This is a genomic window from Streptomyces sp. NPDC018026 (assembly GCF_044327745.1).
Lineage (GTDB): Bacteria > Actinomycetota > Actinomycetes > Streptomycetales > Streptomycetaceae > Streptomyces > Streptomyces rubrogriseus.
Window position 1 is genome coordinate 223,661 of record NZ_JBIRFY010000002.1, and the last position, 56,388, is coordinate 280,048.

The 56,388-nt window shown below is 72.2% G+C and carries 48 protein-coding genes, 1 tRNA gene and 1 pseudogene (2 of these 50 only partly in view); 20 read left to right on the forward strand and 30 right to left on the reverse strand.

Translation table 11 applies throughout. The features are described from left to right. The 3 genes in view from ACH4D3_RS06670 to ACH4D3_RS06680 are tightly spaced (each overlapping or abutting the next) and all read right to left on the reverse strand, a layout consistent with a single transcriptional unit that may run on beyond the window. Nucleotides 1–852 carry the 5' portion of a hypothetical protein gene (locus tag ACH4D3_RS06670; RefSeq protein WP_398317173.1) on the reverse strand. 777 nt of this gene lie to the left of the window's left edge, so 852 of the gene's 1,629 nt are visible here — the first part of the coding sequence; it begins with the start codon at nt 850–852; the stop codon falls past the left edge of the window. After that, nucleotides 843–2,039: a hypothetical protein gene (locus ACH4D3_RS06675; RefSeq protein ID WP_398317176.1), complete on the reverse strand. Its 1,197-nt coding sequence runs from the start codon at nt 2,037–2,039 to the stop codon at nt 843–845. The genes ACH4D3_RS06670 and ACH4D3_RS06675 overlap by 10 nt, the downstream gene beginning before the upstream one ends. Beyond that, the gene (locus ACH4D3_RS06680; RefSeq protein WP_398317179.1) at nt 1,936–2,925 is read right to left on the reverse strand and encodes a phosphatase PAP2 family protein; all 990 of its coding nucleotides are present in this window, start codon (nt 2,923–2,925) and stop codon (nt 1,936–1,938) included. Before ACH4D3_RS06680 ends, ACH4D3_RS06675 begins: the two co-directional genes overlap by 104 nt. A 213-nt stretch (nt 2,926–3,138) precedes the next feature. On the opposite strand from ACH4D3_RS06680, the gene ACH4D3_RS06685 reads away from it, so the two are divergent. After that, nucleotides 3,139–3,735 (forward strand): histidine phosphatase family protein, encoded by a 597-nt coding sequence (locus tag ACH4D3_RS06685; protein WP_398317182.1) that lies wholly within the window; start codon nt 3,139–3,141, stop codon nt 3,733–3,735. Between the two features lie 186 nt (nt 3,736–3,921). Here ACH4D3_RS06685 and ACH4D3_RS06690 read toward each other — a convergent pair whose 3' ends face one another. After that, nucleotides 3,922–5,361, reverse strand: coding sequence for a hypothetical protein (locus tag ACH4D3_RS06690; protein ID WP_398317185.1), 1,440 nt, complete (start codon nt 5,359–5,361; stop codon nt 3,922–3,924). Nucleotides 5,362–5,645: 284 nt separating this feature from the next. Here ACH4D3_RS06690 and ACH4D3_RS06695 point away from each other — a divergent pair, with 284 nt between their 5' ends. Then, entirely contained in the window at nt 5,646–6,026 is a 381-nt protein-coding gene (locus tag ACH4D3_RS06695) for a hypothetical protein (RefSeq protein WP_398317188.1), read from the forward strand. A gap of 48 nt (nt 6,027–6,074) precedes the next feature. After that, nucleotides 6,075–6,944 (forward strand): spermidine synthase, encoded by an 870-nt coding sequence (locus ACH4D3_RS06700; protein ID WP_398317191.1) that lies wholly within the window; start codon nt 6,075–6,077, stop codon nt 6,942–6,944. 28 nt (nt 6,945–6,972) lie between these two features. Here the strand turns inward: ACH4D3_RS06700 and ACH4D3_RS06705 are convergent, their stop codons facing one another. Continuing rightward, entirely contained in the window at nt 6,973–7,545 is a 573-nt protein-coding gene (locus tag ACH4D3_RS06705) for a hypothetical protein (protein WP_398317194.1), read from the reverse strand. A 120-nt stretch (nt 7,546–7,665) separates the two neighbouring features. On the opposite strand from ACH4D3_RS06705, the gene ACH4D3_RS06710 reads away from it, so the two are divergent. From ACH4D3_RS06710 to ACH4D3_RS06720, 3 genes are all read left to right on the forward strand, one after another. Beyond that, nucleotides 7,666–8,370, forward strand: coding sequence for a response regulator transcription factor (locus tag ACH4D3_RS06710; RefSeq protein WP_398317197.1), 705 nt, complete (start codon nt 7,666–7,668; stop codon nt 8,368–8,370). Beyond that, complete coding sequence (locus ACH4D3_RS06715; protein WP_398317200.1) at nt 8,367–9,815, forward strand: sensor histidine kinase; 1,449 nt, start codon at nt 8,367–8,369, stop codon at nt 9,813–9,815. The genes ACH4D3_RS06710 and ACH4D3_RS06715 overlap by 4 nt, the downstream gene beginning before the upstream one ends. Before the next feature lie 169 nt (nt 9,816–9,984). Continuing rightward, nucleotides 9,985–11,466 carry a cellulose binding domain-containing protein gene (locus ACH4D3_RS06720; protein ID WP_398317203.1) on the forward strand — a complete coding sequence of 494 codons (1,482 nt, stop codon included), beginning with the start codon at nt 9,985–9,987 and terminating at the stop codon, nt 11,464–11,466. 115 nt (nt 11,467–11,581) lie between these two features. Here the strand turns inward: ACH4D3_RS06720 and ACH4D3_RS06725 are convergent, their stop codons facing one another. The 4 genes from ACH4D3_RS06725 to ACH4D3_RS06740 form a co-directional block, all read right to left on the reverse strand. Next, nucleotides 11,582–13,021 carry a GH1 family beta-glucosidase gene (locus tag ACH4D3_RS06725; protein WP_398317206.1) on the reverse strand — a complete coding sequence of 480 codons (1,440 nt, stop codon included), beginning with the start codon at nt 13,019–13,021 and terminating at the stop codon, nt 11,582–11,584. A 141-nt stretch (nt 13,022–13,162) separates the two neighbouring features. Further along, on the reverse strand, nt 13,163–14,074 hold the full coding sequence (locus tag ACH4D3_RS06730; protein WP_398317209.1) for a carbohydrate ABC transporter permease: 912 nt from the start codon (nt 14,072–14,074) through the stop codon (nt 13,163–13,165). Between the two features lie 12 nt (nt 14,075–14,086). Beyond that, entirely contained in the window at nt 14,087–15,100 is a 1,014-nt protein-coding gene (locus ACH4D3_RS06735) for a carbohydrate ABC transporter permease (RefSeq protein ID WP_398318890.1), read from the reverse strand. A gap of 5 nt (nt 15,101–15,105) precedes the next feature. Further along, a complete protein-coding gene (locus tag ACH4D3_RS06740; RefSeq protein WP_398317212.1) occupies nt 15,106–16,431 on the reverse strand; it encodes an ABC transporter substrate-binding protein in 1,326 nt (441 codons plus the stop codon). A 365-nt stretch (nt 16,432–16,796) separates the two neighbouring features. On the opposite strand from ACH4D3_RS06740, the gene ACH4D3_RS06745 reads away from it, so the two are divergent. Beyond that, complete coding sequence (locus ACH4D3_RS06745) at nt 16,797–17,852, forward strand: LacI family DNA-binding transcriptional regulator (protein ID WP_398317215.1); 1,056 nt, start codon at nt 16,797–16,799, stop codon at nt 17,850–17,852. Between the two features lie 140 nt (nt 17,853–17,992). Here ACH4D3_RS06745 and ACH4D3_RS06750 read toward each other — a convergent pair. From ACH4D3_RS06750 to ACH4D3_RS06765, 4 genes are all read right to left on the reverse strand, one after another. Next, nucleotides 17,993–18,065: transfer RNA gene (locus ACH4D3_RS06750), tRNA-His, on the reverse strand. A gap of 121 nt (nt 18,066–18,186) precedes the next feature. Continuing rightward, the gene (orn, locus tag ACH4D3_RS06755) at nt 18,187–18,789 is read right to left on the reverse strand and encodes an oligoribonuclease (RefSeq protein ID WP_398317218.1); all 603 of its coding nucleotides are present in this window, start codon (nt 18,787–18,789) and stop codon (nt 18,187–18,189) included. A gap of 209 nt (nt 18,790–18,998) precedes the next feature. After that, entirely contained in the window at nt 18,999–20,195 is a 1,197-nt protein-coding gene (locus ACH4D3_RS06760; RefSeq protein ID WP_398317221.1) for a helix-turn-helix domain-containing protein, read from the reverse strand. Nucleotides 20,196–20,581: 386 nt separating this feature from the next. Then, nucleotides 20,582–20,875 (reverse strand): hypothetical protein, encoded by a 294-nt coding sequence (locus ACH4D3_RS06765; RefSeq protein WP_398317224.1) that lies wholly within the window; start codon nt 20,873–20,875, stop codon nt 20,582–20,584. A 302-nt stretch (nt 20,876–21,177) separates the two neighbouring features. On the opposite strand from ACH4D3_RS06765, the gene ACH4D3_RS06770 reads away from it, so the two are divergent. After that, nucleotides 21,178–21,705, forward strand: a complete 528-nt coding sequence (locus ACH4D3_RS06770) for a universal stress protein (protein WP_003976010.1) — start codon at nt 21,178–21,180, stop codon at nt 21,703–21,705. Nucleotides 21,706–21,758: 53 nt separating this feature from the next. On the opposite strand, the gene glmS is transcribed toward ACH4D3_RS06770, so the two are convergent. The 3 genes from glmS to ACH4D3_RS06785 all read right to left on the reverse strand — a co-directional run bounded on the left by glmS (nt 21,759) and on the right by ACH4D3_RS06785 (nt 24,852). After that, entirely contained in the window at nt 21,759–23,576 is a 1,818-nt protein-coding gene (glmS, locus tag ACH4D3_RS06775; protein ID WP_385349655.1) for a glutamine--fructose-6-phosphate transaminase (isomerizing), read from the reverse strand. Between the two features lie 33 nt (nt 23,577–23,609). After that, entirely contained in the window at nt 23,610–23,867 is a 258-nt protein-coding gene (locus ACH4D3_RS06780) for a hypothetical protein (RefSeq protein ID WP_003976012.1), read from the reverse strand. 88 nt (nt 23,868–23,955) lie between these two features. Beyond that, nucleotides 23,956–24,852 carry a DUF4429 domain-containing protein gene (locus ACH4D3_RS06785; protein WP_398317229.1) on the reverse strand — a complete coding sequence of 299 codons (897 nt, stop codon included), beginning with the start codon at nt 24,850–24,852 and terminating at the stop codon, nt 23,956–23,958. Between the two features lie 86 nt (nt 24,853–24,938). On the opposite strand from ACH4D3_RS06785, the gene ACH4D3_RS06790 reads away from it, so the two are divergent. After that, entirely contained in the window at nt 24,939–26,546 is a 1,608-nt protein-coding gene (locus ACH4D3_RS06790; protein WP_398317232.1) for a beta-N-acetylhexosaminidase, read from the forward strand. A gap of 59 nt (nt 26,547–26,605) precedes the next feature. On the opposite strand, the gene desD is transcribed toward ACH4D3_RS06790, so the two are convergent. The 10 genes from desD to ACH4D3_RS06840 form a co-directional block, all read right to left on the reverse strand. Next, nucleotides 26,606–28,393 (reverse strand): desferrioxamine E synthetase DesD, encoded by a 1,788-nt coding sequence (desD, locus tag ACH4D3_RS06795; protein WP_398317235.1) that lies wholly within the window; start codon nt 28,391–28,393, stop codon nt 26,606–26,608. Next, the gene (locus ACH4D3_RS06800; RefSeq protein ID WP_398317238.1) at nt 28,390–28,944 is read right to left on the reverse strand and encodes a GNAT family N-acetyltransferase; all 555 of its coding nucleotides are present in this window, start codon (nt 28,942–28,944) and stop codon (nt 28,390–28,392) included. Before ACH4D3_RS06800 ends, desD begins: the two co-directional genes overlap by 4 nt. Continuing rightward, nucleotides 28,941–30,221: a lysine N(6)-hydroxylase/L-ornithine N(5)-oxygenase family protein gene (locus ACH4D3_RS06805; protein WP_398317240.1), complete on the reverse strand. Its 1,281-nt coding sequence runs from the start codon at nt 30,219–30,221 to the stop codon at nt 28,941–28,943. Before ACH4D3_RS06805 ends, ACH4D3_RS06800 begins: the two co-directional genes overlap by 4 nt. Beyond that, nucleotides 30,205–31,647 (reverse strand): lysine decarboxylase DesA, encoded by a 1,443-nt coding sequence (gene desA, locus ACH4D3_RS06810; RefSeq protein ID WP_398317243.1) that lies wholly within the window; start codon nt 31,645–31,647, stop codon nt 30,205–30,207. The genes ACH4D3_RS06805 and desA overlap by 17 nt, the downstream gene beginning before the upstream one ends. A gap of 192 nt (nt 31,648–31,839) precedes the next feature. Then, the gene (locus ACH4D3_RS06815; protein WP_398317246.1) at nt 31,840–32,700 is read right to left on the reverse strand and encodes a siderophore-interacting protein; all 861 of its coding nucleotides are present in this window, start codon (nt 32,698–32,700) and stop codon (nt 31,840–31,842) included. 26 nt (nt 32,701–32,726) lie between these two features. Further along, on the reverse strand, nt 32,727–33,776 hold the full coding sequence (gene desE / locus ACH4D3_RS06820; protein WP_398317249.1) for a siderophore-binding protein DesE: 1,050 nt from the start codon (nt 33,774–33,776) through the stop codon (nt 32,727–32,729). Between the two features lie 128 nt (nt 33,777–33,904). Next, on the reverse strand, nt 33,905–35,065 hold the full coding sequence (locus ACH4D3_RS06825) for an acyl-CoA dehydrogenase family protein (protein ID WP_398318893.1): 1,161 nt from the start codon (nt 35,063–35,065) through the stop codon (nt 33,905–33,907). 5 nt (nt 35,066–35,070) lie between these two features. Continuing rightward, nucleotides 35,071–36,024, reverse strand: coding sequence for a hydroxymethylglutaryl-CoA lyase (locus ACH4D3_RS06830; RefSeq protein WP_398317252.1), 954 nt, complete (start codon nt 36,022–36,024; stop codon nt 35,071–35,073). Then, entirely contained in the window at nt 36,021–37,967 is a 1,947-nt protein-coding gene (locus ACH4D3_RS06835) for an acetyl/propionyl/methylcrotonyl-CoA carboxylase subunit alpha (protein ID WP_398318896.1), read from the reverse strand. Before ACH4D3_RS06835 ends, ACH4D3_RS06830 begins: the two co-directional genes overlap by 4 nt. 38 nt (nt 37,968–38,005) lie before the next feature. Then, nucleotides 38,006–39,622: a carboxyl transferase domain-containing protein gene (locus ACH4D3_RS06840; RefSeq protein WP_398317255.1), complete on the reverse strand. Its 1,617-nt coding sequence runs from the start codon at nt 39,620–39,622 to the stop codon at nt 38,006–38,008. Nucleotides 39,623–39,719: 97 nt separating this feature from the next. Between ACH4D3_RS06840 and ACH4D3_RS06845 the strand changes: the two genes are divergently transcribed. The 4 genes from ACH4D3_RS06845 to ACH4D3_RS06860 all read left to right on the forward strand — a co-directional run bounded on the left by ACH4D3_RS06845 (nt 39,720) and on the right by ACH4D3_RS06860 (nt 43,514). After that, nucleotides 39,720–40,346 (forward strand): TetR/AcrR family transcriptional regulator, encoded by a 627-nt coding sequence (locus ACH4D3_RS06845; RefSeq protein ID WP_398317258.1) that lies wholly within the window; start codon nt 39,720–39,722, stop codon nt 40,344–40,346. A gap of 133 nt (nt 40,347–40,479) precedes the next feature. Beyond that, nucleotides 40,480–41,637, forward strand: coding sequence for an acyl-CoA dehydrogenase family protein (locus ACH4D3_RS06850; RefSeq protein WP_398317261.1), 1,158 nt, complete (start codon nt 40,480–40,482; stop codon nt 41,635–41,637). Between the two features lie 18 nt (nt 41,638–41,655). After that, nucleotides 41,656–42,528, forward strand: coding sequence for an acyl-CoA thioesterase (locus ACH4D3_RS06855; protein ID WP_398317264.1), 873 nt, complete (start codon nt 41,656–41,658; stop codon nt 42,526–42,528). Between the two features lie 5 nt (nt 42,529–42,533). Continuing rightward, complete coding sequence (locus tag ACH4D3_RS06860) at nt 42,534–43,514, forward strand: cation diffusion facilitator family transporter (RefSeq protein WP_398317267.1); 981 nt, start codon at nt 42,534–42,536, stop codon at nt 43,512–43,514. Between the two features lie 38 nt (nt 43,515–43,552). On the opposite strand, the gene ACH4D3_RS06865 is transcribed toward ACH4D3_RS06860, so the two are convergent. Continuing rightward, nucleotides 43,553–44,341, reverse strand: a complete 789-nt coding sequence (locus ACH4D3_RS06865) for a phosphatase (protein WP_398317270.1) — start codon at nt 44,339–44,341, stop codon at nt 43,553–43,555. A 63-nt stretch (nt 44,342–44,404) separates the two neighbouring features. After that, complete coding sequence (locus ACH4D3_RS06870) at nt 44,405–45,667, reverse strand: RNA-guided endonuclease InsQ/TnpB family protein (protein ID WP_398317273.1); 1,263 nt, start codon at nt 45,665–45,667, stop codon at nt 44,405–44,407. Between the two features lie 45 nt (nt 45,668–45,712). On the opposite strand from ACH4D3_RS06870, the gene ACH4D3_RS06875 reads away from it, so the two are divergent. The 3 genes from ACH4D3_RS06875 to ACH4D3_RS06885 all read left to right on the forward strand — a co-directional run bounded on the left by ACH4D3_RS06875 (nt 45,713) and on the right by ACH4D3_RS06885 (nt 48,838). Further along, entirely contained in the window at nt 45,713–45,919 is a 207-nt protein-coding gene (locus ACH4D3_RS06875; protein WP_398317276.1) for a toxin-antitoxin system HicB family antitoxin, read from the forward strand. A gap of 256 nt (nt 45,920–46,175) precedes the next feature. Next, the gene (speB, locus tag ACH4D3_RS06880) at nt 46,176–47,144 is read left to right on the forward strand and encodes an agmatinase (RefSeq protein ID WP_189742104.1); all 969 of its coding nucleotides are present in this window, start codon (nt 46,176–46,178) and stop codon (nt 47,142–47,144) included. Then, nucleotides 47,141–48,838 carry a thiamine pyrophosphate-binding protein gene (locus tag ACH4D3_RS06885; RefSeq protein ID WP_398317279.1) on the forward strand — a complete coding sequence of 566 codons (1,698 nt, stop codon included), beginning with the start codon at nt 47,141–47,143 and terminating at the stop codon, nt 48,836–48,838. Before speB ends, ACH4D3_RS06885 begins: the two co-directional genes overlap by 4 nt. Nucleotides 48,839–48,847: 9 nt before the next feature. Here the strand turns inward: ACH4D3_RS06885 and ACH4D3_RS06890 are convergent. Beyond that, a pseudogene (locus tag ACH4D3_RS06890) lies at nt 48,848–49,690 on the reverse strand (helix-turn-helix domain-containing protein). Nucleotides 49,691–49,801: 111 nt separating this feature from the next. On the opposite strand from ACH4D3_RS06890, the gene ACH4D3_RS06895 reads away from it, so the two are divergent. Beyond that, on the forward strand, nt 49,802–50,398 hold the full coding sequence (locus ACH4D3_RS06895; RefSeq protein ID WP_398317282.1) for an NADPH-dependent FMN reductase: 597 nt from the start codon (nt 49,802–49,804) through the stop codon (nt 50,396–50,398). Nucleotides 50,399–50,404: 6 nt separating this feature from the next. Here the strand turns inward: ACH4D3_RS06895 and ACH4D3_RS06900 are convergent, their stop codons facing one another. Continuing rightward, complete coding sequence (locus ACH4D3_RS06900) at nt 50,405–51,241, reverse strand: endonuclease I family protein (protein WP_398317284.1); 837 nt, start codon at nt 51,239–51,241, stop codon at nt 50,405–50,407. Between the two features lie 182 nt (nt 51,242–51,423). Here ACH4D3_RS06900 and ACH4D3_RS06905 point away from each other — a divergent pair, with 182 nt between their 5' ends. From ACH4D3_RS06905 to ACH4D3_RS06915, 3 genes are all read left to right on the forward strand, one after another. Further along, nucleotides 51,424–52,419 carry an esterase-like activity of phytase family protein gene (locus ACH4D3_RS06905; RefSeq protein WP_398317287.1) on the forward strand — a complete coding sequence of 332 codons (996 nt, stop codon included), beginning with the start codon at nt 51,424–51,426 and terminating at the stop codon, nt 52,417–52,419. A 101-nt stretch (nt 52,420–52,520) separates the two neighbouring features. Beyond that, complete coding sequence (locus tag ACH4D3_RS06910; protein WP_398317290.1) at nt 52,521–56,270, forward strand: ABC transporter ATP-binding protein; 3,750 nt, start codon at nt 52,521–52,523, stop codon at nt 56,268–56,270. Nucleotides 56,271–56,377: 107 nt separating this feature from the next. After that, nucleotides 56,378–56,388: the beginning of a hypothetical protein gene (locus ACH4D3_RS06915; protein WP_398317293.1), read on the forward strand. The gene runs 382 nt beyond the window's last position; 11 of the gene's 393 nt are visible here — the first part of the coding sequence; the start codon lies at nt 56,378–56,380; its stop codon lies off the right edge, out of view.

A 56,388-nucleotide genomic window follows, 5' to 3' on the forward strand; every position in this document is an offset into this window, starting at 1 on the left:
GTCGGCCTCCAGGCCGTCCTCGGCGGCGGCCAGCGCGGTGCGGGCGCGGTCGTAGCGCTCGATGGCGGGGGCGAGCAGCCTGTTGTCGAAGGCCGGGTCGGTCGCCGGGCCCGCGGGCGGGCACAGCAGCTGGCCGTCGCCGTCGCGGGCCAGCTCGGCCCGGCGGGCGGCCTCCGCGCCGGTCGCGCCCGCCGCGGCGTCCGGCGCGATCCACGCGAGCAGGGCCCCCAGGTGCTGGTCCTCCAGCGTGGACTGCCCGGTCGCCCAGTGCCGCCCCAGCAGGTCGGTCACGGCCAGCAGGAGCGAGGAGCCGGGGACCCGGGCCCGCTCGCCGTAGTGGGTCAGCCACCGGCCGAGCAGCGGCACCCGGGGCGGTGCGGGGTGCGGGGTCTCCGGGTCCTGCTCCGCCGTACGCCGAAAGCGCATGGACCGGCCGAGCAGCCGTACGAAGTCGACGCCCGCGCGGCTCGGCACGACCAGCTGGGCGGCGTCCGCGCACAGGTCGACCTCGACCTTGACCCGCTTGCCCGTCTCCGGGTCGGTCTCGGTGCGCTCGGCGGCCTCGACGCTCTCCGCGTACGCCTCGACGTACGGCAGCACGATGTCCGCCAGCTCGGCCAGGAACGCGAAGCGCAGGTCGCGGTCGCGGGGCTGCGGCACGGCCAGCAGGTGCGGCGCGTCCCGGTCGGTGCCGACCAGCGCGCCGAGCGGGGCCCCGGCCTCACCGGCGGTGGTCAGCGGTACGAAGACCAGGGGACGGTCGGACAGGTGCCGGTGCCGGACGGTGGCGGCGGGCTGGGCCCGGCCGGTGTGCACGGCCTCCAGCCGGGCGAGCGTGGTGATCAGCGACACCCGGTCACCCCGCCTGCCGTCGCGAGCGCCTCCGCGCGCAGCCCGGCCGCCCTGCGCAGAGCGGCCACCGCCGGGTCGTCCGGGTCGCCGGCCTCCCCGCGGGCCGCGGCCAGCACGTCCTCGACCGTCGAAAGACCGCCCAGCTCGGCCCGCACCGGGCGGCCCAGGCAGGCCACGGCACCGGCCTCGCGGGACCGGGCGCGGCAGTGGAAGGCCAGCTCGCACGCGGACAGGCACTCGGGCGCGTACGTCGCCGGGACCGCCTCGACCGCCGCGGTCAGCTCCTCGGACGACTGCTCCGGGGAGAAGCAGACGCCCTCCGGGAGCGCGTCGGCGATCTCCTCGATGCGGGTCAGCCGGGCCAGCTGGCGGTCGGTGACGGCGCGCTGCTTGCGCACGTCGACGGCGGACGCGGTGGGCAGGTTGGAGAAGTCCCTGGGGCAGACGAGCAGGACGCGGTGGCGCACGCGCGGGGCCGGGTCGAGGCGGGCGGCGACCCGCTCCAGGGCCAGCACGTACACCGCGGCCTGCCGCGCGGCGGCGCCGACCTTCGCCGGGTCGGCGGAGCCGTCCAGCATGGGGAAGGACTTGATCTCGACGACCGTCCAACTGCCGTCCGGATGCACCACCACGGCGTCCGGCTCCAGGAAGGCGGGGGAACCGGCGACCTCGAGGGCGAGCATCGGATGGTCGAGCAGAGTCCACGCGCCCGACGTGCCGGTGGCCTCGCGCAGCGCCAGCGACGTCCGCGCCGCGCGCCCCTCCGGGCCGGTCGCGGACAGGTCGGGCACCCGCACCGGAGCCTCGGCGGGGGGCTCGGCACCCCGGTCCAGCCGCTCGTGCACGAGCCGCAGCAACTCGGCGCCGCCGTCCGCCTTCACCCTCGCCTCGAAGGCGTTGCCCCGGGTGAGGGCGAACTGGGACTGCCCGAAGGCCGACGGCGAGCCCAGCGCACTGGCCAGGGACGCCTTGTCCACGCCCGCCCCGTCGAGGATCGCGCGCCGACGGCACCCCGGGTTGGCGGCGAGGGCGGCCAGCGCCCGGGCGTCCAGCGCCTTGGCGGGTACGTCGGGACCGCGCAGCTCAGCGAGCCGATGCCGGAGTCTCGTCCCCCGCGTCCGAGGGGGCGGGGTCCGGCCCGGCTCCAGCTCCGAACCGCTGCTCGCGCTGCCGTGGAAATCGCTCACCCGCGGAAGTCTGGCATCCACCACTGACAATCACGGAACCCGCGCCGTCCCGGGCGGAGTCGGCGGCGGGCACGGCGGCGTTCGCGGAGCCGGCCGCGGCCGGGGCGAAACGGGCCGGCAGCCGGGTCCGCATCCGTGCCGCGGTGCGCAGCACGAACGGCGTCAGCAACAGTCCCGCGCCCATCACGGCCACACCGGCGACGGCGTCGAGGAAGTAGTGGTTCGCGGTGCCCATCACCACGATCGTGGTCCCCAGGGGGTAGACGACGGCGGCCACCTTCGCCGTGCGGGTGCCGCCGTGGCGCCACAGCATCACCCCGCACCACAGCGCCCAGCCCACGTGCAGGCTCGGCATCGCCGCGTACTGGTTGGTCATCCCGCCCATGCCGCGCGGCGCGCTCGCCGCCCCGCCCCACCAGCCGTACGAGCTGTACTGGGCCATCGTGTCGACGAACCCGTGCCCGGCGTCCAGCAGCCGGGGCGGGCAGGTCGGCAGCAGCATGAAGCCGATGAGACCGATGAACGTCGACGTCATCAGCCAGGCCCGGGCGGCCCGGTAGCGCACCGCGCGGGAGCGGAAGAGCCAGATCAGGATCGCCGGGGTGACCACGTAGTGCAGCGAGGCGTACCAGAAGTCCGCCGGTACGCCGATCCAGGGCTCGCGCGTGAAGAGGCGGTTGAGGGGGTGCTCCGCGTTGAGGTGGAGCGCCTGCTCGATGTCCAGGATGGCCAGGCCGTGGTCGACGGCGTCGGAGACGTCGCCCCGCACGAGCAGGCGTCCCGCGCTGTAGCAGGCGTACACGAGGACGATGAGCGGCAGCTCGGTCCACCAGCGCAGCCGGGTGTTCGGGGCCGCCTCGGTGCCCGGTGCCTTGGTGTGCGGCAATCCGATCGCCCTCCCCGTTCTCGTCTCTTTCCGCTTCTCGGTCACGCGTGCGCCTGGACGGACACGGGCAGGCCACTCTACGGCCTCACCGCGGCCGCTTCGCCAAACGCCCTCGGACCGGATAGACGCGGGCGTCGCCCCTCGGGTTGCCCGCGCGGACGGTACGGGATGATGGAGGGGTCCCCTCAGACATTTCTCCCGGAAGGCCTCTTCATGGCACCGCGCATTCTGCTGGCCCGGCACGGACAGACGGAGTGGTCGCTGTCCGGCAGACACACCGGCAGGACCGACGTGCCGCTCCTGGAGGAGGGCCGGAGCGGCGCGAAACTGCTCGGCGAGCGGCTGCACCGGGCGCCGTGGGACGGGCTGGACGGCGTGGAGGTGCGGACCAGTCCGCTGGTGCGCGCGAGCGAGACCTGCGAGCTGGCGGGTTTCGGGGAGCGCGCACGCGCGTGGGACACGCTGATGGAGTGGGACTACGGGGCGTACGAGGGCATGACGCCGGAGCAGATCCAGGCCGTGCGGCCCGGCTGGCTGATCTGGCGGGACGGGGTCCCGGAGGGGGAGAGCGTGGCGGACGTCACGGCGCGCGCGGACGAGGTGGTGGCGTGGGCGCGGGAGGCGGAGCGGGACGTGCTCGTCTTCGCCCACGGGCACATTCTGCGGGCGATCGGGGCGCGGTGGCTGGGGCTGCCGGTGTCCTTCGGGGCGCGGATACGGCTGAATCCGACGTCGTTGTCGGTGCTGGGGTGGGCGTACGGGGAGCCGGCGGTGGAGAGCTGGAACGACCTGGGGCATCTGGTCGGCTGACGGGTCGGTGCGGGTGCCGTCGCTGGTTTGCGGCGCCCGGCGTCGGGGCTGGGCGGGGGTGGGGGCGCAGCCCGGCGTTGCGGGGTGCCGCTGCGCCCACCCGTGCCGCCCCAGCGGCACGATTGCCCGCAGCTGCGGTGGGATGGCGATTGCCCGCAGTGGGGGCCGAGGTGTGGCTGGTTGGGGTTATGCCGGTCTTGGTAGTGCTGCGTGGCGGTCCAGGAAGGTGGAGACTCCGGAGGCGCGGCGGTGGGGGAGGAGGACCCGGGCCGTTCCGGCCAGCATCGTGTGGATGCGGGAGGACTGGACCTCGCCCAGCAGGTCGAGCACCCGCATGCCCGCCCCCGCCGCCTCGTCGGGGCGGCCGCCCCGGGCCAGGTCGTCCGCCAGCTCCGCCGAGTACAGCGCGAGGTTCCGGGTGAAGTGCGGGTCCTGGAGATCCGCCGCCCGCCGCGCGTGCCGGGCCGCTCGCGGCCAGTCGCCCAGGGTGGACCAGCACTGCGCCTCGAGCCCCTCCAGCTCGGCCTCGCCGTAGAAGCTCATCCACTCGGGGTCGGTGTCCGAGGGGCCCCGTTCGAAGAAGGTCTGCGCGCGGACCAGCGCCTGCTCGCAGCCGACCCGGTCGGCGAGCCCCGCCCAGCCGCCCGCCTCGCGCAGCGAGAGCAGGGACATCAGCCGGGCCGAGCCCAGCGGGCGGGCGGCGCGCTGCGCGGCCTGGGCCGCCCGTACCGCCTCGCGCGGGCGGCCGGCGTCGCGGGCCAGGAACGCCATGTTGCAGAAGGCGTGCGCCTCCAGGCCCGCGTCGCCGTTCATCCGTGCGGTGGCGAGCGCCTCGGCGTAGTGGGAGCGCGCGTCGTCGAAGCGCCCCGAGTCGTGCGCCAGCCAGCCCACGGAGATCGCCAGTTCACCGGCGCCCGTGTACAGCCGGTCCGCGGTCGCCTGCCGGGACGCGCCGGCGTCCAGGAGCGCGTACGCGGTGCGCAGCGGGGCCGCCGCGCGCCGGTAGAGACCGTCCGCGCCGTGCCGGTCGTCCAGCAGCCTGATCCGGCGGACGGCCTCTTCGAGGGCGCCGGCCTCGCCCGTTCCGGCCCGTCGCGCGGGGCGGCCCGCCGCGGCGGCGTCCAGGGCGAGTCCCAGGGGGCCCAGCGAGGCGGCGGCCACCGTGGCGCCGCTCGTCATGAATGCGCGACGCAGCACGTCGCTCTCCTCGTTGTTGTCGTGCGTTTCGTACGGGTCTTGCGTGTCTCGGACGTCATGCATGTCTCGGACGTCTTGCGTGTCATGCGTCTCATACGGCTCACCCGCCCCTCGCGACTCACCCGGGGTGCGCGCCTGCCGTCCGCGCACCGACGAGCGGGGCGCGAACCCCAGGTCGGTGAGCGTGCGGCCGGGGAACATGTGCAGGAACACCCGCTCGTACGCGTAGTTGGGGCAGCGGATCTCGCCCGCCTCGACCCGGCCGACGTAGCGCGCGTCACAGCTGACCCGCTCGCCGATCTCGCGCGCGGCCCGGCGGACCGCCGCCGCGAACTCCGCCGGGGAGCGCTTGCCGCGCAACCGCCTGAAGGCGAGGTTCGGCCGCGGGGGCCGTTCGGGCTGGGCGGAGGTCACCGTTGACGACGCCATGGCCGGGTCCTCTCGTGCGAACCGTCGAACCATGCCGGGAAGAGGGCGAGTAAGGCTGGCGGCCCTGTTTCCGGCGAGCAAGAACGTACCGGCTGTGACGGAGCGGCCACGCGCTGTTTGGCTACAAACCGGATATCTCATCCACGATCTGCCATGAAGTGCCATCCTTTGCGGCGGCCCCGGGCCGTAGCCGTTGACGGCCCGCCGCGTTGAACCGGGTGGACCGGGAGGCCCCCGACTCCCGAACCGCTCGTCCGAGGAGGAGTTCCGTGGTGGAGGCCGGGATGGACACCAGCGTCAGCGTTCCCCCCTGCGACGCCTGTGACGTCGTCACCGTGCCGACCCGGCAGGGTCTGGAGGCGGTCGACATCCTCAGGCGGGGAGCCGGTGAGGGGGTGGGCCCGGTGCTCCACGACGACGGCTGCGACACCCTGGGATTCCTGGTGCCGCCGGGCACCGCCGCCGCCTGGGACGTGCCGGGCAGCACCTGCACCGGGACGGACGGCCGCGGACTGAGCATCGTCCCGGCGCCCGAGCCGCCCGTGGAGGGCTCCGACTGGCTGCTGCCGCCCGGCGAGGCGGACCTGGCGACCGACCCCGCCGTGCTGCGGGCCGCGCTGGGCGAGGCGGCCCGGCTGATCAGGGCCGCGGACAGCTGCCGCTGAGCACCCCGTCCGGTCTCCCAGGGCCGACCGCGGTCCGATAATGGACGGATGGGAAAGTCCAGGAACGCCCGCCGCGGGCGCGCTGCCGCCGAAGCCGTCGTCGAGGACGTCGACGGAGGACGCGCCGAGCTGGTGCCCGACAGGGACCGGCCGCGGGCCTGGACGCTGCTGATCGACGGTGCCCCGCAGTCGCACGTCGACCTCGACGACCCGGCGTACCTCTCCTTCGAGTACCAGCGCCGCATCGGCCACGTCATCGACCTGACCGCCCCGCCCGGCAGACCCCTGCGCGCCGTCCACCTCGGCGGCGGCGCCCTCACCCTCGCCCGCTACGTCGCCGCCACCCGCCCCCGCTCCACCCAGCAGGTCGTCGAACGGGACGCCGCCCTCGTCCAACTGGTGCGCCGGGAGCTGCCGCTGGACCCCGGCGCGCGGATCCGGGTGCGCTCCACCGACGCCCGCGCCGGGCTGGCCAAGGTGCCCGACGGCTGGGCGGACCTCGTCGTCGCGGACGTCTTCGGCGGGGCCCGTACCCCGGCCCACCTGACCTCCACCGAGTTCGTCGACGAGGTGCGGCGCGCGCTCGCGCCCGGCGGGGTCTACGCCGCCAACCTGGCCGACGGCCCGCCGCTGGCCCACCTGCGCGGCCAGATCGCCACCGCCGCCGCCCGGTTCGCCGAACTCGCCCTCGTCGCCGACCCGGCCGTACTGCGCGGCAAACGCTTCGGCAACGCGATCCTGGTCGCCGCCGACCACCCGCTGCCGGTCGCCGAACTCACCCGCCGGGCCGCCTCCGACCCGCACCCCGCGCGCGTGGAGCACGGCCGTGCGCTCACCGACTTCACCGGCGGCGCCCATCCCGTGACGGACGCGGCGGCAGTGGACTCGCCCGCCCCGCCGGAGTCCGTCTTCAAGTGAGCCCCCTCCGACCGCCGGTCGCCTCGGTTCAGTAGCTGCCGATCTCCACCCGCGGCGGTCCGTCGTGCCAGGTGCAGAACACCGACACCCGGTCCGCGCCCGAGGTGAACTCCACCCGGATCCACGACTCCGTCTTCCACACCTGCATCGACCAGCCCGTGCCCGGGGTCGCCGACACCAGCGACGCGGACGACGTCCCGAGGTCGAACACCGCGCGGCCCCCGTCGGTGTCGTAGCTCTTGACCTCGCCGGACGTGTCGGGCGCGGGGGTCGCCGGGTCCTCGGGCGGCGCGGTGGACGGCGTGGTGCGCGCCGGGGCGGGGCCGGGTCCGCGCGACGTCCCGCCCGGCGTCGGCGACGCGCTGCCCGACGACGGCGACGCCGACGGGGCGGGTGAGGGCCGGTGGGTGGACGACGCCAGGGACTCCCCGTCGTCGCCCTCCCCGTCCCGTACGCTCGCGTCGGCCGCCGTGATGGGCAGCGCGCGCGGGGCGTCGTAGGCCGTGCCCGCCATCACCGTGTGGACGCCCCACCACGACAGGGTGACCGCGGCGCCGGTGGCGAGCAGCCAGGCGACCACGTGGACGAGTCCTCTGCGCATCGCGGCCATACTGCCTCACCCGCCCCACGCGTGTCGCGCGAACGGGGGTGTGAGGCGGGCCCGGGCGGAGTTGTCCACAGGCCCGGACCGGGTTGGTCCGCATGGCGTACGGTGCCGCCCATGGCAAGTGTGCTCGTGGTCGAGGACGACCAGTTCGTACGCTCGGCGCTCATCCGGCAGCTGACCGACGCCTCGCACACCGTGCGCAGCGTGGGCACGGCACTGGAGGCGCTGCGCGAGGTCGCCCATTTCCGGTTCGACGTGGTGATCCTGGACCTCGGACTGCCCGACCTGGACGGCTCCGAGGCGCTGAAGATGCTGCGCGGCATCACCGACGTACCGGTGATCGTCGCCACCGCCCGGGACGACGAGGCGGAGGTCGTAAGGCTGTTGAACGCGGGCGCGGACGACTACCTCACCAAGCCCTTCTCCGTCGATCACCTGTCGGCCCGGATGGCGGCCGTACTGCGCCGCGCGCGCGGCGGCCCCGCGGAGGCGGCGCCGCCGACCGTGCTGCGGGTCGGCGGCCTCACCGTCGACCCGCTGCGCCGCCAGGCCGAACTGGACGGCGCGGCCCTGGACCTGACCCGCCGCGAGTTCGACCTGCTCGCCTTCCTGGCCGGCCGCCCCGGGGTCGTCGTGCCCCGCAAGGAACTGCTCGCCGAGGTCTGGCATCAGTCCTACGGCGACGACCAGACCATCGACGTCCACCTGTCCTGGCTGCGGCGCAAACTGGGCGAGACCGCGGCCCGGCCGCGCTATCTGCACACCCTGCGCGGCGTCGGCGTGAAGCTGGAGCCACCACGACTGGAGCCACCACGATGAGATGGGCCCTGGTCAAGGTCTCGCTTGCGGTCACCGTGATGGTCGTGGTCGCCTTCGCCGTGCCGCTCGGACTCGTCATCCGGGAGATGGCCCGCGACCGCGCCTTCTCCAACGCCGAACGGGAGGCCGCCGCCGTCGCCCCGGCGCTGTCCATCACCACCGACCGCGAGCAGTTGGAACGCGTCGTCGCCTCCGCCGGTTCGGACGCCGGGATGGCCGTGCACATACCCGCGTCCGGTGCGGGTGCGGGCGCGGACGGCGCGGGCGCCACCGACATCGGACGGCAGCGGGCCACCGACGAGGACATCGCCGCCGTACGGCGGATGGGGCGGGCCTCCACCACCGAGGTGGGCGGCGGTTCCACGCTGCTCCAGCCGGTCGCGCTCAGCTCCGGCGAGATCGCCGTCGTCGAGGTGTACGTGCCCGAGTCCGAGGTGACCAACGGCGTCGGCACGGCCTGGGCGGTGCTGGCCGCGGTCGGCGCCGCCCTGATCGTCGGCTCGGTCGCGGTCGCCGACCGGCTGGGCGTCCGGATGGTGCAGCCGGCCCGGCGCCTGGTCGAGGGCGCGCACGAACTGGGGGAGGGCAGGCTGGGTGCGCGGGTGCCGGTGGAGGGGCCGGACGAACTGCGGCGCGCCGCGGTCGCGTTCAACTCCATGGCCGACCAGGTCGTCCAGCTCCTCGCCAACGAACGGGAGCTGGCCGCCGACCTGTCCCACCGGCTGCGCACCCCGCTGACCGTGCTGCGCCTCAACGCGGCCTCGCTCGGCGACGGCCCCGCCGCCGAGCAGACCCGGGCCGCCGTCGAGCAGTTGGAGCGCGAGGTCGACACCATCATCCGCACCGCCCGGGACGCCAAGCCGCAGACGGCCGTCGCCGGACCCGGCGCCGGGTGCGACGCGGCCGAGGTGGTCCGGGAGCGGATGGGGTTCTGGTCGGCCCTGGCCGAGGACGAGGGCCGCAAGTGGCGGGTGGCCGGCGCCGACCGGCCGGTGCGCATACCCGTGGCCCGCGCCGACCTGGCCGCCTCCCTCGACGCGCTGCTCGGCAACGTCTTCCGGCACACCGCCGAGGGCACCGCCTTCGCCGTCGACCTGCACAACGGCGAGGACGCGGTGATCGTGCTCGTCTCCGACGCGGGCACCGGCATCACGGACCCCGAGGCGGCGATGGCCCGCGGCCGGGGTTCGGGCACCGACGGGTCGACCGGACTCGGCCTGGACATCGTGCGCCGGATGGCGGAGTCGACCGGCGGCGACGTCCGCATCGGCGCCTCCGTGCTGGGCGGCACCGAGGTGCGGATCTGGATCCAGCTGGACGGGCGGACGGCGCCGGCCCGGCGCGGGCACCGGGGTGCCGTACGCCGACGCAGGCAGAACCGCGCACCGGCACCGGCACGGGAACCGGCTCCGGCTCCGGCGGCCCCGGCCGGCCGCGACCATTAATCGGCCCCGATCCCTTCCTTAAGCCCACCCTAAGATCGCCAACCCCCGCCCGGATCAGGCTCTTTGCCCGTTTCCGGGTCGCTAGCGTGCTGCCGCACCCACCCCCACTCCGCCCTCGCCGCGTCTCCCGCGGATCGGGGGCACCGTGAACAGCGAAGGCAGGCACGTGATGCGCACGCACCGACGCAAGGTCAGTGGCAGGAACAAGGCGATCGGCGCCCTCGTCGCGGCGGCCGTGGCCGGAGGCGGGGCGCTGCTGTTCACCAGCACCGCCCAGGCGGCCTCGGTCGGTGCCGCGTACACGAAGACCAGCGAGTGGTCGACGGGCTACACCGCGCAGTACGTCGTCACCAACAACAGCGGCCGGCCGAAGGCCGACTGGACCCTGGAGTTCGACCTGCCCTCCGGTGCGAAGCTCGGCTCGCTGTGGAACGCCGAGTCGAAGGCCGACGGGCAGCACGTCACCGTGACGCCGCCCAAGTGGGACACGGACGGGCTGAAGGCCGGCGAGTCCGTCACCGTCGGCTTCGTCGTCAACGGCACCGCCGACCCGACCGGCTGCCTCGTCGACGACGCCGCGTGCTCGACGGACGACGGCGCCACCCCCGAGCCCAGCGGCCGCCCCACCGACCCCCCGGCCCCGACGCCCACGCCGACCCCCACGGCAACCGACAGCACGGAGCCGACCCCGACCCCGACCCAGACCGGCACCCCCACCACCCCGGCGCCCACCGGCACCCCGGGCGACGGCACCGCGGCGGGCGCCGGCTTCGCGCCGTACGTCGACACCTCCCTCTACCCGGCCTTCGACCTGCTCGCGCACTCCGCGGCGACCGGCGTCAAGGAGTACAACCTCGCCTTCGTGACCGACGGCGGCGGCTGCACCCCCAAGTGGGGCGGCGTCACCGACCTCGGCAGCGACGCGGTGGCGAACCAGATAGGCGCCCTGCGCGCCGAGGGCGGCGACGTCCGCGTCTCCTTCGGCGGCGCCTCCGGCTCCGAACTGGGCACGACCTGCACGTCGGCCGACGCGCTCGCGGCGGCGTACGGCAAGGTCGTCGACGCCTACAAGCTCACCAAGGTCGACTTCGACGTCGAGGGCGGGGCGCTGCCCGACACGGCCGCCAACACCCGCCGCGCCCAGGCGATCGCCGCGCTCCAGAAGCAGCACCCCGGCCTGGACGTCTCCTTCACCCTCCCGGTGATGCCCGAGGGCCTCACCCAGGCGGGCGTCGACCTGCTCGCCGACGCGAAGGAGAACGGCGTGGACATCGGCGCCGTCAACATCATGGCGATGGACTACGGCCCCGCGTACAGCGGCGACATGGGCACCTACGCCGAGCAGGCCGCCACCGCCACCCAGGCGCAGGTCAAGGGCGTCCTCGGCCGGTCCGACGCGGACGCCTGGAAGACGGTCGCCGTCACCCCGATGATCGGCGTCAACGACGTCGCCTCCGAGGTCTTCAAGGTCGACGACGCCGCCCAGCTCGTGGAGTTCGCGAAGTCCAAGGGCCTGGGCGCGCTGTCCATGTGGTCCGCCACCCGCGACAAGGCCTGCCCCGGCGGTCCGAAGCCCTCCGCCGACGCCACCTGCAGCTCCGTGGACCAGGAGCCGAACGCCTTCGCCAAGGCCCTCGCCGCCTACAAGTAGGGCAGGGCTCCCCAGCGCAGGGCCGGGCCCCACACCGGTCCTGCGAGCGGGGCGCGGCATCCCCCCGTGGGATGCCGCGCCCCGCCACCGTCCGTGTGCCGACTCCCCGTGGGGGCTACTCGGCGGCGTCCACCGGCGGCAGCGTCCCCGTGCGGGCCGCCCGCCCGTACCACAGGGCGCTCGACTTCGGGGTGCGCTGCTGGGAGGCGTAGTCGACGTACACCGCGCCGAACCGCTTCTCGTAGCCGTAGGCCCACTCGAAGTTGTCCAGCAGGGACCACAGGTAGTAGCCGCGGACGTCCGCGCCGTCGGTGATGGCCTGCCGGACCGCGGTGAGGTGGCCGTTCAGGTAGGCGACCCGGTCGGGGTCGTGCACCGTGCCGTCCGCGCCGGGCTTGTCGTCGTAGGCGGCGCCGTTCTCGCTGATGTACAGCGGCATGCCGGGGGCCTCCCGGTTGTACCGCATGATCAGCTCGTGCAGGCCGGTCGGGTCGACGCTCCAGCCCATCTCGGTGCGCTCGCCGGGCGGCTGGTGGAACGCCACGTCGTCGGCGGCGGGCCAGGGCGAGTGGTCGCTCGCGCCGTGGCCGTCGGCGCGCGGCGCACGCGAGTCGGCGTCGGCCGCCGACACCACCGTCGGCGTGTAGTAGTTGAGGCAGATCGCGTCGATCGGCTGGCGGATCTGGCCCAGGTCGCCGTCCTGGACGAACGACCAGTCGGTGACCGGCGCCGTCGCCTCCAGCAGGGTCTGCGGGTAGGCGCCGTGCAGGATCGGACCGTGGAAGATCCCGCCGGACAGGTCGTCGATCCGCTGCGCCGCCGCCAGGTCCGCCGGGCTCTGCGACAGCGGCCGCACCACGGAGGTGTTGAGGCTGATCGCCACCGAGTTGCGGGCCGGCATCACCGAACGCAGCGCGACCGTGCCCAGGCCGTGCGCCAGGTTCAGGTGGTGCGCGGCACGCAGCGCGGCCGCCGGGTCGGTGCGGCCGGGGGCGTGCACGCCGGAGGCGTAGCCGAGGAAGGCGGCGCACCACGGCTCGTTGAGCGTGATCCACTGCTCCACCCGGTCGCCGAGCGCCTCGCCGACGATCTGCGCGTACTCGGCGAACCGGTACGCGGTGTCCCGCTCGGGCCAGCCGCCCGCGTCCTCCAGCTCCTGCGGCAGGTCCCAGTGGTAGAGGGTGACGGCCGGCTTGATCCCGGCGGCCAGCAGCTCGTCCACCAGACGGCGGTAGAAGTCCAGGCCGCGCTGGACGGCGGGGCCGCGGCCGGTCGGCTGCACCCGGGGCCAGGAGATGGAGAAGCGGTAGGCGCCGAGGCTCAGGTCCTTCATCAGCGCCACGTCGTCGCGGTAGCGGTGGTAGTGGTCGACGGCGACGTCGCCGGTGTCCCCGCCGGCCGTCTTTCCGGGGGTGTGGCTGAAGGTGTCCCAGATCGACGGGGTGCGGCCGTCCTCCCGTACCGCGCCCTCGATCTGGTACGCCGAGGTGGCGGCGCCCCACAGGAAGGCGGGGGGGAAGGTCACCGGGGTCACCGGTGTTGCGGACTCAAGCATGGAAGCGCTCCCATAGCAGGTCGTGGCGGGTCCGGGCGGGTCCCGGGGGACCGGCCGGAGGACCGACGCGCTGGACCGACGAGTAAGAAGGACGAGGGGGGAATGGGGGCCGGGGCGGTGGCCCGGCCCCGGGGTGAGGGGTCAGCCCTTGACGGCGCCCTGCATGATGCCGCCCACGATCTGCTTGCCGAAGATCGCGAACACCAGCAGCAGCGGCAGCGTGCCCAGCAGCGCACCGGCCATGATCAGGGACTGGTCCGGGGTGTAGCCGCGGCCCAGTCCGGCCAGCGCGACCTGCACGGTCGGACTGCCGTTCTGCGTCAGCACCAGGAACGGCCACAGGAAGTCGTTCCAGGACTGCACGAACATCAGCATGCCGAGCACGGCCATCGCGGGCCGCGCCGCCGGGAACACCACGTGCCACATCACACGCCAGCTGCTGGCGCCGTCCACGCGCGCCGCCTCGATGATCTCGTCCGGCAACGCCTGGAGCAGGTACTGCCGCATGAAGAACACGCCGAACGCGTTCACCAGGGACGGCAGGATCACCGCCTGCAACTGGTCGGACCAGTCCAGCTTCGCGACCATCATGTACAGCGGGATGATGCTGAGCTGCGGCGGCACCATCATCGTGCCGATGACGATCAGCATCAGGGCGTTGCGCCCGCGGAAGCGCAGCTTGGCGAAGGCGAACCCGGCGATCGTCGAGAGGAAGACGATGGTGAACGCCGAGATCCCGGCCACGATGGTGGTGTTGAGGAACGCCTCGCCGAGGTTGGCGTCGTTCCAGGCGATCTCCAGCTTGTCGAACAGGTTGCCGCCGAACCAGAACGGCGGCGGCGTCTGGGCGAGCCGCTGATTGTCGCGCGAGGCGGCGATCGCCGTCCACACCAGCGGGAACAGCGAGCCGATGGTGAACAGGGCGAGGATGATGTAGGCGATCGGCCCGGCGTGCAGCGTGCCGCCCGCCCGGGACGCCTTGGAACGTCGTCGGCCCCGCCGGGGCGGCTCGGGTGCCGCGTCGGCCGGGGGTTTCGTCATGGTCGTCGTCACGGCCGGTTCTCCTTAACTACTGGCGCGCAGCCGGCGCGAGATGACGGCGTTGAGGATCCCGATCACGATCAGGATCAGGAACATCGCCCAGGCGATCGCGGAGGCGCGGCCCAGGTGCTGGTTGACCCAGCCCTGCTCGTACAGGTACAGGCCGAGCGTCTGGAACTGGTGCTGGGAGCCGCCCGAGGCGCCCTTGTTGGCGTCGAAGAGCAGCGGCTCGCCGAAGACCTGCGAGGCGCCGATGGTCGACACGACGACCGTGAACAGGATCGTGGGACGCAGCGAGGGCAGGGTGACGTGGATGAACTGCCGCCAGCGGTTGGCGCCGTCCAGCGCCGCCGACTCGTACAGGTCCTGCGGGATCGCCTGCATCGCGGCCAGGTAGATCAGCGCGTTGTAGCCGGTCCAGCGCCAGATGACGATCGTGGACACGGCGAACTTGGACGACCACGAGCCGTTCTGCCAGTCGATCTTGTCCAGGCCCACCATGTCGAGGACCCAGTTGATCATGCCGTAGTCCCGGCCGAAGAGCAGCACGAAGACCAGCGAGGCCGCGGCGATCGACGTCGCGTACGGCGCCAGCATCACGACCCGGTAGAAGGTCGAGGCACGCAGCTTGTAGTTGAGGATGTGCGCGAGGCCCATCGCCATCAGCAGCTGCGGCACCGTCGAGATGACGCCGATCCACAGCGTGTTCTTCGCGGCGTTCCAGAAGAACTCGTCGTCGAAGATCCGGGTGTAGTTGTCCAGGCCCGTCCACTGCATGTCGGTGGGCGCGGTCAGCTCCACCGTGTGCAGCGAGGCCCAGCCGGTGTAGATCAGCGGGAACAGGCCGAAGGCGAGGAAGAGCAGGAAGAACGGCGAGACGAACGCGTACGGGCTCCAGCGCATGTCCCGCTGCCAGCGGCGGGAGAGCTTGGCCCGCTTCTTGCGGTCCGCCTCCGCGGACGCCCTGCCGCCGGGCGGGCGGCCCGGGGCCGCGCCCCCCTTGACGGGGGACGCGGCGGTGTCGTGCCGGGTGGTCATTCCGGTCACTTCTCCAGGTTGTTGTCGATGGTCTTCACGGCGTTGTCCCACGCGTCCTCGGCCGACTTGCCCTGGGTGACGAGGATGACGCCGTTGTCGGTCAGACCCTGCTGGACGATCTGGTCCTTCGGGCCGATCACCTGGGTCGGGATCTCCTCGGCGGCCTTGGCGAACAGCTCGCCGATCGGCGCGTCACCGGTCATGTCGTTCTTGCCGCCGGTCACCTGCGGGAGCTTGTACGCGGCGGGCGCGCTCGGGAAGCTGCCCATCTTGGAGAAGAGCTTGGCCTGCTGCTCGGGCGCGGTCAGCCAGGTGACCAGCTTCTGCGCCTCCTTCACGTGCTTGCCGCTCTTGGGCACGCCCAGGAAGGTGCCGCCCCAGTTGCCGGCCTTCGGGGCCTGGGCGACGTCCCACTTGCCGGCGGAGTCCGGCTGGGACTTGGCCTTGATGGTGCCGAGCATCCACGGCGGGCAGGCGACGGTGGCGAACAGGCTGTTGGAAATGGTCTGGTCCCAGGCCGGCTGGAACTGGGTCTGCGACTGGACCAGCCCCTTCTCGGCCGCCTCGGCGGTCAGGTCGAAGGCGTCCTTGACGGCCGGGTTGGTCTTGTAGATGACCTCGCCGGCGGAGTTGTAGAACTTCTCGTCCTCACTGCTGAGGATGGCGTTGATCAGACCGCCGGGGGAGTCCATGAAGTAGGTGTCCTTGCCGGCACCCTTCTTGTACTTCTCGCCGGTCTCGATGAACTTGTTCCAGTCACCGGCCCACAGCTTGGAGACCTCTTCGCGGTCGGTCGGCAGGCCGGCCTTCTCGAACAGGTCCTTGCGGTAGCAGATGGCCATCGGGCCGATGTCGGTGCCGAGGCCGATCGTGGCGCCGTCCTTGGTGGTGGCCTGCTGCCACTTCCAGTCGAGCCAGTTGCTCTTCTGGACGCCCGCGGCCTTGGACATGTCCTCGAACTTGTCCGCCTGGGTGGCGACGACCTCGGCGATGTTGCCGACCTCGATCGCCTGCACGTCCTGGAGTCCGCTGTTGGTGGTGAGGTGGTTCACCAGGGCGGGGTAGTAGTTCTCGTTCCGCTCGGTGACGTTCTCCTCGATGTTGATGTCCGGGTTGAGCTTCTCGTACTCGTCGTAGAGACCGGCCTCCTTGAAGCCCATCGTCCCGAACAGACCGAGGGTGATCGTGGTCTTGCCGCTGCTGTCGCCCGACGACGAGCTGTCCTCGTCGTTCCCGTCGTCGGCACAGCCGGCCAGCAGCCCGGCGCCCAGCGACGCGATGGCCGCCATGACCACCACTCTGCGGGCCGATCCTCTGCGTGCTGCTCGCATTGCGTCCTCCTGTTGCCCTGACGTGCCGACCCCCCGGCCAACTGCATGGTTGGACCCGCTGCTTCATGTGGTGCGTTCGTCGCTGCGGCTCGGGCGTGGAACGTGCGGGATGTGTATGTGCCAGGTAGTGTGGGAGCGCTCCCACAAGTGATGTGTTGAAGAGTCGTCGGTCCGGGCGGGGGTGTCAAGGGAACGGACGCGACGAATTGCGTTCAGTTATCGGCCTGTTAACTGGACGTTGCGAGCGGCGCGGAGACGCCCCCCCGTACGGCGGGGAGGGGCCGGAGTCGGTCATTACACCCGACCGGCCTGTTAAATTCCAGGCCAGCCGCAGAGTGCGGGGGTGACGACGGGAGGCGGAGCCGATGGCAAGCCACGGAGTGCGTGGTCGGAGCGGTGGCCGGCCCACCCTCGAAGAAGTGGCGGCACGCGCGGGCGTCGGCCGCGGCACGGTCTCCCGCGTGATCAACGGCTCGCCGCGGGTCAGCGACGCGACCCGGGCGGCCGTCGAGGCGGCGGTCGCGGAACTGGGCTACGTCCCGAACACGGCGGCCCGTGCCCTGGCGGCCAACCGCACGGACGCGATCGCCCTGGTGGTGCCGGAGCCGGAGACGCGGTTCTTCGCGGAGCCGTACTTCTCGGACATGCTGAAGGGCGTCGGCTCCGAGCTGTCCGACACCGAGATGCAGCTGCTGCTGATATTCGCGGGCAGCGACCGGGAGCGTGAGCGGCTCGCCCAGTACCTGGCGGCGCACCGGGTGGACGGCGTCCTGCTGGTCTCGGTGCACGCCGACGACCCGCTGCCCGACCTGCTGACCCAGCTGGAGATCCCCGCGGTGATCAGCGGCCCCCGCTCGGCCGCGGAGCCGCTGGCCTCGGTGGACTCGGACAACTACGGCGGCGCCCGCTCGGCCGTCGAGCACCTGCTGTCCCGGGGGCGCGGCCGCGTCGCCCACATCACCGGTCACCTCGCCGTCTACGGCGCCCAGCGACGCGTCGACGGCTACCGCGACGCCCTGCGCGAGGCGGGCCACGAGGTGGACGAGAGCCTGATCGAGCCGGGTGACTTCACCGAGGAGGGCGGGCGCCGCGCGATGGCGAAGCTGCTGCGCCGCCACTCCGACGTGGACGCGGTCTTCGCCGCCTCCGACGTCACCGCGGCGGGTGCCGGGCAGGTCCTGCGCGAGGCGGGCCGGCGCATCCCGGACGACGTGGCGCTGGTCGGCTACGACGACTCGGCCATCGCCCGCCACATGGAGCCGCCGCTGACCAGCGTGCGCCAGCCCATCGAGGAGATGGGCCGCGCGATGATCGACCTGCTGCTGACCGAGATCGCCGACCGCCGCCCGGCCGCCTCGCGCGGCCTGGAACGCCACCAGGTGGTGCTGGCGACGGAACTGGTGGAGCGCCGGTCGTCGTAGAGCACCGAACCGCCGCCGCCGTCCTCGGCGGCGGCGGGCGGCGCGGTCTTCTGGTCCCCGTGACCCGTCCGGCGTTGTCCGAGCCCTGGAACGCCGTCAGCCGGTGACCTTCTCGCGAAGGCCACCGGCTGACGGATCAGGGTGAGTGACGGGACTTGAACCCGCGGCATCCTGGACCACAACCAGGTGCTCTACCAGCTGAGCTACACCCACCGAGGCCGGTGCTCGAATCCCGCGTGGCGGGTTTCCCGACCGGCTGAGAAAAAGTGTACAGGGTCCGAAGGGGTGCTCGCGCCCGGCTTTCCGGACGCCGCCGTCCGGCGGGCGCGCGGCCCTAACCGGCGGCTACGACGTGCTTCGCGGCGATCGCCCTGGCCGTGTCGGAGTCGGGGCCGGGCTGGGGCACGAAGACCGCCTCCCGGTAGTAGCGCAGTTCGGCGATGGACTCGCGGATGTCGGCGAGCGCGCGGTGGTTGCCGTTCTTCTCGGGGCTGTTGAAGTACGCCCGCGGGTACCAGCGGCGGGCCAGCTCCTTGATCGAGGAGACGTCGACGATCCGGTAGTGGAGGTAGCCCTCCAGCGTCGCCATGTCCCGCAGCAGGAAGCCGCGGTCGGTGCCGACGGAGTTGCCGCACAGGGGGGCCTTGCCGGGCTCCTTCACATGCTCCCGGACGTAGGCCAGAACCTGGGCCTCGGCGTCGGCCAGCGTCGTGCCGCCGTCCAGCTCGGCGAGCAGCCCGGACGCGGTGTGCATCTCCCGCACCACCTCCGGCATCGTCTCCAGGGCCCGCTCCGGCGGGCGGATCACGATGTCGACGCCTTCGCCGAGGATGTTCAGCTCGGAGTCGGTGACGAGGGCGGCAACCTCGATGAGCGCGTCGTCGGACAGCGAGAGGCCGGTCATCTCGCAGTCGATCCACACCATGCGATCGTTCATGCGGGCCACTGTACGGTGAGCGCCTGTTTATTTGGCCCCCGGCGTCGGTGCGGGCGTCACGGGGGCTGCCGCCCCCGAACCCCCGCTTCGGCCTGGACGGCCTCGTCCTCAAACGCCGGACGGGCTGAGTTGCCCTGCCCGGCATCGAACGTGGACGCCGGACGGGCTGGAGGAGCCCGTCCGGCGTTCAAGGGAGCCGTCTGCTCACCTCAAGGTGCGCTGCGCTGCCCCGGCACGCTCGCCGCGCCCGCCGGCATCGGGGACGCCGTGCGGCGGGTCTGGAACGGGACCGCGTTCTCCGCGGCGAGGACGGCCGGCGGGTCGGACGGGGGCAGCGGACGGGAGGCGCCCGCGGCCGCGGCGTCCGGGTCCGCCTGGCGCTCGCCCTGAGGACGGCGCGCCCGGTAGGCCGCCCGGTAGGCGGCCGGGGACGAGCCCAGCTGGCGGCGGAAGTGGCCGCGCAGGGCCACCGGGGAGCGGAAGCCGCAGCGTCCGGCGACCTCGTCCACCGAGTAGTCGGACGTCTCCAGCAGGCGCTGCGCCTGGAGCACCCGCTGGGTGATCAGCCACTGCAGCGGGGCGCTGCCCGTCAGCGAGCGGAACCGGCGGTCGAAGGTGCGGCGGCTCATGTAGGCGCGCGCGGCCAGCGTCTCCACGTCGAACTGCTCGTGGAGGTGCTCCAGCGCCCAGGCGACGACCTCGGCGAGCGGGTCGGCGCCGATCTCCTCCGGTAAAGACCTGTCGAGGTAGCGCTCCTGGCCGCCGCTGCGGCGCGGGGGGACCACCAGACGGCGGGCCAGCGCCCCGGCCGCCTCGTTGCCGTGGTCCGTGCGCACGATGTGCAGACACAGGTCGATCCCGGCCGCGGTGCCGGCGGAGGTCAGCACGTCGCCGTCGTCCACGAACAGCTCGCGCGGATCGACGTGCACCGAGGGATAGCGCTTGGCCAGCGTCGGCGCGTACATCCAGTGCGTGGTGGCGGGGCGGCCGTCCAGCAGGCCCGCCGCGGCGAGGACGAAGGCGCCCGTGCACAGTCCGACTATGCGCGCCCCCTCCTCGTGCGCCCTGCGCAGTGCGTCGAGTGCCTCCTCCGGCGGCGGCGAGGTGATCGACCGCCAGGCCGGCACGACGACCGTGCCCGCGCGCGAGATCGCCTCCAGTCCCTGCGGCGCGGTGAGTTCCAGGCCCCCCGTGGTCCGCAGCGGGCCCTCCTCGCCGGCGCACACCAGCAGCCGGTAGCGCGGCACGCCGGCGTCCTGGCGGTCGATCCCGAACACCGACAGCGGTATGGAACTCTCGAAGATGGGGCCGCCGCTGAACAGCAGCACCGCGACGATCTCCTTGCGGCGGCGCCCGGACAGCTTCCGGGCCGCGGCTTCCGGCGCGGCGGCGGAGTCGTGGCTCATACTGCTAAGCCCCCCTCGGTGGTCGCGGCGCCCTTCACCCTTCGGGTCTGTCGCTCCAACACGTTTCCCCTCGGTCCTGCACGAGTCCCCCGCCGTAGACGGTCAAGATCGAATCTACTGTGTCCCGCCGTGCCGAGGTGGCCGGTTCGGCACTTGGGACATTGTCGACATGGCAACTTGGCGTGAAGCAGTCGATCACGAAGCGTTGCACTCCCGGGCGCCCCTGGGAAGTGCGCCTTGTGTCAGTGGCCAATCCCCATAGGGCGCGAGGGGGGCCCGAGACCCTTTCCGTGCAGGTGGAACGGGGGTTTGGGGGTGGTGAGGGGCGTGCATGCGCCACCTGCGGAAGTTGGCTGAAAAGAAGCGGAACTGTGCGCGGAAACCGGTCAGTCGACCGGTGCTTTTTCCCCAGCGTGCCGCCCGCCCCCGCGAGCCCGCCGCCCGCGCGCCCGCGGCCGGGCCGCGACCCGCTCGGAACGCCGCAGCAGCAGACGGCACGCGGCGGTGACGGCGGCCAGCCCGAAGGCCGTGCCGGCGGCGCCCGCGAAGGAGGCGCCGTACCAGAGGAGCGCCACCGGGACGAGGAAGCAACTGAACGCCGCCCAGCGGACGAGATCGGTGACGCCGTCCCGGTCGGGTGTGCCGGACGTCGGATCGGCGGGACGGTGCGGTCCTGACACGGGTGCTCCCTGGGGTGGCGGCACGGGGATCAACGCCCGTGCGCCGCGTCGGTCACGACGGGACACGACCGGTCACGGACAGTTGAATCCTGTGCAAACCGCCTGTACAGAGCAGCAACCATTGCGTTACGGGCGCCCTCTCGGGCATGCTCCGGTGAATCCCGCGGGGACCCCCTGCGAGATCCGGGCGAAGGAGGAGTGCCGCCGTACCCTTGGGGGTATGGGGTTGGGAAGACCATTCCCGGACACAGCTCCGCCGCACACTGTTGTCCCCCATAGAGGATAAAAACGCCGAGACAGCCATGGCCGGTCACGAATTCTTCGAACCCGCGGACCGCAAGCGGCCCGTCGCCGAACCTACGGCGGCCGAGCCCCTGGCGGCCGAAGAGCCACGCCAGTCGTGCGACCCAGCCTTCAAGCACGGTGTCGTCGTCGGCTTCGACGGCTCCACGTCCAGCGAGCGCGCCCTCGCCTACGCCATCGGCATGGCCTCCCGGCTGGGCTCCGGCCTGGTCATCGTGCATGTCGCCAACCGGCTGCCCACCACCGTGTGGGCCGGCTGCGAACCTCCGGTCTTCGTCGACGTGCCCGACCACCGCACCGAGGTGCTCGGTCTGGAGCTGGCGTGCGCGGACTACCTCGCCGAGGTGTCCTGGATCCTGGTCGAGCGCGGCGGCGACATCTGCCACGAGCTCGAAGAGGTGGGGCGGGAGTACGAGGCGGACGCCATCGTCGTCGGCTCCAGTCACGGACTGGTCGGCCGCCTCTTCGGCTCCGTCGCGGGCCGCCTCGCCAAGCGCGCGAAGCGGCCCGTGGTCGTCATTCCCTGACCCGGCGGAACGTCATTCCCCGACCCGGCGGGACGGGGACCTTGGGGGCAGGCCTACTCCACCGTCACCGACTTGGCGAGGTTGCGGGGCTTGTCGATGTCCCGGCCCAGGGCCAGCGCCGTGTGGTAGGCGAGGAGCTGGAGCGGGATGCCCATGAGGATCGGGTCCAGCTCGTCCTCGTTCTTCGGGACGACGATCGTGTGGTCGGCCTTCTCCTGCTCCCGGTGGGCGACGGCGAGGATCTGACCGCTGCGGGCCTTGATCTCCTCCATGGCCGCGCGGTTCTTCTCCAGCAGGTCGTCGTCCGGCACGATCGCGACCGTCGGCAGCGCGGGCTCGATCAGGGCGAGCGGGCCGTGCTTCAGCTCGGAGGCCGGGTAGGCCTCGGCGTGGATGTAGGAGACCTCCTTGAGCTTCAGGGAGGCCTCGCGGGCGACCGGATAGCCCCGCACGCGGCCGATGAAGAGCATCGAGCGGGCCTCGGCGTACTGCGCGGCCAGCTTCTTGACGTCCTCCTCCTGCTCCAGCATCTCGGAGATCTGCGCGGGCAGCCTGCGCAGCCCCTCGATGATCCGCTTGCCGTCGCGCACGGAGAGGTCGCGGGTGCGGCCCAGGTGCAGGGCGAGCAGCGCGAAGGCGACGCAGGTGTTGGTGAAGCACTTGGTGGACACCACGCACACCTCGGGACCGGCGTGCACGTACATGCCGCCGTCGGCCTCGCGGGCGATCGCCGAGCCCACGACGTTGACGATGCCGAGGACCCGGGCGCCCTTGCGCTTGAGCTCCTGCACGGCGGCGAGCACGTCGTAGGTCTCGCCGGACTGGGAGACGGCGATGTACAGGGTGTCGGGGTCGACGACCGCGTTGCGGTAGCGGAACTCGGAGGCCGGCTCGGCGTCCGCGGGGATGCGCGCCAGCTCCTCGATCATCTGGGCGCCGATCTGGCCCGCGTGGTACGAGGTGCCGCAGCCGAGGATCTTCACGCGGCGCACGGCGCGCGCGTCGCGGGCGTCCAGGTTGAGGCCGCCGAGGTGCACGGTGGAGAAGCGGTCGTCGATCCGGCCGCGCAGCACCCGGTCCACGGCCTCGGCCTGCTCGTGGATCTCCTTGTGCATGTAGGTGTCGTGGCCGCCCATGTCGTAGGAGGCGGCCTCCCACTCCACGGTGGTGGGCTCGGACGTGGTGCGGGTGCCCTCGGTGGTGTAGGTGCGGAAGTCGTCGGCCTTGAGGGTGGCCATCTCGCCGTCGTCGAGCGTGACTATCTGCCGGGTGTGGGTGACCAGCGCGGCGATGTCCGAGGCGACGAACATCTCCTTCTCGCCGATGCCGAGGACGACCGGCGAGCCGTTGCGGGCGACGACGATGCGCTCGGGGAAGTCGGCGTGCATCACGGCGATGCCGTACGTGCCCTCGATCACCCGCAGGGTCTCGCGGACCTTGTCCTCCAGCTTCTCGGCCTCGGAGCGGGCGATCAGGTGGACGAGGACCTCGGTGTCGGTCTCGGAGAGGAACTCGACGCCGTCCGCCTCCAGCTTGCGGCGCAGGTCGGCGGCGTTGTCGATGATGCCGTTGTGGACGACGGCGACCTTGTTGTCGGCCGACATGTGCGGGTGGGCGTTCACGTCGGAGGGTGCGCCGTGGGTGGCCCAGCGGGTGTGGGCGATGCCGGTGGTGCCCTTGAAGCGCGCGGGGACCTTGGCCTCCAGGTCGCGCACCCGGCCCTTGGCCTTGACCATCCTGAGGCCGGTCGCCTTCGGGGAGGTGATGACCACGCCCGCCGAGTCGTACCCGCGGTACTCCAGGCGCTGGAGGCCTTCGAGGAGCAGGGGCGCGACGTCACGCTTGCCGATGTATCCGACGATTCCGCACATGTAGAGGTATCCCTCGTGTCCTTCTCGGCCTGCTCAGCCGTAGACGATGCGGCGCAGCTGACGGAGCGACAGCTCCGGCGGCGCGACCGCGCGGTATTTCAGTTCCGCCTCGATCCGTTCGAAGATCGTCGCGTTCACCAGGCCCTGGGCCTGGAGCTCGCGGTGGCGGCGACGGACGTATTCCTCGGTCGTCTCGTCGAAGTAGGCGAGCACGTCCTGGACCACGCGCAGCGCTTCGCCCCGGCTCAGCGGGGTGGACCGCGTCAGATGATCAACGAGTTCGTCGTGCACCCGGTAGATCCTGGGGTAAGGGAGGCGCCTGTGCAAGAATCCTGCCCGATATCGGGCAGGAGTGGGTGTGTCTGTGTGGGTTCTGTGTCTACATCCGCTTCAGAATCGCCTGTTTCGCCAGGGTGAACTCCTCGTCCGTCAGTACTCCGGAGCGGTGCAGTTCGCCCAGCTCGCGCAGCCGGCGCAGCAGCGCGTCGTGGTCGTCCTCGGCGGCGGGTGCGGGGGCCGGTGCGGGGCTCTCCTCGGACGGGCCGGCGTCCTGAAGGGCCGGACGGGCCGTGCGCGCGGCCGGATGCGGGAGACGGGCCTGGACGGCCGCCGCCACCAGGGCCATCAGCGGATCCTTCTTGAAGCCCCACAGCTCCACGGCGTTGGGGTCGTACTTCGGCGGCACCTTGCTCGGCGCCGCCCGCACGGTGAAGCGGAGGTGGCCGTTCTCCAGGCCCACCGTCGGCTGCCATTCCACGGCGACGATGTCGGCGAGGGGGAGGGTGCGCGGCCCGGCGGCCGACTTGGAGTCCTCCGCCTGCCACTTCCACTCCAGCCGCACCCGCTCCCCGTCGAAGCTCGCGACGCCGTCCCCGGCCGACACCGACAGCGGCACCGACGGCCCCGGCAGCAGGTAGGCGTCCACCGGGCCGGACGGCACCCGGTCGAGGAGCAGCGCGTTGCGCACCTCGTCGACGAAGTACTCGGCCACGCCGTACCGGTCGGACTCGACCAGGAGCTGGTAAGGGTCGTGCGGCTCGGTCAGCCGGCCGCCCGTCGCGTGCAGCAAGGGGTCGGCGCCGTCGCGCAGCCGCAGCCTGAGCCGCCCCGACTTCTTCCCCTGCTCGAACGAAATGCCCGCCAACGCCGCCAGCGGCACGAGCAGTTCACCCAGTTCCCTGCGGAGCAGACTGACGTTCTTGTCCCGCCCGGGTGTCAACCTGAGGGCGTCGCCGTCGAAGACCCACGTTCCGTCCTTCTGGATGATTTCCGCCATGCGGGGATTGTTTCATCGCCGCCGCGGGCGGTGATGGTGCGGGAGAGTGGTCCCACCCATCCCAACCCATCGCGAAGGGAGCGCACGTGAGACCTCATCGACGGCACCACAGAACGACTCCCCGCATCCCCCGGCTGCTGGGAGCGCTGCTGCTGGTGGCGGCGGTCGGCGCCATGACCACCGGCGCCGCCCCGAACCGGAAGACGGCCGACCGGCCGACCCCCCTGGACCAGGTGATCCCGGTCCCCGCCTCGGTCGAACCCGGCGGGGCGCCGTACCGCATCACCCGCGGCACCCACATCCGCGTCGACGACTCGCGCGAGGCCCGCCGCGTCGGCGACTACCTCGCGGACCTCCTGCGACCCGCCACCGGATACCGGCTCCCCGTCACCTCCCACGGCCACGGCGGCATACGGCTGCGCCTGGCGGGCGGCCCGTACGGCGACGAGGGCTACCGCCTCGACAGCGGCCCCTCCGGCATCACCATCACCGCCCGCAAGGCCGCCGGGCTCTTCCACGGCGTCCAGACCCTCCGTCAGCTGCTGCCCGCCGCCGTCGAGAAGGACACCGTGCAGAGCGGCCCCTGGCCGGTCGCGGGCGGCACCATCGAGGACACGCCCCGCTACACCTGGCGCGGCGCCATGCTCGACGTCTCCCGGCACTTCTTCGGCGTCGACGAGGTCAAGCGCTACATCGACCGCGTCGCCCTCTACAAGTACAACAAGCTCCACCTGCACCTCAGCGACGACCAGGGCTGGCGCATCGCCGTCGACTCCTGGCCGCGCCTGGCGGCGTACGGCGGCTCCACCGAGGTCGGCGGCGGCCCCGGCGGGTACTACACCAAGGCGGACTACCGGGAGATCGTCCAATACGCCGCCTCCCGGCACCTGGAGGTCGTGCCCGAGATCGACATGCCGGGCCACACCAACGCCGCCCTCGCCTCCTACGCGGAGCTGAACTGCGACGGCGTGGCACCCCCGCTGTACACCGGCACCAAGGTCGGCTTCAGCTCGCTGTGCGTCGGCAAGGACGTCACCTACGACTTCGTGGACGACGTCCTCGGCGAACTCGCCGCGCTCACCCCGGGCCGCTACCTCCACATCGGCGGCGACGAAGCGCACTCCACCCCGCACGCCGACTTCGTCACGTTCATGAAGCGGGTGCAGCCGGTCGTCGCCAAGTACGGCAAGACGGTCGTCGGCTGGCACCAATTGGCCGGCGCCGAACCGGTCGAGGGCGCGCTGGTCCAGTACTGGGGCCTGGACCGCACCGGCGACGCGGAGAAGGCCGAGGTCGCCGAGGCCGCCAGGAACGGCACCGGGCTGATCCTGTCCCCGGCGGACCGGACGTACCTGGACATGAAGTACACCGAGGACACCCCGCTGGGCCTGTCCTGGGCGGGCTACGTGGAGGTGCGGCGGTCCTACGACTGGGACCCGGCCGCCTATCTGCCGGGCGCCCCGGCCGACGCGGTCCGCGGTGTCGAGGCCCCGCTGTGGACGGAGACCCTGTCCGACCCCGACCAGCTGGACTTCATGGCCTTCCCGAGGCTCCCGGGCGTCGCCGAACTGGGCTGGTCCCCGGCGTCGACGCACGACTGGGACACCTACCGGGTGCGGCTCGCCGCACAGGCACCGCGCTGGGAGGCGATGGGGATCGACTACTACCGCTCGCCGCAGGTGCCCTGGACCTGATCCGGCCGTAACGACGGGCACCCCGGAGGACCTTCTCCGGGGTGCCCGCCATTGCGGGATCACAGCCCCGCGAGGGGGTTCCTCAGGGTCCCGATCAGCTGGAGTGCGCCGGAGGGGTCGGCGAGGTCCACCATCTGCCGGTTGTCGCGCAGCTGGAGCCGGTTGAGGCAGGACAGGGCGAACTCGGGCGCGAACATGTCGTACCGCTCGAACTTGTCGGCCAGCTCCGGCACCGACTCCTGGTACTCCCGGGTGACCTCGGCGACCGTCCGCCAGAAGGCGTCCTCCGTCACGATCCCCTCCTCCGCCAGGTTCGCGGCCAGGAAACGGAAGAAGCAGTCGAAGACGTCCGTGAAGAGGGAGAGGAGCTTCTTGTCGTCGGGCACGTCCACCGCGATGCGGGAGACCTCCGGCGGCAGCACGGCGTCCGGGTCCAGCACCGCGATCTCCTCGGCGATGTCCTTGTAGATTGCCCGCCGCACCACGCCGTCCGCCAGCACGAGGATCACGTTCTCGCCGTGCGGCATGTACACCAGGTCGTAGGCGTAGAAGCTGTGCAGCAGCGGGACGTAGTAGGCCCGCAGGTAGTGCCGCAGCCACTCGGCGGGCGTGAGCCCGGACCGCTCGATCAGCGCGCCCGCGAAGGAGGCGCCCTCGTGGTCCACGTGGACCAGGGAGGCCATGGTGGCGAGGGTCTCGCCCTCCCGGAGGGACGGCACCGGGCTCTCCCGCCACAGCGCCGCCAGCATCTTGCGGTAGGGCGAGTAGCGGTCGGTGGCCCGCTCGTACTCCAGGTGCCGGTAGCCGACGGCCGCCCGCTCCCGGATGATGCTCAGCCCCGTCTCCTTCAGCACCGGGTCGCCCTCGATCAGCCGGGCGAGCCAGTCGTTGATGGCCGGGGTGGCCTCCATGTACGCCGCCGACAGACCCCGCATGAAGCCCATGTTGAGGACGGACAGGGCCGTCTTCACATAGTGCTTCCCGGGGTGCGAGGCGTTGAAGAAGGTGCGGATGGACTGCTGGGCCAGGTACTCGTCGTCGCCCTCGCCCAGGCACACCAGGTGCCCCCGGGCGACCTCGGCGGCGAAGGTGACGGTGAGCTTGTTCCACCACTGCCAGGGGTGCACCGGGATGAGGAGGTAGTCGGCCGGGTCCAGGCCGCGCCCGCGCAGCACGCCGTGGAAGCGCTCGACGGTGGCCGCGCCCAGCTCGTCCCGGACGAAGGACTCGTACTCGATGCCCACGCCCGCCGTGAACGCCGCCCGCGACCGGTGCGCGGCCAGCCACACCAGGCGCACCGGGCTCGCGGTCTCGGGGGCGTACGACAGGTACTCGTGGACGCCGAAGCCCAGCCGGCCGTTGTTGGCGACGAAACAGGGGTGGCCCTCGGTCATGCCGGTCTCGACGGCCTGGAAGTCGTCGCTCCGGGCCAGCTCGGCGGAGGTGACCTGCGGCTTGGTCAGCTTGTAGCAGATGCCGGAGAGGGTGGAGGAGATCTCCTCCAGGTACACGGGCAGGATGTCGTCGCTCAGGCCCAGGGTCTGCTTCAGCTCGACGAAGAAGTCGAGTGCGGCGAGCGGGAGTTCCGCGCCGTCGCGGTGGCGGGTGACGGAGGCGGCGTCCACCTGCCAGTGGTCCAGGGCGCGGACGGTGGCGGTGAAGCGGTAGACGGTCTGGCCGTCGTCGCTCCGGACCGCGTATGTCCGACCGGCCGGCTCGTCCGGCTCCCGCTCCGGGGTCAGCAGGCGCTCGTGGGTGAACTCGGCCAGCGCCTTGCGGATCAGGAGGCGGTTGGCCCGCTCCCAGCGTTCGGGGGACAGGTGGGCGACGGCGTCGGCGAGGGTCATGCGGACACCGCCTTCTCGAACTGCTCGCGGGTGCAGAAGCTCAGCAAGGCCTTCTTCTCCGGCTTCTGGATCTCGCGCTCGGGCACGAATCCGACGGCTGCGTTCAGGGCGTGGACCGCGGTGTTGGTGACGTCCGGTTCGACGACGACCCGCCGGGTCGCCGGGTCGGCGAACAGCTCGGTCATCACGGCGGTGATCACGGCCCGGGTGAAGCCGTGCACGGGCCGGTCGGTCGGTGCGACCAGGAAGTGCATGCCGACGTCGCCCGGCTCGGGCTCGTACAGCCCGACCAGCTCGCGGTGGACGGGGTCGTAGCGCTCCATCAGGAAGGCCGGGACCCCGTCGTGCAGGCCGAGGTGGGCCTGCTGGTGCTCGTCGGCGGCCAGCTCCATGTAGGCCCGCTCGACGTCCACCAGCCGGGCGTCCCGCATCATCCAGTACGCGGATTTGGGGTGGGTGAGCCAGCCGTGCAGCAGCTCGCCGTCGTGCAGCGGGTCGAGGGGGCGCAGGGTCAGCGCCCCGACGGCGGTGGTGGTGCTCGTGCGGCTCATACGGCGAACTCCTGGAACGCGATCGTCTTCTCGACCGGGTAGTACTCGCGGCCGAGCAGCTCCCGGACGATGCAGCTGTTGCGGTAGGCGCCCATGCCCAGGTCGGGGCTGGTGACGCTGTGCGCGTGGACCCCCGCGTTCTGCAGGAACACGCCGCCTCCCGTGACGTCGACCGCGTAGTTGCGGCCGATGTCGAAGTTGCCGCGGGAGTCGTAGCGCAGGCGGTCCCGGACGGGCTTGAGGAACTCCGGCTCGGTGTAGCGGTAGCCGGTGGCGAGGACCAGGCCCTCGGTCTCGATCTCGAAGTCCTCACCCTGCTCCTCCTGGCGGAAGCCGAGGGTGTACGTGCCGTCCGCGTACCGGGCGCTGGTCAGCGCCGAGTTGGTGAGCAGGCGGGTGGGGACGGGGCCGCCGAGCCGTTTCTGGTAGAGCAGGTCGAAGATCTCGTTGATCAGGTCGCCGTCGATGCCCTTGAACAGGCCCTTCTGCTCGGCGGTGAGGCGGTAGCGGGTGTCCTCGGGCAGCGCGTGGAAGTAGTCCACGTACTCCGGGGAGGTCATCTCCAGGGTGAGCTTGGTGTATTCGAGCGGGAAGAAGCGCGGGGAGCGGGTGACCCAGTTCAGCCGGTAGCCGTGGACGTCGATCTCGCCCAGCAGGTCCTGGTAGATCTCGGCGGCGGACTGGCCGCTGCCGACCAGCGTGATCGACTTCTTCTTGACCAGCTCCGCCCGGTGCCGCACGTACCGGGAGTTGTGCAGGAAGTCGCCGGCCAGGCCCCGGCAGGGGTCCGGGATGTGCGGCGGGGTGCCGGTGCCGAGGACCAGGCGGCGGGCGCGGTAGGTGTCGCCGGAGGTGGTGGCGACGGCGTACAGCTCCTCGCGCTCGTCGTACGTCACCTCGGTGACCGTCGTGGAGAAGCGGACGCTGCTCAGCTTGTGCGCGGCCCAGCGGCAGTAGTCGTCGTACTCGACGCGCAGCGGGTAGAAGTTCTCCCGGATGTAGAACGAGTAGAGGCGGCCCTGCTCCTTCAGGTAGTTGAGGAAGGAGTACGGCGAGGTCGGGTCGGCGAGCGTGACCAGGTCCGACATGAACGGGGTCTGGAGGTGGGCGCCGTCCAGGAACATCCCGGCGTGCCACTCGAAGTCCGGCTTGGACTCCAGGAAGACGCCGTTCAGCTCGGCGACGGGCTCGGTGAGGCAGGCGAGGCCGAGGTTGAAGGGGCCGAGGCCGATGCCCACGAAGTCGTACGGGGCGCTGGCTTCAGGAAGCGCGGTCAAGGGAGTCTCCCAGGTACTGCTCGGCGTGGCCGGCGATCAGGTCGAGGACGGCGGCGATGTCGGCCGGGGTCGTCCCGGGGTTGAGCAGGGTGAACTTCAGGTAGTGGCGACCGGCGACCTTGGTGCCCGCGACCACGGCGTCGCCGGACGCGAACAGGGCCTTGCGGGCGTAGAGGTTGGCGCGGTCGATCTCGGCGGGGTCGGTGACGTCCGCCGGGATGTGGCGGAAGACCAGCGTGGACAGCGACGGCTGGACCACGACGTCGAAGCGCGGGTCGGCGGCGAGCAGTTTCCAGCCCTCGGCGGCCAGGTCGCACACCTCGTCGAAGAGTTCGCCGATGCCGTCGGCCCCCATCACGCGCAGCGTCATCCACAGCTTGAGCGCGTCGAAGCGGCGGGTGGTCTGGAGGGACTTGTCCACCTGGTTGGGGATACGTTCCTGCACCATGCGGCGCGGGTTGAGGTACTCCGCGTGGTAGGTGGCGTGGCGCAGCGTGGCCGCGTCCCGGACCAGCACGGCCGACGAACTGACCGGCTGGAAGAAGGACTTGTGGTAGTCCACGGTGACCGAGTCGGCCCGCTCGATGCCGTCGATGCGGTGCCGGTACTTCAGGGAGGCGAGCAGCCCGCAGCCGTAGGCCGCGTCGACGTGCAGCCACACGCCGTACTGCTCGCACAGCCCGGCGATCTCCGGCAGCGGGTCGATCGAGCCGAAGTCGGTGGTGCCGCCGGTGGCGACGACGGCCATGGGGACCAGGCCGTCCTGCGCGCAGCGCTCCAGCTCGCGGGCGAGGGCGACGGCCTGCATCCGCTTGTCGCGGTCGACCGGGATCGACACGACGGCGTCGGGGCCGAGGCCGAGCAGTTTCGCGGACTTCTTGACGCTGAAGTGGCTGACCTCGGAGGCGAAGATCCGCAGGGAGGCGAAGTCCTCGGCCTTCGCCTCCTCGCGGGCGAGGAGCAGCGCCTGGAGATTGGACTGGGTGCCGCCGGAGGTGAACACGCCGTCGGCCGCCGGGCCGAGGCCGATCCGGGCGCAGGTCCAGTCGATCAGCTTCCGCTCGATCAGCGTGCCGCCCGCCGACTGGTCCCAGGTGTCCAGGGAGGAGTTGACGGCGGACAGGACCGCCTCACCGAGCAGCGCCGGTATGACGACCGGGCAGTTGAGGTGGGCGAGGTAGCGGGGGTGGTGGAAGTAGACGGCGTCGCGGAGGTAGACGTCCTCCAGCTCGTCCAGGACCGCGGCCGTGTCGTGCAGCGGCTCGTCGAGGTCGATCCCGTCGATGCGGGGGGAGAGGGCGTCGACCGTGACGCCGGTGAACGGACGGTCGGTGGTGGCGAGTTTGGCGGCCACCCGCTCGACTCCTTCGGTCACGGAGCGGCGGTACTGCTCCGCGGTGGTGTCGTTGAGCAGGTGCGAGCGCATGTGGGGGTCCTCCGGTGGGGACGGTCCGAGAGGGGGTGGGGAGGGCCGGAACCCTCACTTCGACTTAGGTGAGCCTAACCTAAGTTGAGTCGATCAAACGCGCGCCTGTGGGTGACCGCTGTCACTCGCGTCCCGTCCGTGCGGCCGGCTGGGGCGGATGCGGTGGCTGGGCGCGGTGGCGGGGTGCGGTCCTCAGCCCTGCTCGCGGAGTTGTTCCTCCGTCAGGCCGCGGCGCCAGTAGCCGACGAAGGTGACGGCCCGTCGGTCGACGCCGCGCTCGCCCACGAAGTGCCGCCGCAGCTGCTTGACGCGGCCGGACTCGCCCGCGATCCAGACGTAGGGGTGCTCGGCGGGCGGCAGTTGGGCGGCCCGGAGGGTGGCGAGGGTCGTCTCGGGCCCGCCGGTGTCGTCCCCGACCAGCCAGGTGATCTCGGCGTCCGCGGTCGTCCGGAGGTCCTGCACGTCCCCGGCGTGCGGCACCTGAAGCCAGACCCGGGCGCGGGTGCCGGCCGGCAGTGCCTCCACGATGGCGCAGGCGGCGGGTACGGCGGTCTCGTCGCCCCAGATCACCACCAGGTCGGTGTCCTCGGGCGGCCGGAAGCGGATCGCCCGGTTGTCGGCGACCGCCGGGCCGAGCAGCAGCACGCGGTCGCCGGGGGCGGCGTCGGCGGCCCAGCGGGCGGCGGGGCCCGCCTGGATCCCCGAGTCCGGTTCGAGGCCGTGCAGGACGAAGTCGACGTCGATCTCGGCGTTGTGCCCGTCGTCGTCCCGGCGCAGCGACCGCAGCGTGTACGAGCGCATCACCGCCCGCACGTCCTCCGGCAGTTCCCGCCAGCCCTGCCACCAGCCCTCACCCAGCTCCACCGGCACCGCGGGCTCCGCCTGCCCCGGGTGCGGCAGGAACAGCGACAGCGACTGGTCGAGGCCGTCGGAGCGGAAGCCGCGCAGGTCGGGTCCGGCGAAGGTGACCCGGGCCAGGGACGGGCCGAGCCGCCTCGTCCGTACGACCTGGAGGGCGAAGAAACGGAACGGGGCGGCGACGGCCGTCGTCATGAGGGGCTCCGGGGGAGGGGGGCGGGTCAGCCGACCTTCTTGGCGTTCTCGATCGCCTCGGCCAGGTTGTCGAGCAGCGGCGTGCACTTGTCGTAGGACAGGATCGGCTCGGGGGAGCGGGCGATGACCTGTCCGGCCTTGACCGCGGGGAGCTGCTTCCAGGTGCCCTCGGTGATGTCCGCGGGCTGGATGGTCGAGGCGCGGTCGTCCATGATGATGACGTCGGCCGGGTACTTGTCGACGTTCTCCCAGCTCAGGGACTCGAACCAGCCGCCGGTCGCCTTCTTGGCGTCCTCGGAGGGCTCGACGAAGTTCACGCCGAGGGCCTTGAAGTACTCCAGGTCCACCGAGAGGTTGGTGCCGGAGACGTAGAACAGGTCGGGGCTCGCGGAACCCGCCAGCACCCTGATCTCGGGCCTGGCCTTGGCGGCGGCGCGCAGCCGGGCGGCGGCCTTGTCGAAGGCGGCCTTGGCGTCGGTGGCCTTCTTGGCCTTCATGTCCGCGCCGAGCGACTCGGCCAGCTCCCACATTCGCTGGAGCGGCTGGGTGAGCTGGCGGTCGAAGACCGAGATCGCGACGCTCGGCGCGAGCTTGGCGATCTTGTCCTTCGACTCCTCCGGGACGGACCAGAGGGTGCCCGCGGTGTCGAAGGTCGTGGTGATGAGCACCTCGGGGGCGAGGGAGGCGTACTTCTCGACGTTGAGCTTGCCCCACTCGTTGCCGAGCACGGTGACCTTGTCGACGTCGAGGTCGCCGGCCTGCACGTCGGGCTTGCCGTCCTTGGTGGTGGTCGGGCCGAAGACGCCCTTGACCTCGACGCCGTAGTCGAAGAGGGCGGCGGCGACCCCCGTGAAGGCGACGATGTTCGCCGGCACCTTGTCCAGCTTCACGGTGGTGCCGCGGTCGTCCTTGAAGGACCAGGGGCCGGACTTGGCGGCGCCGTCCGACCCGTCGCCCGCCCCACCGCTCTTGCCGTCGTCGTCGCCGCAGGCCGCGAGCACGGCACCGAGGCCGAGGGCGCCGCCGGCGGCGAGGATTCCGCGGCGGGTCGGGTGGGTAGCGCTGGCGTTGGACATGGTGGTGGCTGCCTTCGAACGGTGCGGAGCGTCGCGCCCTGCGGGACAATTCGAAGGTAGGTTAGCCTAACCTCAGATCTTGTCCAGGGGTGGGGCCGTACGGCGCCCACCCCCGGCGCCCGGGAGCCTCAGCCCGCCAGCCCCAACTCCCGCGCGATCAGCATCCGCTGGACCTCGCTGGTGCCCTCGCCGATCTCCAGGATCTTCGCGTCCCGCCACATCCGGGCGACCGGGTACTCGTTCATGAATCCGTAGCCGCCGTGGACCTGGGTGGCGTCCCGGGCGTTGTCCACCGCGACCGTCGAGGAGTACAGCTTCGCCAGTGCCGCCTCCTTCTTGAACGGCTCGCCCGCCACCAGCCGCGAGGCCGCGTCCCGCCAGGCGAGGCGGGCCGTGTGGGCCTTCATCTCCATGTCGGCGATCTTGAACTGGATGGCCTGGTTGGCGCCGATCGGCTTGCCGAAGGCGTGACGTTCCTTCGCGTAGGCGACCGACTCGTCCACACAGCCCTGCGCGAGCCCCGTGCCCAGCGCGGCGATGGCGACCCGGCCCTCGTCCAGGATGCGCAGGAACTGCGCGTAGCCGCGCCCCAGCTCGCCCAGCAGGTTCGCCGCCGGGACCCGGACGTCGGCGAAGGACAGCTCACGGGTGTCCGACGCGTTCCAGCCGACCTTCGAGTACGGGGCGGCCACCGTGAAGCCCGGGGTGCCCGACGGGACGATGATCGACGAGATCAGGGGCCGTCCGTCCGGCTTGCGGCCGGTGACCGCTGTGACCGTCACCAGGCCCGTGATGTCCGTGCCGGAGTTGGTGATGAAGCACTTGGTGCCGTTGACGACCCATTCGTTCGTCGCCTCGTCCAGACGGGCCGTCGTACGGGTCGCGCCCGCGTCGCTGCCGCCGTCCGGCTCGGTGAGGCCGAACGCCCCCAGGATCTCGCCCGAGCAGAGGCGGGGCAGCCACTCGCGCTTCTGCTCCTCGGTGCCGAAGAGATGGATCGGCATCGCGCCCAGCGAGACGCCCGCCTCCAGGGTGATCGCCACCGACGAGTCGACCCGGGCCAGCTCCTCCAGGGCCACGCCGAGGGCGAAGTAGTCGCCGCCCATGCCGCCGTACTCCTCCGGGAACGGCAGCCCGAACAGGCCCATGCGGCCCATCTCGCGGACGATCTCGTACGGGAACTCGTGCCGCTCGTAGAAGTCGCCGATCTTCGGCGCCACCACGTCGTGCGCGAACTGTTCGACCGTACGGCGCAGTTCTTCCAGTTCGGGGGAGAGCTTGTGGTCCATGGTGTTCACGACTCCTGGTGGGAGAGGGCTCGAACGGTGCGGGACGGGCTGGGCCGTCCCAGGTGCGCGGCCATCCAGACGCTTGTGGCGACGAGACGGCCGAGGTCGACCCCGGTGTCGATGCCGAGGCCCCGCAGCATCCACACGAGGTCTTCGGTGGCGAGGTTGCCGGTGGCGGACTTCGCGAAGGGGCAGCCGCCGAGCCCGCCGGCGGAGGCGTCGACCGTGCTGACGCCCTGCTGGAGCGCGGCCAGCGTGTTGGCCAGGGCCTGGCCGTAGGTGTCGTGGAAGTGCACGCCCAGCGCGGAGACCGGCACGCCCGCCCCGGTCAGCGCGGTGAGCAGGGCCGTCACATGGCCCGGGGTCGCCACCCCGATGGTGTCGCCGAGGCTCAGCTCGTCGCAGCCCATGTCCAGCAGGGCCCGGCAGACCCGCACCACCTGGGGGACGGGGACCGGGCCCTCCCACGGGTCGCCGAAGCACATCGAGAGGTAGCCCCGCACGCGGACGTCGTCGCCCTGCGCCTTCGCCCGGGTCACCACCGGCTCGAACATGGCCAGCGCCTCGTCCACCGTGCGGTTGAGGTTGGCCTTGGCGAAGGACTCCGTGGCGCTGGCGAAGACCGCGACGCTGCGCGCGCCGAGCGCCAGGGCCCGGTCCAGGCCGCGCTCGTTCGGCACCAGCACCGGCAGCGACACCGGCAGGCCGGAGATCTGCGGGTACAGGTCCTCGGCGTCCGCCAGCTGGGGGACCCACTTGGGGTGGACGAAGCTCGTCGCCTCGATCGTGGTCAGGCCCGTGCCGGCCAGCCGGCGGATGAACTCCGCCTTGACGGCCGTCGGCACCGTCGCCTTCTCGTTCTGCAGCCCGTCGCGCGCGCCGACCTCGTGGATGCGGACGCGGGCGGGGAGGCCCTCGGCCGGTACGGGCATCGGGAGGCCGAGTTCCGGGGCGTTCATGCCGTCTCCTCCGTCGCGTCGTCGGTCGGTTCGATGACCGCGAGTACCTGGTCCATGGCGACGGTCGTGCCCGGCGCCACGTCCAGCTCGGCGACGGTGCCGGCGTGCGGGGCGGAGATGACGTGCTCCATCTTCATCGCCTCCACCACCAGCAGGCTCTGCCCGGCGCTCACCTCGTCGCCGACGGCGACCTTCACCACCGTCACCGTGCCCGGCATCGGCGCGGTCAGCGAGTCGGCGCCCGCGTGGGCGGCCCGGTTGAGTGAGGCGGCCACCGGGTCGTGGTCGCGCACCTGCCAGGCGTCGCCGTCGCGGCCCAGCCAGTCGGCGGCCCGGTGGAAGGTGTGCCGGACGCCGTCCAGGGTGACGGCGACCCGCTCGCCGGTGACGGTGTGGGTGCCGCGCGGAGTGTGAGTGACGGGTTCGAGTCCCGGCGCACGCAGGTGGAAGGCGACCGGCTTGGGTGCGCCGCCGGTGCGCCAGCCGCTGGGCACCGAGAACGGGTCCGTCCAGCCCTCACCGCGCGGGCGGAGCGCCTCCAGCCGGACGGCCGCCGCCGCCTCGTACACCGCCTCCGGCACGTCGGTGGCGACCAGGCCGTCGACCTCGCGCTCCACCAGCCCCGTGTCCAGCTCGCCCGCCACCACCGCCGGGTGCGCGAGCAGCCGCCGCAGGAACCCGGCGTTGGTCTGCACTCCCAGGGTGACCGTCCCGGCCAGCGCCGCCCGGAGCCTGCGCAGCGCGGTCTCCCGGTCGGGGCCGTACGCGATCACCTTGGACAGCATCGGGTCGTACAGGCTGCCGACCTCGGTGCCCTCGCTGAGCCCCGAGTCGGTGCGCACGCCGTCGCCCTCGGGCTCGCGCAGCCGCAGTACCGTGCCGCCGGACGGGAGGAAGCCCCTCGAAGGGTCCTCGGCGCACAGCCGGGCCTCGATCGCGTGCCCGGTCAGCCGTACGTCCTGCTGCCCGAACCCGAGCGGCTCGCCCGCCGCCACCCGCAGCTGCCACTCCACCAGGTCCAGGCCGGTCACCAGCTCGGTCACCGGGTGCTCGACCTGGAGACGGGTGTTCATCTCCATGAAGTAGTACTGGGAGGGATCGCTCCCGGGCACGATGAACTCCACCGTGCCCGCGCCCCGGTAGCCGCAGGAGCGGGCCGCCTGCACGGCCGCCTCGCCCATCGCCGCCCGGGTCGCCTCGTCCAGCAGGACGCTGGGCGCCTCCTCGATCACCTTCTGGTGGCGGCGCTGGAGCGAGCACTCGCGCTCGCCCAGGTGCACCACGCCGCCGTGGCCGTCGGCCAGCACCTGGATCTCGATGTGCCGGGGACGGTCGATCCACCGCTCCACCAGCAGCGTGTCGTCGCCGAAGGAGGCACGGGCCTCGCGGCGCGCGGCGGCGATCTCGTCGGCCAGCACCGCCGCGTCCCGCACCAGCCGCATGCCCTTGCCGCCACCGCCCGCCGACGGCTTCAGCAGCACCGGGGTGCCGATCTCGCGGGCGGCGTCGGCGAGCTGCTCGTCGGTGAGCCCGCTGCCGCTGGAGCCGGGGACGACCGGCACCCCGGCCGCCCGCACCGTCTCCTTGGCGCGGATCTTGTCGCCCATCAGGGCGATCGCGTCGGCGGACGGCCCGATGAAGACCAGCCCCGCCTCCTCGCAGGCCCGCGCGAAACCCGCGTTCTCGGCGAGGAAGCCGTACCCCGGGTGGACCGCCTGCGCGCCCGTACGGGCCGCCGCCTCCAGCAGCCGCTCGACGGACAGATAGCTCTCCGTCGCGGGCGCCGGGCCGATCCGTACCGCGTCGTCGGCCTCCCGCACGTGCCGCGCGTCCGCGTCGGCGTCGGAGAAGACCGCCACCGAGCGCACGCCCATCGAGCGCAGGGTCCGGACGACGCGGACGGCGATCTCACCCCGGTTGGCGACGAGCACGGTGTCGAACATGCGTGGCGTCTCGTTCGTGTTCTGCATGGGTCCCCTCCTCACATCCGGAAGACGCCGAACTGGGGCTCGCCCAGCGGCGCGTTGGCACACGCGGTCAGGGCCAGGCCCAGCACCTGCCGGGTGTCGGCGGGCTCGATCACGCCGTCGTCCCACAGGCGGGCGGTCGCGTAGTAGGCGTTGCCCTGGCGCTCGTACTGGGCGCGGACCGGTGCCTTGAAGGACTCCTCCTCCTCGGCCGGCCACTGTTCGCCGCGCGCCTCCAGCTGGTCCCGCTTGACCGTGGCCAGCACGGACGCGGCCTGCTCGCCGCCCATCACGGAGATCTTGGCGTTGGGCCACATCCACAGGAAGCGCGGCGAATACGCCCGCCCGCACATCGAGTAGTTGCCCGCGCCGTACGAGCCGCCGACGACCACCGTCAGCTTCGGTACGCGCGTGCACGCCACCGCCGTCACCATCTTGGCGCCGTGCTTGGCGATACCGCCCGCCTCGTAGTCCCGGCCCACCATGAACCCGGAGATGTTCTGCAGGAACACCAGCGGGATGCCGCGCTGGTCGCACAGCTCGATGAAGTGGGCGCCCTTCTGGGCCGACTCGGAGAACAGGATGCCGTTGTTGGCGACGATCCCGACCGGGTGGCCGTGGATCCGGGCGAAGCCGGTGACCAGGGTCTGCCCGTACTCGGACTTGAACTCGGCGAAGCGGGAGCCGTCCACCACGCGCGCGATGACCTCGCGGACGTCGTAGGGGGTGCGCGAGTCGACCGGCACCGCGCCGTACAGCTGCTGCGGGTCCACCTTCGGCTCGACGGCCGCCTGCACGCCCCAGGGGAGGGTGCCGCGCTCCGGCAGGGTGGAGACGATCTGCCGCACGATGCGCAGGGCGTGCGGGTCGTCCTCGGCGAGGTGGTCGGTCACGCCGGACACGCGCGAGTGGACCTCGCCGCCGCCCAGCTCCTCCGCGGTGACCACCTCACCGGTGGCCGCCTTCACCAGCGGCGGACCGCCGAGGAAGATCGTGCCCTGGTTGCGGACGATCACGGCCTCGTCGCTCATCGCCGGGACGTAGGCGCCGCCCGCCGTGCAGGAGCCGAGGACGGCGGCGATCTGCGGGATGCCCGCGCCCGACATCCGGGCCTGGTTGTAGAAGATCCGCCCGAAGTGCTCGCGGTCCGGGAAGACCTCGTCCTGCATGGGCAGGAAGGCGCCTCCCGAGTCGACGAGGTACAGGCACGGCAGCCGGTTCTCCAGCGCCACCTCCTGCGCCCGGAGGTGCTTCTTCACGGTCATCGGGTAGTACGTGCCGCCCTTGACGGTGGCGTCGTTCGCCACGATCACGCACTCGCGGCCGCTGACCCGGCCGATCCCGGCGATCACGCCGGCCGCCGGGGCCGCCCCGTCGTAGAGCCCGTCGGCCGCGAGCGGCGCCAGCTCCAGGAACGGCGAGCCCGGATCGAGCAGCGCGTCCACGCGGTCGCGCGGCAGCAGCTTGCCGCGCGCGGTGTGCCGGGCCCGCGCCCGCTCGCCGCCGCCCAGCCGGGCCGCCGCGAGCTTGGCGCGCAGTTCCTGAACGAGGGCGGCGTGCGCCTCCTCGTTGGCCCGAAAGGCCTCCGAGGCGGGATCCGCCGCCGTCGTCAGCTCCGGTGCCTCGTGCATCCCGCGGTCCCCTCACCCAGTGGTCGACCAGTTAATGAGCGTTAACGCATTTCCTTCAGGTTAACGACCGCTAACCCCCCTGTCTAGAATCGACTTCATGGCCACCAGAACCGACGCCCCCACCCGCCGCGAGCAGATCCTCAAGGAGGCCGCCCGGCTCTTCGCCGAGCGCGGCTTCCACGGGGTGGGCGTCGACGAGATAGGCGCCGCGGTCGGCATCAGCGGCCCCGGTCTCTACCGGCACTTCCCCGGCAAGGACGCGATGCTCGCCGAGCTGCTGGTCGGGATCAGCGACTCGCTGCTGACCGGGGCCAAGCGGCGGCTCGCGGAGGCGGACGGGTCGGGCCGCTCCCGGGCGGGCTCCGGCGCGCCGGGACCCGAGGCGGTCCTCGACTCGCTCATCGAGGGGCACATCGACTTCGCGCTCGACGACCGCCCGCTCATCACCCTGCACGACCGCGAGCTGGACCGCCTGCGGGACGCCGACCGCAAGATGGTGCGGCAGTTGCAGCGGCAGTACGTCGAGCTGTGGGTCGGGGTGCTCCGGGAGGTCTACCCGGCGCTCGCCGAGCCCGCCGCCCGCTCCGCGGTCCACTCGGTCTTCGGCCTGCTGAACTCCACCCCCCACCTGGGCCGCCCCGGCTCCCTGCCCGGCCGCGCGGTGACGGCGTCCCTGCTGCACCGGATGGCCCGGGGGGCGTTCGCGGCGGTGGGGGAGGCGTAGCGGGTGCCCTGGGCGCCCCTCCCGGGGGGAGCGACGAGGGTTACCCGCGTCCCGGTCTGGACGCCTGTCCCTACCCGCCGGTACGGTTGAGTCTGAGCAAGCGCTTAGATATTCGTACCCTGGAGGTGGCGCGGTGCGCCGTACGGTGTTCAACGAGGACCACGAGGCGTTCCGGGAGACCCTGCGCGCCTTCATCGAGGCCGAGGTCGTCCCCGTCTACGACGACTGGTTCGCCGCGGGCCAGGCGCCGCGCGAGTTCTACTACCAGCTCGGCGAGCTGGGCATCTTCGGCATCAACGTGCCCGAGGAGTTCGGCGGCGCCGGCATGGACAGCCACAAGTTCGAGGCCGTCCTCTACGAGGAGACCGCCCGCGCGGGCGTCCAGTTCGGCGGCTCCGGCGTCCACGTGCTGCTCGCCCTGCCCTACATCAACATGCTGGCCACCGACGAGCAGAAGAAGCGCTACCTGCCGAAGTTCGTCACCGGCGAGGAGATGTGGGCCATCGCGATGACGGAGCCCGGCACCGGCTCCGACCTCGCCGGCATGAAGTCCACCGCCAAGCTCTCCGAGGACGGCACCCACTACGTCCTCAACGGCGCCAAGACCTTCATCACCGGCGGCGTGCACGCCGACAGGGTCATCGTCTGCGCCCGCACCGCCGCGCCCACCGCCGAGGACCGCCGCCACGGCATCTCCCTGTTCGCCGTGGACACCAAGTCCGAGGGCTACTCGGTCGGCCGCAAGCTCGACAAGCTGGGCCTGCGCACCTCCGACACCGCCGAGCTGGCCTTCGTCGACGTCAAGGTCCCCGTCGAGGACCTGCTCGGCGAGGAGAACAAGGGCTTCTACTACCTCGGCCACAACCTGGCCTCCGAGCGCTGGGGCATCGCCTACGGCGCCTACGCGCAGGCCAAGGCCGCCGTCCGCTTCGCCACCCAGTACGTGCAGGACCGCACCGTCTTCGGCAAGCCGGTCGCCCACTTCCAGAACACCAAGTTCGAGCTGGCCGCCTGCCAGGCCGAGGTGGACGCCGCCGAGGCCGTCGCCGACCGCGCCACCGAGGCCCTGGACGCCGGGGAGCTGACCCCCGCCGAGGCCGCCAGCGCCAAGCTGTTCTGCACCGAGGTCGCCCACCGCGTCATCGACCGCTGCCTCCAGCTGCACGGCGGCTACGGCTACATGAACGAGTACCCGATCGCCCGCCTGTACGCGGACAACCGCGTCAACCGCATCTACGGCGGCACCAGCGAGATCATGAAGTCGATCATCGCGAAGAACATGGGCCTGTAGACCGCGGAACCACTGGCCATGAGCGAAGCACTCCAGTCCCTCCTCGACCTGCTCGACCTCGAGCGGATCGAGGAGGACATCTACCGCGGCCGCTCCCGGTCCGCCGTCGTCCCCCGGGTCTTCGGCGGGCAGGTGGCGGCCCAGGCCATGGTCGCGGCCGGCCGCACGGTCCCCGCGGACCGGCACGCGCACTCCCTGCACGCGTACTTCCTGCGCCCCGGCGACCCCGGCGCCCCCATCGTCTACAACGTCGACCGGCTGCGCGACGGCCGCTCCTTCACCACCCGCCGCGTCGTCGCCGTCCAGCACGGCAAGCCGATCTTCACCCTGTCGGCCTCCTTCCAGACGTACGAGGAGGGCCTGGACCACCAGGCCCCGATGCCGCCCGCACCGGACCCGGCGACCCTCCCCACCGGTGAGGAGCGGCTGCGCGGCTACCCGCACCTGCCCGCCGAGACGGTGGAGCGCTTCCTGGAGGCGCGCGCCGCCGTCGACCTGCGCTACGTCGACGACCCGCCCTTCGGCGACTTCGGCACCCCGCGCGAGCCGCACTCCCAGGTGTGGTTCCGCACCAACGGCAAGCTCGCGGACGACCCGCTGCTGCACGTCGTCCTCGCCACCTACGTCTCCGACATGACCCTGCTCGACTCGGTCCTGCTCGCGCACGGCCGCGGCGGCTGGGCCGTCGGCGACGTCGTCGGGGCCTCGCTGGACCACGCCATGTGGTTCCACCGGCCCTTCCGCGCCGACGAATGGCTGCTGTACGACCAGCAGTCGCCGTCCGCGTCCGGCGGCCGGGGCCTGGGCCAGGCCCGCATCCACACCCAGGACGGGCGGCTCGCCGTCTCGGTCGTCCAGGAAGGCGTGGTCCGGGTCCCTCGGGAACACTGAGGGGCATGGCGGACACCGGGGACACGGCCGACGCGAAGAAGAACGGCGACAGCACCTTCACGGTGCTCGTCGCCGCCTTCGCCAATCTGGGCATCGCCGTCGCCAAGGCGGTGGCCGGAGTGATCAGCGGCTCCAGCGCCATGCTTTCCGAGGCCGCGCACTCGGTCGCCGACACCGTCACCGAGGTGCTGCTGCTGACCTCGCTCAAGCGCAGCGTCCGCCCCGCCGACGAGGACCACCCCCTCGGCCACGGACCCGAACGCTACGTCTGGGCGCTGCTCGCGGCCGTCGCCACCTTCGTCGGCGGCGCCGTCTTCTCCCTCTACGACGGCATCCACACCCTCACCCACGGCGAGGACCTCGGCGACCCGCTGGTGTCGTACATCGTCCTGGCCGTCGCCTTCGTCCTGGAGGGCTACTCGCTGCGCACCGGGCTCAGACAGGTCCGCGGCGAGGCCGCCCACCACCGGGTCTCCTTCGGCCGCTACCTGCGCCGCACGCCCGACACCGCCGTGAAGGCCGTCGTAATGGAGGATACCGCCGCGCTGGCCGGCCTGCTGCTGGCCGCGGGCGGACTGCTCGGCGGACAGCTCACCGGCTCCGGCGTCTGGGACGCCGTGGCCTCGCTGTGCATCGGCGCACTGCTGCTGTACGTCGCCTGGGTGCTGGGCCGCTCCAACGTCGAGTTCCTGGTCGGGCGCCCCCTGTCGCGCTCCGTGCGGGACCGGATCCGGGCGGAGCTGGTGGCCGTCGAGCACATCGAGGCCGTACTGGAGCTGACCACCCTCGTGCAGGGGCCGAGCGAGGCCCTGGTCGCCGCCAAGGTCGACTTCCGGGACGTGTCGACGGCGGCGCAGATCGAGTGGGCGTGCGAGCGGGCCGAGCAGCGGCTGCGCGAGGAGTTCCCGATCGTGCGCCGGGTCTACCTGGACCCGACGCCGGGGTTCGCGCAGCGCCGCACGGAAGGGCTCAACCCCTGGCCGTAGGAGGAGCGGGAGCCGAGCCGCGGGGGGGGGGGCTCGGGCTACTTCAGCCCGGCCTCCGTCAGCAGGTACGCCGTCATCGGGTCGTAGTAGCGCGGGCTGACCACGTGGTCGTCCAGCGGCACCGCCACCTGGAGGGTGCCCTCGGACTCGGCGAGGAAGAGGGCCGGGTCGTTGCAGTCCGCGTAGCCGACCGAGTCCACGCCGTGCTGGGCGGCACAACCGGCCCAGCCGTGGTCGGCGACCACCAGGTCGGGCAGCGGGCGGCCCTCGCGCTCCAGACCGGTCAGGATCGCCTTCATCGGCTCGCCCGAATGGGTGTGCCACAGCGAGGCCCCGTGCTCCAGCACCGAGACGTCCGCGAACTGCTGGACGTACCCCTCCTCCGTGGTCAGCCCCTCCGGGATCACGACGATCTCGCAGCCCGCGGTCCGCAGCGCGGCGGCCGTGGCGCGGTGCACGTCGAGCAGCCCGCCCGGGTGACCGGTGGCGAACAGCACCCGCTGCCCGCCTTCGGCCGCCTTGCGCAGCCGCCCCGCCATCCGCTCCAGCGCGGAGACGGTCAGCTCCGGGTCGATGGTGTCCTGGCCGTACCGGTGCTCGGGGTCGTCGTTGACGCCGACCCGCTCCGCCATCACCGCGAGCACGTCCTGCTCGTCGCTCCAGCGGTCGCCCAGCTCCAGACCGAGCCAGAAGCCCCGGTCGCCGTTCGCCAGCTTCCGGTAGTGGGAGAGGTTGTTCTCGCGGGGCGTGGCGACGTCGCCCGCGATACGCGTTCTGACGAGGTGCTCGGCGAGTTCGGCGCGGCTGGGTGTCCCGGGTATCGGCATGGCTCCATTTTGACATCCTCCCCTTTCTTAAAAGCGGGGATTACAGCCCGTACGGGCTGAGGTTCACGGACGCTCGACCGCTCTGGGCGGTGTCGTCCCTCCGGCACCGGCTGTTCGCCGGGGGCGGGGAATCCCGCCCTGTCCTGCCACGACGTTGACTGCTGCGTTGGTGTCCGCGTTGCAGGTGAAGCCGCAGGAGGAGCAGACGAACTCGGCTTGGCTCTTGCGTGAGTTCTTGTCGATCCATCCGCAGGCGCTGCAGCGCAGACTGGTGTAGGGGGCGGGTACGTCCTCGACCCGGCCGGGGGCCTTGTGCCCGGTGCGCTGCCGGAGCAAGCCCCAGCCCTGGGCGAGGATCGCCCGGTTCAGGCCGGACTTCTGGGTCACCTTCTTGCCGGGCTGCTCGACCGTGCCCCGGGCGGAGCGGGTCATCTTCTTGATGTTCAGTTTCTCGAACCGGACGAGATCGTAAGTGCGGGCGAGCATGGTGCTGGTCTTCTCGCACCAGTCCTTGCGCCGGTCGGCGTCCCGCGCCTTGAGCTTGGCGACCTTCGCGTACTCGAGCGCTTTTGTCGGGCCGGCCTTCTCCGCTCGGGCCGCGCGCCGCTGGTGCTTGCGGATCCGAGCGCGTTCCCGGGTAGTGAGCTGGGGGCAGTTGAGAGTGCGGCCGTCCGACAGGGCGGCGGTGACCTTCACGCCCCGGTCGATGCCGATGGCCTGGCCCGTACCTGGCGCAGGGGTCGGCTCGGGAAGGACCGCGAAGGCGATGTGCCACTGCCCGTTGCGGAAGGTGACGCGGAATGTCTTCGCTTGCGGGAGCCGGGCGCCCTTGCCGTTGGCGCTGAGGCGGAAGCGGACCCATCCGCAGCCGGGCACCTTGACCTGTGCCCACCTGCGGTTCAGCTTCTGCAGAGTGACGGAGCGGCCCATGACCTGCTTGCCGGTCTTCGCGTTCAGCTTCGGTGATCCGTCGGTGTTGTGGTCGGGTACGCGATCGGCGCCGATGACACGGAAGCCCTCGTGCCGGTACTTCCTGCGCCAGGTCGGCTCACCGAAGCCCGAGGTGAAGCGCGCGTTCTTGGCTTTGGCGAAGTCCCGGAGCGCCTGCTGCTGCACATTCGCGTTTCCCGCGCCGAGCCACGCGCTCTCGTGGCGGGCCTCGGTGAGCTGGCGGCACTGCTCGGCGAAACCTGGAGCGGCCTTGCGCCACCTGCGCCAGTGCGAGTGCTGTTCAACGGCCAGGTTCCAGACGTACCGGGCGTGCGCGCAGTGCAGCAGCATCTGCTGCTCCTGCTCGCGCGTCGGGTACATCCGGAAACGACTCATGGTCCCATTCTAGCTCCGTAATGGACCCAGTGCCAAAATGGTCCTATGACCAAGCATGTGAACCTTCGTCTTCCCGACGACGTGCACGCGGCGGCGGTGGCGGCGGCTGCTGCCGACGACCGCTCTCTGAATTCATGGCTGATCGCCGTAGTGCGGCGTGCTGCTGAGCCGGGCGGTACCCCGGATCGCCCCGGCGTCGATCCGGCCACTCCTGCCCCGCTACGAGGGAGGGGGTATTCGCCCCGGCCCTGAGGGGCTCTTGTCGGGAAAGGGGCAAGGTGGGCGCCGTTGGTCTGAAGTCGCATCCCTGTGAGCTGTACGGACGCGGGGCTGAAAGAGCTCTCCGCGGGGTGCCGATTCCTCCAGTCACCGCGGCGGATATGGACGGGATGTACATGTCGCGGCCCGGTTTCGGCCATCTAGTCTGCGACGACCGGCTGCCCCGCTCACCAGTACAGTCGGACAGCAGCAGTACATACGCGACGAAGCGTAAGAAGGAAGGCAGTGCATGAGCAGCAACGAGACGCCCCGCGGTCCCGTCGACTCCTCCCGGATCCCGCGCTACGCCGGGCCCGCGACCTTCGCCCGGCTCCCGCGCCTGGACGAGGTCGGCGCCGCCGACGTCGCCGTCGTGGGTGTGCCGTTCGACTCGGGCGTCTCCTACCGGCCCGGCGCCCGCTTCGGCGGCAACGCCATCCGCGAGGCCTCCCGCCTGCTGCGCCCCTACAACCCGGCGCAGGACGCCTCGCCCTTCGCCCTCGCCCAGGTCGCGGACGGCGGCGACATCGCCGTGAACCCGTTCAACATCCACGAGGCCGTCGAGACGATCGAGGCCGCCGCCGACGACCTCCTCGGCACCGGCGCCCGGCTGATGACCCTGGGCGGCGACCACACCATCGCCCTGCCGCTGCTCCGCTCGGTCGCCAAGAAGCACGGCCCCGTCGCCCTGCTCCACTTCGACGCCCACCTGGACACCTGGGACACCTACTTCGGCGCCGAGTACACGCACGGCACCCCCTTCCGGCGCGCGGTGGAGGAAGGCGTCCTCGACACCTCCGCGCTCTCCCACGTCGGCACCCGCGGCCCCCTGTACGGCAAGAAGGACCTCACCGACGACGAGAAGATGGGCTTCGGCATCGTCACGTCGGCGGACGTCTACCGCCGCGGTGCCGACGAGGTCGCCGACCAGCTGAGGCAGCGCATCGGGGACCGCCCCCTGTACATCTCCATCGACATCGACTGCCTCGACCCCGCCCACGCCCCCGGCACCGGCACCCCCGAGGCGGGCGGCATGACCTCCCGCGAGCTGCTGGAGATCCTGCGCGGCCTGGCCTCCTGCAACCTGGTCTCCGCCGACGTCGTCGAGGTCGCCCCCGCCTACGACCACGCGGAGATCACGTCGGTGGCCGCGTCCCACACCGCCTACGAGCTGACCACGATCATGTCCCGCCAGATCGCCGAGGCGCGTTCGAAGTGACCCACGACCACGACCTGGTGCTCCGTCCGACCCCGGCCCAGGCGGAGGCCGCGCTGAATCCTCCCCCCGGCCGCACCGGCGGGGACCTGGTCGTGGAGTCCCTGGCCGCGCTCGGCGCGACCACCGTCTTCGGCCTGCCCGGTCAGCACGCCCTCGGCGTGTTCGACGCCCTGCGCCGCTCCGGCCTGCGTTACATCGGCCTGCGGGTGGAGAACAACGCCGGGTTCGCCGCCGACGCCTTCGGCCGGATCACCGGCGAGGCCGCCCCGCTGCTGCTGTCCACCGGCCCGGGAGCCCTCACCTCCCTCGCCGCACTCCAGGAGGCGCGGGCGGCCTCCGCGCCCGTCCTGGCGATCGGCAGCCAGGTCCCCACGGCCGGCCTCGGCGGCGGCCGCCACGGCTACCTGCACGAACTCCCCGACCAGGCCGCCTCCTTCCGGGGCGTGGTGAAGTCCGTGCACACCGTCCGCACCCAGTCCCAGATCCCGTCCGCGATCGCCGAGGCGTGGACGTCGGCGCTGACCGTCCCGCACGGCCCGGTGTGGGTGGAGATCCCGCAGGACGTCCTCCTCGCCGAGACCTCGGTCCCCGTGGTGACGGGCGGCGACACCTTCCCCGAGGAGCTGCCCCCGCGCCCCGAGCTGACGGCGGTGGCGGCAGACCTGCTCGCGCGCGCCGAACGCCCGGTGATCGTCGCGGGCGGGGGAGTGGTCCGCGCGGACGCGTCGACGAAGCTGCGCCGGCTCGCCGAGCGGCTCCAGGCGCCCGTCGTCACCACCTTCGGCGGCAAGGGCGCCTTCCCCTGGGCGCACCCCCTCTCCCTCCAGTCCTGGCTGGAGGACCGGCACACGACGGACTTCCTGGAGGACGCCGACGTACTCCTCGTGGTCGGCTCCGGGCTCGGCGAACTCTCCTCGAACTACCACACGTTCGCGCCCCGCGGCCGGGTGATCCAGATCGAGGCGGACCTCGGCAAACTGGAGTCCAACCACCCGGCCCTCGGCATCCACGCCGACGCCCGCCTCGCCCTCCAGGCCCTGCTGGAGACGCTGGGTGAGCGGGCGGGCGAGCGCACCGGCCCGGCCGCCCCGGAGCGGGTCCGCGCGGTGCTGGACAAGGTCCGCGAGCGCATCGCCGCCCAGGAACTCACCCTGGAACAGGACGTCCTGGCCGCCGTACGCAAGGCCCTCCCGCCCCGCGCCCCCTCGTTCTGGGACATGACCGTCCTGGCCTACTGGGCCTGGTCCGCCTTCGACGCCAAGGCCCCGAACACCATGCACTCCGCCCAGGGCGCCGGCGGCCTCGGCTACGCCTTCCCGGCGGCCCTGGGTGCCGCCGTCGCCGACCCCACCCACCCGGTGCTGGCCGTCTCCGGCGACGGCGGCGCCCTGTACTCCGTCGCCGAACTGGCCACCGCCCGCCAGTACGGCCTGAACGTCACCTGGCTCGTCGTCGACGACGGCGGCTACGGCATCCTGCGCGCGTACATGACCGACGCCTTCGGGCAGCCCACGGCCACGGACCTGCCAGGACCCGACTTCGTCGCCCTGGCCGAGTCGTTCGGGGTGCCGGGCGTGCGGACGTCGCCAGAGACCCTGGAGACGGACCTGGCGAAGGCCCTGGCCGCACCGGGCCCTTCGGTGGTCGTCCTCCCGGCCGTACTGCGGATGTTCGCGCCGACGCACCGGGGCTGAGCGGCGGCGCTACGAGATCGCGCGCAGCCGGGGGCGGTCCCCCGTCCGGTCCCGCAGCCGCTCGACGGCGGCCGCCGTCTCCTCGTCCGCGGGCAGCATGACGACGAGCTGCTGGGCGTCCGAGGTGAGCTCCAGCGTCTCGCGGCGCAGCCGCAGTTCGCTCCCGCCGGGGTGGCCGATCCGCAGCACACCACGCGCCGGTACCACGTGCCGGTTCATGCGCCGGGTGAAGTCGGGGCCGGCGGCGGGCGCCAGCTCCGCGGTGAACCACTCCGCGTTCTCGATCTTCGGGCCGAGCCACAGATCGAACGCCTGCTCGTCGGCCACGTCGTCCCAGGCGACGAAGAACGCTCTGGCACGGGGGTCGGTGAAGACGTACCGGGTGAGGTTCGGTTCGTCCGTCTCCAGCAGACCCGAGCCGTCCGTCACGGTCCCGAAGGCGGCGGTCCATGCGAGGATGTCGCCGAGCCGGTTGGTCACCATGGCGATGCCCGGTTCCAGGAGGCGCAGGGTCTCCAGCACGGAGGGGCGCACCTCCCGGCTCGGTGGCCCGGGGCGAGCGTGGGCGGTGCACTCCCCGCCGGTGATCTTCGACAGGTAGCGCAGGTGCCCGCGTTCCGCCGGGCCCAGGGCGAGCGCGTCGGCGAGCGCGTTCAGCACGGCGACCGAGGGATTGCGGTCCCGGCCCTGCTCGATACGGGTCAGATACTCGACGCTGATCCTGGCCCGCGCCGCGACGTCCGATCACCGCAGCCCCGGTGACCTGCGACGGCCGTGATCGGGCAGCCCCAACGCCTGGGGCTGGATGCTGTCGCGCCTGGTCCGGACGAAGTCTCCCAACGGTGTCCCCATGCCGTGAGGCTACGCCGTCTCCTGCCGCCGGGGGACTCCTCAAGGTGGCCCTGTCGGGGCCAGCCCGAGCAGAGTCTGGCTGTGCCTTCGGCGGCCGTCGAGAGTGGCGGCATGGACATCAACAAGCACAAGCTCGTGATCGTCGTCGGAAGCGTCCGTGAGGGCCGGTTCGGGCCCGTGGTGGGCTCCTGGGTCGCCGAACAGGCCCGTCGGCACGGCGGGTTCGAGGTGGAGGTCGTCGACCTGGCCGACATCGACGTCCCCCTCGCCCTGCCGGCGGAGTCGCCCAAGTACGCCGGCGACTCCTACCCACGACCGGCCGGCATGGCCGCGCTCACCTCGGCCCTGGCGGGTGCCGACGCGTTCGTCGTGGTCACGCCCGAGTACAACCACAGCTATCCGGCGTCCCTGAAGGCGGCCATCGACTGGCACTTCACCCAGTGGACGGCCAAGCCGGTCGCCTTCGTCAGCTACGGAGGCGCGGCGGGCGGCCGGCACGCGGTGCTCCACCTGGAGAACGTGCTGACCGAACTGCACGCGGTGACGATCCGCGACGGACTCGCCTTCCCGAACTACTTCACCGCGTGGCAGGACGGACAGCCGCTCGACGACGCGGCCCCCGGATACGCCAAGACCTTGCTGGAGCAGCTCGCGTGGTGGGCGGGGGCGCTCCGCACGGCCCGTGCGGCCGCCCCCTACCCGGTGTGAGGCCGCCTACCAGATCGACTCCACCCACTCCGGGTGGTCGACGAACGGGTTGCGGTTGTGCTGGTAGTCGTCGTAGACGACCTGGTTGCGGCGCTCCTCGAAGGCGTCCGGCGGGTCCTCGTCGTTCCACTCCTTCAGCACCGAGAGCTTGCCGATGTACGGGTTGCTGCCGTTGTCGACCTGGCCGTTGACCTCCAGGTCGGCGAAGCCGTCGCCGCCCTCGTAGCGGACCGCCATGTAGAAGATCATGCGGGCCACGTCGCCCTTGACGGCGTCGCGCGGCTCGAAGGAGTCGGAGTCGGTGAGGCTGCCGCCGCCCTCGCTGACCGCGCTGCCGCCGTTGTCGAAGTCCTTGTTGCCCCGGACGCTGTTGACCCGGACGTCCGAGGGGCGCAGGTGGTGGATGTCCGTGCCGGGCCCGGTCGAGGTGCCGAAGTCGCCGTGGGACTTGGCCCACACGTGCTCGCGGTTCCAGTCGCCGGTGTCGCCGCCGTTGAGCGACTTGCTGCGGGAGACGCCCGAGTAGAGCAGGATCACGTTCCCGCTGTTGTCCGGGTCCTCGTCGGTGGCCTTGAGCGCGTCCCAGACCGCCGAGTACGACAGCTTCGTCTGGTCGCTGATGATGGTGTGGAGGGACGACTTGAGGCTCGCGCCCGTCTTGCCGATCGCGTCCTTGTAGTACGTGTCGTCGTAGTCCGTGTTCGTGGTCGCGGTGTTCGCCGTCGCGGTGGTCGTGGTCGCCGTGGCCGGACTCGCCGTCAGGGAGGGTGCGGTGAGTCCGGCGAGGACGGCGCCCGCGGCGAGGACGACCGCCTTCCGGCGCCGGGTGCGTATCGCGAGCATGTGGGGTGTCCGATCTACGCGTGTGGAATGGAGCGGTAGACCGAGAGTGACATGGACATGTTGGAGGTGGGGTGTACGGAGAGTGTCGATTGCGTGACGGTGGGCGGACCGGCCCCGCATGGCGATCACCGGTTCGAAAAGCGGTCAACTTCCGTCCATCCCCGCGCCCTAGGGTGACGCGCATGCGCCCGAGAACCCTCCGCACCGCACTCGCCACCTTCACCGCAGGTCTTGCCGCCGCCGGCTGCCTCACCGCAGCCGGACCGGCCGCCGCACAGGAGCGGCACCCGGCGAACGCCTGCTCGTCCGCCGTCTCCCTCACCGGCTTCTCCGACGCCCTCGACAAGACGACGTACGACGGCACCTACGTCGGCAACCTCTCGGCCCTCGCCCCCGGCCGGCGCGGCTCCCTGGCCGCCCTCTCCGACCGCTCGTCCCTCTTCCGGCTGGACGCGCGCACCCTGCGGCCGCGGGACGTGGTCCCGCTCGCCGACGAGAACGGCGCCGCCCTCGACGCCGAGGGCCTGGTCGCCGACACGGACGGCAGCTACCTCGTCTCCTCCGAGACCGAGCCGTCCGTGCGCCGCTACTCCCGCACCGGCGAGCTGCTCGGCCGTCTGCCCGTGCCGGACGACCTGCGCACCGCCCCCGAGGGCCGCGCCCGGGCCAACGGCAGCTTCGAGGGGCTCACCCTTCTGCCCGGCGGCCGGACCCTGCTCGCCTCGATGGAGTACCCGCTCGACGGCGACCCCGCCGACCTGGTCCGCTTCCAGACCTGGCAGCGGACGGGGCACGGCCACTTCCGGCTCGGTGCCCAGTACACCTACCGGACCGATCCGGGTCTCGGCGTCTCCGAGGTCACCGCGGTCCCCGGCGGGCGCCTCCTCGTCCTGGAGCGCGGTTTCACCGCCGGTGTCGGCAACACCGTCCGCCTCCACCTGGCCGACCGGCCCGGCCGCGGCACCGCTCTCCACAAGAGGCTCCTCGCCGACCTCGCCGACTGCCCCGCACTCGGTGCCACGGCCAAGCAGCCCCAGCCCAACCCCCTGCTCGACAACTTCGAGGGGATGGCCGTGACCGGCCGTTCCGGAGGGCGCACGGACGTCCTCGTCGTCAGCGACGACAACCAGAACGCCGTACAGACCACCCGCTTCCTCAGGCTCCGCGTGCGGGTCTGATCAGCCCGGCCGATTGTTGCGGCGGGATGAAATCCCCGCTCGCCCGTGTTGGTGCCTTGCGGTAGATCAGGTGAGCAGGACGACCGACCGGAGGGCACGGCGTGGACGCGCAACGGGGCTGGGTACGACGACTGGCGGGGTACGCCTGGCGCAACCCCAAGGACGTCGTACTCGCCCTCGGGGCCTCGCTGGGCGGCATGGCCGTCATGGCGTTCGTGCCCCTGATCACCAAGGTGATCATCGACGACGTGATCGGCGACAAGACCAGGGACATGGCCGTCTGGGCCGGTCTGCTGATCGGCGCCGCGGCCGTCGTCTACGTCCTCACCTACATCCGCCGCTACTACGGCGGCCGGCTCGCCCTCGACGTCCAGCACGACCTGCGGACCGACATGTACGGGACGATCACCCGGCTCGACGGGCGGCGGCAGGACGAGCTGTCCACGGGCCAGGTGGTCGGCCGGGCGACCAGCGACCTCCAGCTGATCCAGGGCCTGCTCTTCATGCTCCCGATGACCATCGGGAACGTCCTGCTCTTCCTGATCTCCCTGGTGATCATGGCGTGGCTGTCCCTGCCGCTCACCCTGGTCGCGCTGGCCGTCGCCCCCGCCCTGTGGTTCATCGCCCGCCGCAGCCGCACCCGGCTGCACCCCGCCACCTGGTACGCCCAGGCGCAGGCCGCCGCCGTCGCCGGGGTGGTCGACGGCTCGGTGAGCGGCGTACGCGTGGTGAAGGGCTTCGGGCAGGAGGAGCAGGAGACCGGGAAGCTCCGGGAGGTCGGACGCAAGCTCTTCGCGGGGCGGCTGCGCACCATCAAGCTGAACGCCACCTACACCCCGGCCCTCCAGGCCGTACCCGCCCTCGGGCAGGTCGCCATGCTCGCCCTCGGCGGCTGGCTGGCCGTCCGCGGGCACATCACCCTCGGCACCTTCGTCGCCTTCTCCACCTACCTCGCCCAGCTGGTCGGCCCGGTCCGGATGCTCGCCATGGTGCTCACCGTCGGCCAGCAGGCCCGGGCCGGCACCGAGCGCGTCCTGGAGCTGATCGACACCGAGCCGGCCATCGAGGACGGCACCAAGACCCTGCCGGCCGACGCGCCCGCCACCGTCGAGTTCGACGACGTCGCCTTCGGCTACGACACGGGCGACGGGGAGCCGCGGCCGGTCCTGGACGGGCTGTCCTTCGAGATCCGCGCCGGGGAGACCCTCGCCGTCGTCGGCTCCTCCGGTTCCGGCAAGTCCACCGTCTCGCTGCTCCTGCCGCGCTTCTACGACGTGACGCGCGGCGCCGTCCTGGTCGGCGGCCACGACGTGCGCGAGCTGACCCTCGACTCGCTGCGGGCCGCCGTCGGCCTGGTGCCCGAGGACTCCTTCCTCTTCTCCGACACCGTCCGCGCCAACATCGCCTACGGCCGCCCGGACGCCACCGACGAGGAGGTCGAGGCCGCCGCGCGGGCCGCCCAGGCCCACGGGTTCATCACCGAGCTGCCCGACGGCTACGGCACGACCGTCGGCGAGCACGGTCTCACCCTCTCCGGCGGCCAGCGCCAGCGCGTCGCGCTCGCCCGGGCGATCCTCACCGACCCCCGGCTGCTGGTCCTGGACGACGCCACCTCCGCCGTGGACGCCCGGGTGGAGCACGAGATCCACGAGGCGCTGAAGCAGGTCATGCGGGGCCGCACCACGCTCCTCATCGCCCACCGCCGCTCCACCCTCGGCCTCGCCGACCGCATCGCCGTCCTCGACCGGGGCCGCCTCGCCGACCTCGGCACCCACGAGGAGCTCCAGGAGCGCTCCGCCCTCTACCGGCGGCTGCTCACCGACCCCGACGAGCTGGGCGGCGTCTCGCCCGGCCACACGCCTCCCGCCGAGAAGGCGGAGGACCCCTCCGACACCTCCGTACGCGACGAGCTGGACGCCGAGTTCGACGCCGAGCGCGGGGTCACACCCCGGCTGTGGACCGGCGACCGCGCCCCCAAGGACACCGCGCTGGCCGGCACCCCGGCCACCCCGGAGCTGCTCGCCCAGGTCGACGCGCTGCCCCCGGCCAACGGCACCCCGGACATCGACGAGGCACAGGCGGTCCGCCCCGAGTCCTCCTACGGCCTGCGGCGCCTGCTGCGCGGCTTCCGCACACCGCTGCTGATCAGCCTCGCCCTGGTGGCCGTGGACGCGGGCATGGGCCTGCTGCTGCCGGTGCTGATCCGCAACGGCATCGACGACGGCGTCACCCAGGCCGCCCTCGGCGCGGTGTGGGCGTCCTCGCTGCTCGGCCTGGTCGCCGTACTCGCCCAGTGGGGGGCGCAGACCGGCGAGATCCGCATGACAGGACGGACCGGCGAGCGGATCCTGTACTCGCTCCGCCTGAAGATCTTCGCCCAGCTCCAGCGGCTCGGCCTCGACTACTACGAGCGCGAGCTGACCGGCCGGATCATGACCCGGATGACGACCGACGTGGACGCGCTGTCGACGTTCCTGCAGACCGGCCTCGTCACCGCCTTCGTCTCGGTGGTCACCTTCTTCGGCATCATGGTCGCCCTGCTGGTGATCGACGTGCAGCTCGCCCTGATCGTCTTCGCGACCCTGCCGCCGCTGATCATCGCCACGTACTACTTCCGCAGGGCCAGTGTGAAGGCCTACGAGCTCGCCCGTGAGCGGGTGTCCACGGTCAACGCCGACCTCCAGGAGTCGGTGGCGGGCCTCAGGATCGTGCAGGCCTTCCGGCGCGAGCACGACGGCGGCCGGCGGTTCGCCGAGCGCAGCGACAGCTACCGGCAGGCCCGCATCCGCGGACAGTGGCTGATCTCGATCTACTTCCCGTTCGTGCAGCTGCTGTCGTCGGCCGCCGCCGCGGCGGTGCTGATCGTGGGCGGGGCCCGGATCGACGACGCGACGCTGACGACCGGTGCGCTGGTGGCGTACCTGCTCTACATCGACCTGTTCTTCGCACCGGTCCAGCAGCTCTCCCAGGTCTTCGACGGCTACCAGCAGGCGTCCGTCTCGCTGGGCCGCATCCAGGAACTGCTGCGCGAACCGGCCTCGACGCGGGCCGCCGAGAAGCCGTCCGAGGTCACCGCGCTGCGCGGCGAGATCGCCTTCGAGGACGTGCGCTTCACCTACGGCGGCGCCGACGAGGCGGACGCAGCCCTTTCCGGCATCGACCTGCGCATCCCGGCCGGGCAGACCGTCGCCTTCGTCGGCGAGACCGGTGCGGGCAAGTCGACCCTGGTGAAGCTGGTGGCCCGGTTCTACGACCCGACCGGCGGCCGGGTCACCGTCGACGGGCAGGACCTGCGCGCCCTCGACCTCACCTCCTACCGGCACCGGCTGGGCGTCGTCCCGCAGGAGGCGTACCTCTTCCCCGGCACCGTCCGCGACGCCATCGCCTACGGCCGTCCGGACGCCACCGACGCCCAGGTGGAGGCGGCGGCGCGGGCGGTCGGCGCGCACGAGATGATCGCCACGCTCACCGGCGGCTACCTCCACGAGGTCGCAGAGCGGGGCCGCAACCTCTCCGCCGGGCAGCGGCAGCTGATCGCGCTGGCCCGCGCCGAGCTGGTCGACCCGGACGTGCTGCTCCTCGACGAGGCGACGGCGGCCCTCGACCTGGCCACCGAGGCCCAGGTCAACCAGGCCACCGACCGCATAGCGGGACGCCGTACGACGCTGGTGGTCGCCCACCGGCTGACCACCGCCGCCCGCGCGGACCGGGTCGTCGTCATGGACGGCGGCCGGGTCGCCGAGGACGGCACGCACGACGAACTCCTGGCCCTCGATGGACGGTACGCGCGGCTGTGGCGGACCTTCGTCGGCGCGGCCGAACCGGAGGAGCCGGTCGGCGCGCTGCACTGACGGGCCCGCGCAACCGCGCAACCGTGCGACACCCGTCCTGCGTCCGTACATCCGTACGTCGTCAGTGATCGCCCTACGGAGTGATCGCCCTAAGGAGGGGGACCGCAGTGGGCCGGGC

Bases quoted from the DNA above. Each gene is read 5' to 3' on its own strand.
- ACH4D3_RS06685 (WP_398317182.1), top strand. From the start codon at position 3,139: ATGGCACCGCGCATTCTGCTGGCCCGGCACGGACAGACGGAGTGGTCG.
- ACH4D3_RS06690 (WP_398317185.1), bottom strand. From the start codon at position 5,361: ATGGCGTCGTCAACGGTGACCTCCGCCCAGCCCGAACGGCCCCCGCGG.
- ACH4D3_RS06695 (WP_398317188.1), top strand. From the start codon at position 5,646: ATGGACACCAGCGTCAGCGTTCCCCCCTGCGACGCCTGTGACGTCGTC.
- ACH4D3_RS06700 (WP_398317191.1), top strand. From the start codon at position 6,075: ATGGGAAAGTCCAGGAACGCCCGCCGCGGGCGCGCTGCCGCCGAAGCC.
- ACH4D3_RS06705 (WP_398317194.1), bottom strand. From the start codon at position 7,545: ATGCGCAGAGGACTCGTCCACGTGGTCGCCTGGCTGCTCGCCACCGGC.
- ACH4D3_RS06710 (WP_398317197.1), top strand. From the start codon at position 7,666: ATGGCAAGTGTGCTCGTGGTCGAGGACGACCAGTTCGTACGCTCGGCG.
- ACH4D3_RS06715 (WP_398317200.1), top strand. From the start codon at position 8,367: ATGAGATGGGCCCTGGTCAAGGTCTCGCTTGCGGTCACCGTGATGGTC.
- ACH4D3_RS06720 (WP_398317203.1), top strand. From the start codon at position 9,985: ATGCGCACGCACCGACGCAAGGTCAGTGGCAGGAACAAGGCGATCGGC.
- ACH4D3_RS06725 (WP_398317206.1), bottom strand. From the start codon at position 13,021: ATGCTTGAGTCCGCAACACCGGTGACCCCGGTGACCTTCCCCCCCGCC.
- ACH4D3_RS06735 (WP_398318890.1), bottom strand. From the start codon at position 15,100: ATGACCACCCGGCACGACACCGCCGCGTCCCCCGTCAAGGGGGGCGCG.
- ACH4D3_RS06740 (WP_398317212.1), bottom strand. From the start codon at position 16,431: ATGCGAGCAGCACGCAGAGGATCGGCCCGCAGAGTGGTGGTCATGGCG.
- ACH4D3_RS06745 (WP_398317215.1), top strand. From the start codon at position 16,797: ATGGCAAGCCACGGAGTGCGTGGTCGGAGCGGTGGCCGGCCCACCCTC.
- orn (WP_398317218.1), bottom strand. From the start codon at position 18,789: ATGAACGATCGCATGGTGTGGATCGACTGCGAGATGACCGGCCTCTCG.
- ACH4D3_RS06760 (WP_398317221.1), bottom strand. From the start codon at position 20,195: ATGAGCCACGACTCCGCCGCCGCGCCGGAAGCCGCGGCCCGGAAGCTG.
- ACH4D3_RS06770 (WP_003976010.1), top strand. From the start codon at position 21,178: ATGGCCGGTCACGAATTCTTCGAACCCGCGGACCGCAAGCGGCCCGTC.
- glmS (WP_385349655.1), bottom strand. From the start codon at position 23,576: ATGTGCGGAATCGTCGGATACATCGGCAAGCGTGACGTCGCGCCCCTG.
- ACH4D3_RS06785 (WP_398317229.1), bottom strand. From the start codon at position 24,852: ATGGCGGAAATCATCCAGAAGGACGGAACGTGGGTCTTCGACGGCGAC.
- desD (WP_398317235.1), bottom strand. From the start codon at position 28,393: ATGACCCTCGCCGACGCCGTCGCCCACCTGTCCCCCGAACGCTGGGAG.
- ACH4D3_RS06800 (WP_398317238.1), bottom strand. From the start codon at position 28,944: ATGAGCCGCACGAGCACCACCACCGCCGTCGGGGCGCTGACCCTGCGC.
- desA (WP_398317243.1), bottom strand. From the start codon at position 31,647: ATGCGCTCGCACCTGCTCAACGACACCACCGCGGAGCAGTACCGCCGC.
- ACH4D3_RS06815 (WP_398317246.1), bottom strand. From the start codon at position 32,700: ATGACGACGGCCGTCGCCGCCCCGTTCCGTTTCTTCGCCCTCCAGGTC.
- desE (WP_398317249.1), bottom strand. From the start codon at position 33,776: ATGTCCAACGCCAGCGCTACCCACCCGACCCGCCGCGGAATCCTCGCC.
- ACH4D3_RS06825 (WP_398318893.1), bottom strand. From the start codon at position 35,065: ATGGACCACAAGCTCTCCCCCGAACTGGAAGAACTGCGCCGTACGGTC.
- ACH4D3_RS06830 (WP_398317252.1), bottom strand. From the start codon at position 36,024: ATGAACGCCCCGGAACTCGGCCTCCCGATGCCCGTACCGGCCGAGGGC.
- ACH4D3_RS06835 (WP_398318896.1), bottom strand. From the start codon at position 37,967: ATGTTCGACACCGTGCTCGTCGCCAACCGGGGTGAGATCGCCGTCCGC.
- ACH4D3_RS06840 (WP_398317255.1), bottom strand. From the start codon at position 39,622: ATGCACGAGGCACCGGAGCTGACGACGGCGGCGGATCCCGCCTCGGAG.
- ACH4D3_RS06845 (WP_398317258.1), top strand. From the start codon at position 39,720: ATGGCCACCAGAACCGACGCCCCCACCCGCCGCGAGCAGATCCTCAAG.
- ACH4D3_RS06855 (WP_398317264.1), top strand. From the start codon at position 41,656: ATGAGCGAAGCACTCCAGTCCCTCCTCGACCTGCTCGACCTCGAGCGG.
- ACH4D3_RS06860 (WP_398317267.1), top strand. From the start codon at position 42,534: ATGGCGGACACCGGGGACACGGCCGACGCGAAGAAGAACGGCGACAGC.
- ACH4D3_RS06865 (WP_398317270.1), bottom strand. From the start codon at position 44,341: ATGCCGATACCCGGGACACCCAGCCGCGCCGAACTCGCCGAGCACCTC.
- ACH4D3_RS06870 (WP_398317273.1), bottom strand. From the start codon at position 45,667: ATGAGTCGTTTCCGGATGTACCCGACGCGCGAGCAGGAGCAGCAGATG.
- ACH4D3_RS06875 (WP_398317276.1), top strand. From the start codon at position 45,713: ATGACCAAGCATGTGAACCTTCGTCTTCCCGACGACGTGCACGCGGCG.
- speB (WP_189742104.1), top strand. From the start codon at position 46,176: ATGAGCAGCAACGAGACGCCCCGCGGTCCCGTCGACTCCTCCCGGATC.
- ACH4D3_RS06895 (WP_398317282.1), top strand. From the start codon at position 49,802: ATGGACATCAACAAGCACAAGCTCGTGATCGTCGTCGGAAGCGTCCGT.
- ACH4D3_RS06900 (WP_398317284.1), bottom strand. From the start codon at position 51,241: ATGCTCGCGATACGCACCCGGCGCCGGAAGGCGGTCGTCCTCGCCGCG.
- ACH4D3_RS06905 (WP_398317287.1), top strand. From the start codon at position 51,424: ATGCGCCCGAGAACCCTCCGCACCGCACTCGCCACCTTCACCGCAGGT.